The organism is Stenotrophomonas sp. ASS1 (assembly GCF_004346925.1).
Taxonomy (GTDB): domain Bacteria; phylum Pseudomonadota; class Gammaproteobacteria; order Xanthomonadales; family Xanthomonadaceae; genus Stenotrophomonas; species Stenotrophomonas maltophilia_A.
Window position 1 is genome coordinate 282,954 of the sequence record NZ_CP031167.1, and the last position, 42,047, is coordinate 325,000.

The 42,047-nt window shown below is 67.9% G+C and carries 40 protein-coding genes (2 of these 40 cut by a window edge); 14 read left to right on the forward strand and 26 right to left on the reverse strand.

Translation table 11 applies throughout. The annotated features are described in order from the left end of the window. From MG068_RS01295 to MG068_RS01325, 7 genes are all read right to left on the reverse strand, one after another. Positions 1 to 1,277, reverse strand: partial view of a leucyl aminopeptidase family protein gene (locus tag MG068_RS01295; protein WP_049398105.1) — the 5' portion only. Its footprint begins 91 nt before the window's first position; only the first 1,277 of its 1,368 coding nucleotides appear in the window; it begins with the start codon at positions 1,275 to 1,277; its stop codon lies off the left edge, out of view. A 3-nt stretch (positions 1,278 to 1,280) separates the two neighbouring features. Continuing rightward, positions 1,281 to 2,000: an HAD family hydrolase gene (locus MG068_RS01300; protein WP_032128162.1), complete on the reverse strand. Its 720-nt coding sequence runs from the start codon at positions 1,998 to 2,000 to the stop codon at positions 1,281 to 1,283. Positions 2,001 to 2,031: 31 nt separating this feature from the next. Next, positions 2,032 to 3,141 carry an AI-2E family transporter gene (locus MG068_RS01305; protein WP_032128161.1) on the reverse strand — a complete coding sequence of 370 codons (1,110 nt, stop codon included), beginning with the start codon at positions 3,139 to 3,141 and terminating at the stop codon, positions 2,032 to 2,034. A gap of 67 nt (positions 3,142 to 3,208) precedes the next feature. Next, positions 3,209 to 3,676, reverse strand: a complete 468-nt coding sequence (locus tag MG068_RS01310) for a hypothetical protein (protein ID WP_032128160.1) — start codon at positions 3,674 to 3,676, stop codon at positions 3,209 to 3,211. Further along, the gene (locus MG068_RS01315) at positions 3,673 to 4,143 is read right to left on the reverse strand and encodes a phage holin family protein (RefSeq protein WP_132808884.1); all 471 of its coding nucleotides are present in this window, start codon (positions 4,141 to 4,143) and stop codon (positions 3,673 to 3,675) included. The genes MG068_RS01310 and MG068_RS01315 overlap by 4 nt, the downstream gene beginning before the upstream one ends. Before the next feature lie 8 nt (positions 4,144 to 4,151). Next, the gene (locus tag MG068_RS01320; RefSeq protein ID WP_032128158.1) at positions 4,152 to 4,517 is read right to left on the reverse strand and encodes a hypothetical protein; all 366 of its coding nucleotides are present in this window, start codon (positions 4,515 to 4,517) and stop codon (positions 4,152 to 4,154) included. A gap of 101 nt (positions 4,518 to 4,618) precedes the next feature. Next, positions 4,619 to 6,052, reverse strand: coding sequence for a Do family serine endopeptidase (locus tag MG068_RS01325; protein WP_049462587.1), 1,434 nt, complete (start codon positions 6,050 to 6,052; stop codon positions 4,619 to 4,621). Between the two features lie 491 nt (positions 6,053 to 6,543). Here MG068_RS01325 and MG068_RS01330 point away from each other — a divergent pair, with 491 nt between their 5' ends. Together MG068_RS01330 and MG068_RS21125 are read left to right on the forward strand one after the other, a co-directional pair. Then, positions 6,544 to 7,437, forward strand: a complete 894-nt coding sequence (locus tag MG068_RS01330) for a histone (protein WP_132808886.1) — start codon at positions 6,544 to 6,546, stop codon at positions 7,435 to 7,437. A 107-nt stretch (positions 7,438 to 7,544) separates the two neighbouring features. Continuing rightward, positions 7,545 to 8,240, forward strand: coding sequence for a hypothetical protein (locus tag MG068_RS21125; RefSeq protein WP_071229376.1), 696 nt, complete (start codon positions 7,545 to 7,547; stop codon positions 8,238 to 8,240). Between the two features lie 15 nt (positions 8,241 to 8,255). On the opposite strand, the gene MG068_RS01340 is transcribed toward MG068_RS21125, so the two are convergent. Further along, positions 8,256 to 8,615 carry a DUF1428 domain-containing protein gene (locus tag MG068_RS01340; RefSeq protein ID WP_049455507.1) on the reverse strand — a complete coding sequence of 120 codons (360 nt, stop codon included), beginning with the start codon at positions 8,613 to 8,615 and terminating at the stop codon, positions 8,256 to 8,258. A gap of 91 nt (positions 8,616 to 8,706) precedes the next feature. Next, positions 8,707 to 11,109 carry a S9 family peptidase gene (locus MG068_RS01345; RefSeq protein ID WP_071229375.1) on the reverse strand — a complete coding sequence of 801 codons (2,403 nt, stop codon included), beginning with the start codon at positions 11,107 to 11,109 and terminating at the stop codon, positions 8,707 to 8,709. 210 nt (positions 11,110 to 11,319) lie between these two features. On the opposite strand from MG068_RS01345, the gene MG068_RS01350 reads away from it, so the two are divergent. Together MG068_RS01350 and MG068_RS01355 are read left to right on the forward strand one after the other, a co-directional pair. After that, the gene (locus MG068_RS01350) at positions 11,320 to 11,892 is read left to right on the forward strand and encodes an OmpO family porin (protein WP_032130335.1); all 573 of its coding nucleotides are present in this window, start codon (positions 11,320 to 11,322) and stop codon (positions 11,890 to 11,892) included. A gap of 190 nt (positions 11,893 to 12,082) precedes the next feature. Further along, positions 12,083 to 12,817, forward strand: a complete 735-nt coding sequence (locus MG068_RS01355) for a response regulator transcription factor (protein WP_049462583.1) — start codon at positions 12,083 to 12,085, stop codon at positions 12,815 to 12,817. Here the strand turns inward: MG068_RS01355 and MG068_RS01360 are convergent. Then, the gene (locus tag MG068_RS01360; protein ID WP_049462582.1) at positions 12,762 to 13,151 is read right to left on the reverse strand and encodes a DUF6165 family protein; all 390 of its coding nucleotides are present in this window, start codon (positions 13,149 to 13,151) and stop codon (positions 12,762 to 12,764) included. The genes MG068_RS01355 and MG068_RS01360 overlap by 56 nt on opposite strands. Positions 13,152 to 13,330: 179 nt before the next feature. Here MG068_RS01360 and MG068_RS01365 point away from each other — a divergent pair, with 179 nt between their 5' ends. After that, positions 13,331 to 14,029, forward strand: coding sequence for a TorF family putative porin (locus MG068_RS01365; RefSeq protein ID WP_132808888.1), 699 nt, complete (start codon positions 13,331 to 13,333; stop codon positions 14,027 to 14,029). Here MG068_RS01365 and MG068_RS01370 read toward each other — a convergent pair. Then, positions 14,026 to 15,174, reverse strand: coding sequence for an MFS transporter (locus tag MG068_RS01370; RefSeq protein WP_343144388.1), 1,149 nt, complete (start codon positions 15,172 to 15,174; stop codon positions 14,026 to 14,028). The two genes, MG068_RS01365 and MG068_RS01370, sit on opposite strands and share 4 nt — an antisense overlap. A 143-nt stretch (positions 15,175 to 15,317) precedes the next feature. Between MG068_RS01370 and MG068_RS01375 the strand changes: the two genes are divergently transcribed. Continuing rightward, positions 15,318 to 16,205 carry a LysR family transcriptional regulator gene (locus MG068_RS01375; RefSeq protein ID WP_132808891.1) on the forward strand — a complete coding sequence of 296 codons (888 nt, stop codon included), beginning with the start codon at positions 15,318 to 15,320 and terminating at the stop codon, positions 16,203 to 16,205. Here MG068_RS01375 and MG068_RS01380 read toward each other — a convergent pair. Beyond that, positions 16,174 to 16,641: a YehS family protein gene (locus tag MG068_RS01380; RefSeq protein WP_107433494.1), complete on the reverse strand. Its 468-nt coding sequence runs from the start codon at positions 16,639 to 16,641 to the stop codon at positions 16,174 to 16,176. The two genes, MG068_RS01375 and MG068_RS01380, sit on opposite strands and share 32 nt — an antisense overlap. A gap of 117 nt (positions 16,642 to 16,758) precedes the next feature. Here MG068_RS01380 and MG068_RS01385 point away from each other — a divergent pair, with 117 nt between their 5' ends. Next, positions 16,759 to 17,511 carry an SDR family NAD(P)-dependent oxidoreductase gene (locus MG068_RS01385; RefSeq protein WP_019337645.1) on the forward strand — a complete coding sequence of 251 codons (753 nt, stop codon included), beginning with the start codon at positions 16,759 to 16,761 and terminating at the stop codon, positions 17,509 to 17,511. A gap of 407 nt (positions 17,512 to 17,918) precedes the next feature. Continuing rightward, on the forward strand, positions 17,919 to 18,881 hold the full coding sequence (locus tag MG068_RS01390) for an IS110 family transposase (RefSeq protein WP_132808894.1): 963 nt from the start codon (positions 17,919 to 17,921) through the stop codon (positions 18,879 to 18,881). 108 nt (positions 18,882 to 18,989) lie between these two features. Here MG068_RS01390 and MG068_RS01395 read toward each other — a convergent pair whose 3' ends face one another. The 4 genes from MG068_RS01395 to MG068_RS01410 form a co-directional block, all read right to left on the reverse strand. Continuing rightward, positions 18,990 to 19,895, reverse strand: coding sequence for an SPOR domain-containing protein (locus tag MG068_RS01395; protein ID WP_032130329.1), 906 nt, complete (start codon positions 19,893 to 19,895; stop codon positions 18,990 to 18,992). 21 nt (positions 19,896 to 19,916) lie between these two features. After that, positions 19,917 to 21,605, reverse strand: coding sequence for an arginine--tRNA ligase (gene argS, locus MG068_RS01400; RefSeq protein WP_012478915.1), 1,689 nt, complete (start codon positions 21,603 to 21,605; stop codon positions 19,917 to 19,919). Between the two features lie 114 nt (positions 21,606 to 21,719). Next, positions 21,720 to 22,424, reverse strand: coding sequence for a RadC family protein (gene radC / locus MG068_RS01405; protein WP_032130338.1), 705 nt, complete (start codon positions 22,422 to 22,424; stop codon positions 21,720 to 21,722). A 70-nt stretch (positions 22,425 to 22,494) separates the two neighbouring features. Continuing rightward, on the reverse strand, positions 22,495 to 23,121 hold the full coding sequence (locus tag MG068_RS01410) for a response regulator (RefSeq protein ID WP_049399051.1): 627 nt from the start codon (positions 23,119 to 23,121) through the stop codon (positions 22,495 to 22,497). A 228-nt stretch (positions 23,122 to 23,349) separates the two neighbouring features. On the opposite strand from MG068_RS01410, the gene coaBC reads away from it, so the two are divergent. Genes coaBC through MG068_RS01425 form a run of 3 tightly spaced genes read left to right on the forward strand, consistent with a single transcriptional unit; the run spans position 23,350 to position 27,440 of the window. Next, positions 23,350 to 24,612, forward strand: a complete 1,263-nt coding sequence (gene coaBC / locus MG068_RS01415; protein ID WP_125894864.1) for a bifunctional phosphopantothenoylcysteine decarboxylase/phosphopantothenate--cysteine ligase CoaBC — start codon at positions 23,350 to 23,352, stop codon at positions 24,610 to 24,612. Beyond that, a complete protein-coding gene (dut, locus tag MG068_RS01420; RefSeq protein WP_132808895.1) occupies positions 24,609 to 25,082 on the forward strand; it encodes a dUTP diphosphatase in 474 nt (157 codons plus the stop codon). The genes coaBC and dut overlap by 4 nt, the downstream gene beginning before the upstream one ends. A 12-nt stretch (positions 25,083 to 25,094) precedes the next feature. Then, positions 25,095 to 27,440 carry a phosphomannomutase/phosphoglucomutase gene (locus MG068_RS01425; RefSeq protein WP_132808897.1) on the forward strand — a complete coding sequence of 782 codons (2,346 nt, stop codon included), beginning with the start codon at positions 25,095 to 25,097 and terminating at the stop codon, positions 27,438 to 27,440. Between the two features lie 95 nt (positions 27,441 to 27,535). Here MG068_RS01425 and MG068_RS01430 read toward each other — a convergent pair whose 3' ends face one another. The 8 genes from MG068_RS01430 to pyrE form a co-directional block, all read right to left on the reverse strand. Beyond that, positions 27,536 to 28,249: a response regulator transcription factor gene (locus tag MG068_RS01430; protein ID WP_004153862.1), complete on the reverse strand. Its 714-nt coding sequence runs from the start codon at positions 28,247 to 28,249 to the stop codon at positions 27,536 to 27,538. Further along, the gene (locus MG068_RS01435; protein WP_132808899.1) at positions 28,230 to 30,890 is read right to left on the reverse strand and encodes a sensor histidine kinase; all 2,661 of its coding nucleotides are present in this window, start codon (positions 30,888 to 30,890) and stop codon (positions 28,230 to 28,232) included. The genes MG068_RS01430 and MG068_RS01435 overlap by 20 nt, the downstream gene beginning before the upstream one ends. A gap of 51 nt (positions 30,891 to 30,941) precedes the next feature. Continuing rightward, positions 30,942 to 31,592 carry a potassium-transporting ATPase subunit KdpC gene (kdpC, locus tag MG068_RS01440; protein ID WP_121505155.1) on the reverse strand — a complete coding sequence of 217 codons (651 nt, stop codon included), beginning with the start codon at positions 31,590 to 31,592 and terminating at the stop codon, positions 30,942 to 30,944. Next, positions 31,589 to 33,646 (reverse strand): potassium-transporting ATPase subunit KdpB, encoded by a 2,058-nt coding sequence (gene kdpB, locus MG068_RS01445; protein WP_132808901.1) that lies wholly within the window; start codon positions 33,644 to 33,646, stop codon positions 31,589 to 31,591. Before kdpB ends, kdpC begins: the two co-directional genes overlap by 4 nt. A gap of 10 nt (positions 33,647 to 33,656) precedes the next feature. After that, entirely contained in the window at positions 33,657 to 35,363 is a 1,707-nt protein-coding gene (gene kdpA, locus MG068_RS01450; RefSeq protein WP_132808903.1) for a potassium-transporting ATPase subunit KdpA, read from the reverse strand. 12 nt (positions 35,364 to 35,375) lie between these two features. Continuing rightward, the gene (locus tag MG068_RS01455) at positions 35,376 to 35,468 is read right to left on the reverse strand and encodes a potassium-transporting ATPase subunit F (protein WP_005407770.1); all 93 of its coding nucleotides are present in this window, start codon (positions 35,466 to 35,468) and stop codon (positions 35,376 to 35,378) included. 174 nt (positions 35,469 to 35,642) lie between these two features. Further along, positions 35,643 to 36,311: a hypothetical protein gene (locus MG068_RS01460; RefSeq protein ID WP_132808905.1), complete on the reverse strand. Its 669-nt coding sequence runs from the start codon at positions 36,309 to 36,311 to the stop codon at positions 35,643 to 35,645. Positions 36,312 to 36,330: 19 nt separating this feature from the next. Then, positions 36,331 to 36,990, reverse strand: a complete 660-nt coding sequence (gene pyrE, locus MG068_RS01465; RefSeq protein ID WP_010486876.1) for an orotate phosphoribosyltransferase — start codon at positions 36,988 to 36,990, stop codon at positions 36,331 to 36,333. Between the two features lie 162 nt (positions 36,991 to 37,152). On the opposite strand from pyrE, the gene MG068_RS01470 reads away from it, so the two are divergent. The 3 genes from MG068_RS01470 to MG068_RS01480 all read left to right on the forward strand — a co-directional run bounded on the left by MG068_RS01470 (position 37,153) and on the right by MG068_RS01480 (position 39,632). Beyond that, positions 37,153 to 37,953, forward strand: coding sequence for an exodeoxyribonuclease III (locus MG068_RS01470; protein ID WP_032128444.1), 801 nt, complete (start codon positions 37,153 to 37,155; stop codon positions 37,951 to 37,953). Then, positions 37,950 to 39,323 carry a muropeptide MFS transporter gene (locus MG068_RS01475; RefSeq protein WP_049462159.1) on the forward strand — a complete coding sequence of 458 codons (1,374 nt, stop codon included), beginning with the start codon at positions 37,950 to 37,952 and terminating at the stop codon, positions 39,321 to 39,323. The genes MG068_RS01470 and MG068_RS01475 overlap by 4 nt, the downstream gene beginning before the upstream one ends. Before the next feature lie 78 nt (positions 39,324 to 39,401). Beyond that, positions 39,402 to 39,632, forward strand: a complete 231-nt coding sequence (locus tag MG068_RS01480) for a hypothetical protein (RefSeq protein ID WP_005420465.1) — start codon at positions 39,402 to 39,404, stop codon at positions 39,630 to 39,632. A gap of 70 nt (positions 39,633 to 39,702) precedes the next feature. On the opposite strand, the gene MG068_RS01485 is transcribed toward MG068_RS01480, so the two are convergent. Together MG068_RS01485 and MG068_RS01490 are read right to left on the reverse strand one after the other, a co-directional pair. Continuing rightward, positions 39,703 to 40,830, reverse strand: coding sequence for an anhydro-N-acetylmuramic acid kinase (locus MG068_RS01485; RefSeq protein WP_132808907.1), 1,128 nt, complete (start codon positions 40,828 to 40,830; stop codon positions 39,703 to 39,705). Positions 40,831 to 40,895: 65 nt separating this feature from the next. Continuing rightward, positions 40,896 to 42,047 carry the 3' portion of a M23 family metallopeptidase gene (locus tag MG068_RS01490; protein WP_032128447.1) on the reverse strand. It continues 321 nt past the right edge of the window, so only the last 1,152 of its 1,473 coding nucleotides appear in the window; its start codon lies beyond the right edge, outside the window — the gene reads right to left on this strand; its stop codon occupies positions 40,896 to 40,898.

Consider the following 42,047-nt stretch of genomic DNA (forward strand, 5'->3'; position numbering starts at 1 on the left):
CAGGCATACACGTCCAGATGTGCCCAGCGCTGGCCGTCTTCCAGGAAGCGTTCGAGGTACAGCGCGGCGGTGACCGAGCCGGCCATGCGCGAGCCGGCGTTGGCCAGGTCGGCGATGCCGCTGCTCAGGTAACGCAGGTAGGGGCGCCACAGCGGCATGCGCCAGACCGGGTCGCGGGTCGCGTCGCCGGCCTGCAGCCACTGCTGGGCCACGCTGTCGTCGTTGCTGAAGAGCGCCGGCAGGTCCGGGCCCAGCGCGATGCGCGCAGCGCCGGTAAGGGTGGCGAAGTCCAGTACCAGGTCCGGCTTCTGTTCGCTGGCGAAGGTCAGCGCATCGCACAGGATCACGCGGCCTTCGGCGTCGGTGTTGTCGATCTCCACGCTCAGGCCCTTGCGGGTGGCGATCACTTCGCCCGGGCGGAAGGCATCGGGGCCGATCGCGTTTTCCACCGCCGGCACCAGCAGGGTCAGGCGCACCGGCAGGCCGCGCGCCATCACCAGGCCTGCCAGGGCCAGTGCATGCGCGGCACCGCCCATGTCCTTCTTCATGTTGCGCATGCCGTCGGCCGGTTTGATGTCCAGGCCGCCGGTATCGAAGCACACGCCCTTGCCGACCAGCACCAGTGCCGGATCGGTGTCCTTGCCCCAGCGCAGCACGACCAGGCGCGGAGCGCGGTGCGAGGCGCGGCCGACGGCATGGATGGCCGGGAAGTTCTGCTTCAGCAGTTCATCGCCGGTGATCGCCTCGACCTGCGCACCGTGCGCATCGGCCAGCGCGCGCGCGGCGTCTTCCAGCTGCTGCGGACCCATGTCTTCGGTCGGGGTGTTGACCCAGTCGCGCACGCGCAGGCTGGCGGCGATCAGGTCGGCCACTTCGCCGGTCGGCTCAGCCACCAGGCGTGCCGGTGCACGGTGGCGCTTGCGGTAGCGATCGAAGCGGTAGCTGCCCAGGCCCCAGCCCAGCTGCAGCAGCGCCAGTTCGGCGGCCGGCAGTTCGCTGGCCAGCTGCCACACGCTGCCTTCCGGCAGCGCGTGCGGGGCATGCGAGTAGCTGTAGGCATCGCCACGATCACCCACGCCGATCACCGCACCGGCCAGGCCATCGGCGCCGGGCAGCAACGCCGTGGTGAAGGCACCGGCGGTGAAGCCCTGCGACGCCAGCCATGCCTGGGTGGCGGCCGGCTGGCCGTCCTTCCAGGACGCGAACTGCTCGCGGTCCAGCACGTACAGCGGCAGTGCTGCGGCGGTGTCGGCAGTGAAACCAGTGATCTCGCTCATGCGTCAGGTACTCCGGGGTGCGGCAGCGTCGAGGTTGGCATCCAACCAGTCGGCCAGGCCGGTGAGGGTGTCGAACTGCAGGTCCGGCTGCAGCTGCGGATGGGTCCAGGTGGCTGCTTCGCGGTTGATCCAGCAGCCGCGCAGGCCGGCGGCGATCGCCCCGGCCACGTCCATTTCGGCGTGGTCGCCGACGTGCAGTACCTGCGCCGGCGCAACACCCAGGCGGGCGCAGGCGGCGTGGAAGATGCTCGCCTCCGGCTTGGCCGCGCCGTGTTCGCGCGCGCCCAGCTGGAAGGCGAAATGATGGGCCAGGCCGATCCGCTCCAGATCGGCATTGCCGTTGCTCAGCGCCGCCACCGGCACCCGCGCGGCAATCCGCGCCAGTGCGTCGATCGCATCGGGGTAGCACTCGACCTGGTTGCGCGCGGCGAAGAACACGTCATACGCCGGCTCCAGCAGATCCAGGCTGGCACCACTGGTGTGCAGCGCTTCGTGCAGGGTCAGCCGGCGCAGTGCGCTCAGGTCGTGATGGAGGTGCGGATGGGCGTGGTACAGGCGCTCGCGCAGTTCGCGCATCGCCGCCACCGGATACATCTCGGCCGTGGCGGGGCTGTGTTCACGCATCCACTCGTGCAGGACCAGGTCGATGCGGGCGCCGATCGGAGCGAACGGCCACAGCGTGTCGTCAAGGTCGAGGGTGATGGCTTGGACGGGGAAATTCACTCCGCCATTCTACCCCTGCCCGCGCGGGCTTTCATTCCAGCAGACGCGCCCAGCCCTGCATCCCGTCCAGCCGCGCCAGCACCAGCTTGATGCAGACCAGCAGCGGCACCGCCAGCAGCAGCCCGATCATGCCCCAGGCCCAGCCGAACACCATCAGCGCAAGGATCAGCACCAGTGGCGACAGTTTCATGCGACGGCCCAGCACGATCGGGGTCACCATCTGCCCTTCCAGGGTGTGCAGGCCCAGGTAGGCGGCGGCCGGCAGCAGGGCCTGCAGCGGGTCGCGGAATTCCACGAAGCCCATCAGTAGCATCAGCGCCACGCCGATCAACGGACCCACATACGGAGCGAAATTCAGCAGTGCGGCCACCGTGCCCCACAGCAACGCTTCCTGCAGGCCGATGCCGAGCAGCATCAGTACGCCGGCGAACACCAGCCCGACCAGGGTGTTGATCACGCTGATGGTCAGCACATAGCGCGACACCTCGCGCTCGATCGAACGCAGGATGTCACTGGTGAAGCGCTGCTGCTGACGGTTCGGGAACAGGGCGATCGCCGCGCGTTGCAGGCTCTGCCCGTAGATCATGAAGAACAGGGTCAGCAGCACCACCGCCAGCACCGAGGCGGCCAGCCGCGGCGCACGGGTCAACATGCGGTACGGGTCATCGAGCTGGGCGCGGATCACCTGCACCTTGCGGTTGCTGTCGCCACCGGCAACACGGGCGAAGTTCTCCGCAGCCTGGTTGGCCTGCTGCACCGGCTTGGTCAGGTCCTGCACCTGGCGGGCGATCTTGCGCAGCTGCTGCGGTGCTTCCTGTGCCCATTCCATTGCCGGGCCGATCAACTGCACCGCCAGCGAACCGGTCACGCCCAGGCCCGCGCCGAGGATCAGCAGAGCGCCCAGCGCACGCGGAATCCACAGCTTCTGCAGCAGGCGCAGGATCGGATTGCCGACCAGTGCGAAGAACATCGCCAGCAGCACCGGCAGGATGATGTCCTGTGCCGCCCACAGTGTGTAGCCCACCGCCAGGGTCGCCAGCACCACCAGCGACATCGGTCCGCGCGGACGCGACGGTGGCGGCAACGGGGCGTCGGGCTGTTCGGGGCCGGCCGGTGACGGGGACAGGAGGGACTCGCTCATCGACGCACCAACCGGGAAGGGGAGCGCATTATCCGCCGGCCGCGATCGGCGCGGCGGATTCCATGGATCAACGTTCGGACAGCTCGGTAGCCGCTTCGGCCGGACGCGGTCCGCGCGGGTCTGGTTCCGGCTCTGGCTCCGGCACGGAGCGTGGAGCCGGTGCCGGCCGTGGCTCGGCAGCGGAGGCCGCCGCCTGTGCCTGTTCGCTGGCTTCGTCGGCTTCCTCAGCCGCGTCGTCGGCAGTGGCTGCGGCCTGCGCCGCCATCGCCGTGGCGAACGCCGCCTGTGCACTGGCGAACAGGTTCGAGACCGAACCCACCATCTGCAGCCAGCGGGCACCGTTGACCTTGCCCGGCACTTCCAGCTTGCCGGCGATGAAGCCACCGGCCAGGCCGACCACCACGATGCGCAGCGGCGACCAGCCCTTTCGCCAGACGTCGCTGAGCGTGGACCAGTGGTCCTGGGTTTCGCCCAGGCGCACGGTCACCACTTGTTCGCAGCGTTTCACACGCCGTTGCAGCGCGCCGAACTTCATGGCTTGCCCTCGGGCAGCTGCACTTCGGCATCGGGATCGTCTTCGCTGGGTTCGTCGAACAGGCCCAGGCGTGACAGCTGGCGCCGGGTGGCGTGCATGCCGGTGTGGTGGAAGAAGTAGGACACCCGCCAGATCGCATAACCGGTGACGGCCAGGCTCAGCAGCGAGGTGATCAGCAGCGCCTGCAGCCAGCTCAGGCCCCAGCTCTGCAGCAGGGCGATGAGGGTGGCGGCCATCAGCAGCCAGGCCGAGGCACCGAACACGATCGCCACGCCGGCCCAGGCCAGCGCGCGACCGAATGCACTACGCGCCAGCGCGAAGTCGGCCGAGGCCAACCGGCGCAGCGAGCGCAGCGTGTGCTTGGCAGAATCGGCAGCGGCACTACCGGCCGCGCCGACCTGGCGGATGCTCTCATCCAGCGGCGGGGTAGCCGCCGGATCAGGCGCTTGCGCGTTGTCTTCGCTCACGCCGCGGCTTACTTGTCGCTGCTGCCGCGGGCCAGCTTGGCGATGATCCAGCCGGCAGCGAAGGCGACACCGAACGAGGCCAGCGGACGTTCACGGATCAGCTCAGCGGCGCTGTCGATCAGGTCCTTGCCCTTGTCCATCAGCGCGTCGACCTGTTCCTTGGCGGCTGCACCACCAAACTCGGCGGCGGCCAGGCCGGACAGCGCGCTGTCGGACAGTTCAGCCTTGACGTTGGCCTTGCCGATGCGCAGTTCGTCGCCGGCTGCGCCGGTTGCACCCTTGATCGCACCGCCGGCGGCCGACGCGGCCTGCTTCAGATGGGAACCGGCTTCACCCAGGTGTTCCTTCAGGTTCTCGGTATTGGTGGGGCTCATCGAATCACTCCTGTTGCGATGGGGGAACGGGAGTCGGCGGTGCCGACCTGGACTGACAGCAATAGCATTGCCGGGGTATAGGGGGTGTTACGGCAGGGCGATCAGCGCATCACGAGCTGGCCCTGCTGCTGGCCATTGTTGCGCAGCACGCGTATCACCAGGGTCGGCGGGCGCTGCTGGAAGTTGGCGCGCCAGCTGGCCAGGTCGGCGAATTCGCCCACGGTGGCATCGGTGATGATGTCGCCCTGCTGCAGGCCGTTGGTGGCCGCGCGGCTGCCGCGCTTGACCTCGCTGACCAGCACGCCACCGACACCGGACTGGCGCAGCGACTCGGGCAGGTCGACGAAGGTGGCCCCGGTCAGGCGCGGGTCCAGGCTCTCACCGCTGACCGCGCGCGCCTGTTCCTTCAAGGTTGCCTTGATCTGCAGCGGCTTGCCCTCGCGGCGCACGTCCAGCGTCAGCGCGCTGCCGACCGCCGCCAGGCCTTCCACGTTGTGCAGGGCTTCGGCGCTGTCCACGCGCTGGCCGTTGGCCGAGACCACCACGTCGCCCGGCTTCAGGCCGGCGGTCGCAGCGGCCGAACCGGCCAGCACGCGGGTGATCAGCGCACCCCGCGTTTCGCCCAGGCCCAGCCCCTGCGCGATCTGCGCGGTCAGGTTCTGGCTCTCCACGCCCAGCGTGCCGCGCACCACTACGCCGTGCTTGACCAGCTGGTCGACCACGCTGCGCGCCAGGTTGGAGGGGATCGCCAGGCCCAGGCCGATGTTGCCGGCCATGCTGCCCTGCGGGTTGAAGCTGGCGGTATTGATGCCGACCAGCTGGCCCTGCAGGTCGACCAGTGCGCCACCGGAGTTGCCCGGGTTGATCGACGCATCGGTCTGGATGAAGTTCTGGTAGCCCAGCCCGCGGATGCCGCTGCGGCCCACCGCCGAGACGATGCCGGAGGTGACCGTCTGGCTGAAGCCGAACGGGTTGCCGATGGCCACCACGAAGTCACCGACCCGAAGCTGGTCGCTGTTGCCGAGCTTGATGTCGGTCAGGTTCTGCGCCGGGATGCGGATCAGCGCGATGTCGGTATCGCGGTCCGAACCGAGGAACTCGGCCTTCACCGTGCGCCCGTCGGCCAGTGTCACCTGCACGTCATCGGCGTTGTCGATGACGTGGTGGTTGGTCAGCACCAGGCCCTCCTTGGCGTCGATGATCACGCCCGAGCCCAGCGATTCGTTGATGCGTTCCTGCGGGATGTCCGGGAACAGGCGGCGGAAGAACGGGTCGTTGAAGAAGGGGTTGCGCACGCGCACCACCTGCTTGGTGTTGACGCTGACCACGGCCGGCATCGCCTTCTCCAGCATCGGTGCCAGCGACGGCACCGCCTGTCCGGCCACCGAGGCCGGCAATGCCGCCGTGGTCGGGAGTACCGCAGGCAGCGGCGCGGCGTCGGCACGGTTGTCCAGGTGGGCATTGATGCCGGTGGCAACGAAGCCACCGAAGGCGGCGGCGATTGCGAGCGTGAGCAGGGTGGGAAGCGGTCGCATGGGAGTCGGTTCGCTGGCGTGGGTGGGGGCCGTTCGGCTCTACGGTAAAACAAGCTGAATGAGTGTGTCGCGATCTGGATAAATGCGCCATGAAAACCGGGCGCCCGGAACGCGGGTCGGCGTCGCCATCTGTGGGGCGGTGGCGACAACGTCGGGCGTGCTTCGCAATGTGCCGACGTCTGCCGAAGCGCGTGTGGATACAGGCTGATACTTGCGCAGTTCTGCGCATCCTGGTGCCGCGATGCGCCATATCGCATGCCTTTCGCAGCACTCTGGCAGGTGCGCGCAGGCAGCACCTGCCGCTACCCGCACCGTGCGGCGCAGCACTGAAAAAAAGGGGTTTCCTGTCAACCCACTGTGCTCGAGAGGGTGCTGGGCTACACCATTACCGTCGCAGCAGATGCGATTGCGGGCGCATGCCCCGTTCCACGATCGTCAATGTCGGTATAGCATCGCCCCGTTTTGATACTTAAGGCCCGCAGGAGGGCAACATGAGCAACGGTAATGGTGTGTCGGTCGTGACCGACGCCGTCGAGAACGTCAAAGAAACCGCCACCAACGTTGGCGAGTCCATCGCCCACGCTGCCGAAGACGCAGTGAAGTCGGTCAAGAAGACCGTCAAGCGCGCCACCAAGGCTGCCGGTACCCGCGTTGCCAAGGCCAAGAAGGCTGTGGCCAAGGTCGAGAAGACCGTTGCCAAGAAGGCCGAGAAGGCTGCCAAGTCGGTCGGCAAGACCGTTGCCAACGCCAAGAAGAAGCTGGAAGCCGCCAAGAAGAACGCCAAGGCCGAAGCCGCTGCCCTGAAGAAGGAAGTGGCCAAGAAGAAGGCGGCTGCAGGCAAGGCCGTGACCAAGAAGGCCGCTGCTGCCAAGAAGACCACCAAGGCCGCCACCAAGGCTGCCGGCAAGAAGGTCGCTACCGTGAAGAAGGCTGCCACGAAGAAGGCCGCCGTCGCCAAGAAGACCGTTGCCAAGAAGACCGCGGCCGCCAAGAAGGTTGTCGGCAAGAAGGTCGCTACCGCCAAGAAGGCCGTGGCCAAGAAGACCGTCGCCGCCAAGAAGGTCGCTGGCAAGAAGGCCGTGGCTGCCAAGAAGGTTGTCGGCAAGAAGGTTGCCGCTACCAAGAAGGTCGCCACCAAGAAGACCGCGGCCGCCAAGAAGGTTGTCGGCAAGAAGGCTGCTGTCGCCAAGAAGGCCGTCGGCAAGAAGACCGCTGCTGCCAAGAAGGTTGTCGGCAAGAAGACCGCCGTTGCCAAGAAGGCGGTGGGCAAGAAGGTTGCCGCCACCCGCAAGACGGTCGCCAAGAAGGCTGCGCCGCTGAAGAAGGTCGCCGCCAAGAAGGCTCCGGCCAAGAAGGCCGTGCGCAAGGTCGCCAAGCGCAAGTAATCGCGCCGTGACCGAAGGCCCTGCCACCCAACGGGTGGTGGGGCCTTTCGCGTTTCTGGGGCACGGTCTGGGGCAAGATGCAGGTTATTCCTGCAGGAGCCCCGGGCATGCGTGGTATTGACTTCAGTTCCTGGCAGGGCGTGCTGTCCACGTTGGCCGGCCTGGTCCTGATCACCCTGCTGGGCGTGGGCATCCGCCTGCTGGTGATGCAGACCCTGCAACAGCGCCGCGAGCGCGAGAACCGGCAGATCAACGAACGGCTGCGCACGCTGATGGCGGCCTACAAGACCCTGGGCGGGTCGTTCACTGGCGAACTGGGTGTGGATCCCAGCCATCGCCGCGACCTGCGCCAGCGCGAAAATGCCGAAGGCATCGCCGAACCCCGCTCGGATCGCGCGCGCCGCATCCGCGATGCGGTTGAAGCGGCACTGTCGGACATCCTGTTGCTGGGCACCGACGAGCAGGTGCGGCTGGCCGCGCGTGCGGCCAACGAACTGGCACAGGGGCGGCCGGTGCACCTCCACGAACTGGTGGTCTCGCTGCGCGACTTCGTGCGCGAAGCGCTGGATCTGGCCCCCATCCCGACCGACCTGCAGATTCCACCGCAGGGCCCGACCCGGCCCGCTGCCAGTGGCGGTGGCAAGGGCCGCAACGATGGCGATGCCAAGGGCGGTCGTGCGGGTGGTGGCGGTGGCGGCGGCGGTGGCGGAATGGGGGCCGGAATGGGCGGCATGGGCCTCGGCGCCGGCGCCGCACTGGGCGCCGGCCATGCCTCCGCCAGCGATGAGACGGACGCGCGCTGAGCACGTCCGCCCGGTTCAGCGCGTCAGCTCGTAGAGCGGCACGAACCCACCGTAGATCATCCGCGCGCCGTCGAACGGCATCGGATTCTTCGCCGGATCAAACCGCGGGTCTTCCATCATCTTCTTCATGCCGGCGTCGCGGGTCGGCTTGTCTGGCCATTCGATCCAGGAAAACACGACCGTCTCATCCGGCGTGGCTTTCACCGCGCCGAAGAAGTCGGTGGTTTTGCCGTGCGGTACGTCGTCACCCCAGCACTCGACCACGCGCAGCGCGCCGTACTCGATGAAAACGGGATCCCCTGTGCGTGCATGGGCGAGGAACTTCTCTTTGTTGGCGGTGGGCACCGCCAGGACGAAACCATCGATGTAGCTCATTGCCTGCCTCCGGATGGACCGTGCCGCATGCACGGCCTTCAAGTACCCGACGAACCAGGGCGCCGTGGATCGACATCCTGTGTGCGCCTGTTCAGCCCGGCCCGCCGGGCAGCGGCGCCAGCACCGTCTCCGGTGGCTGCTGGCCGGCCAGGTGGCGCACGAAGTAGTCCCACATGCGGTGCGTGTAGGTGGCGTCGTTGCGGAACAGTTCGTGGTCCTGCCGGGCCAGGTACAGCAGGTCGTAGCTGCGCTGGGCCTTGTTCAGGGCGGCGGCCAGTTGCAGGGTCAGCGCCGGCGGCGCGTTCTCGTCCAGTTCGCCATAGACCAGCATCAGATGCCCACGCAGGTTGCCGGCCAACGCTGCATTGTCGAGTCCGGCAAAGGGCGCCGGCACGCCATCGGCCAGGGGTGTTGGCGGCAGCACGCCACCGAACAGCCGGTCCATGCCGTGCAATGCACCGCCGTACATGCCCTGGAAATTGTGGCTGCCGGCCGAGGCCACGCCCACCTTGTAGAACGCCGGATAGCGCAGCAGGGCGCGCGCTGCACTGTAACCACCGAACGAATGCCCGTAGATGCCGACCCGCTGCAGGTCGATGCCCCGGTAGCGTTCGCCCAGCTGGCGCAGCGCAGCCACATGGTCATCCAGCTGCACATCTGCCCCGTGCAGGAAGCTGCTGTCATGGAACGCCTTGTCGCGGCCACCGGTGCCGCGCGCGTCGATGCTGACCACCACGAAGCCCAGTTCGGTCAGGCTGGCGCGTGACACCGGATTCAAGGCGGACACCGCCTCGGCGTAGGTCACCGGCGCATTGCTGACGAAGGAGCCACCGTACATCGCGTCGATCACCGGAAAGCGGCCGTCATCGCGATAGTCGCGGGGCAGGTAGACGGTGGCGAAGATCGGCGTTCGCCCATCGGCGGCCAGCAGCCGCTCGCGCCGTGGGGGGCGCCAGCCGGCAGCAACGATCGCGCTGTTATCGGCTGTTTCCAGCACCATCACTTCACGGCCGTCATCGCTGGCCCGCAGCACGGTGCGTGGTGGCTGGTCGAGACGGGAAACGGTATCCACCAGATAGCCACCGCCAGGCGACAGCGCCTGGGGGGCGCGCCCGCCGAACAACGCGCCGGTGCCAGCATCGGCCAGATGGTCGTTGCCATCGGCGGCCAGGCGCTGGACCGGTCCCCCCTGCAGCGATACACGGTACAGGCCGCGTACGTAGGGGTCGCCACCGTCGACGCCGCCGGCGCTGAAGTACGCCCAGCCACCCGCAGCGTCCACGCCCAGCAGGTCGCGCACCGCCCATTGGCCGCGGGTGAGCTGGCGCAGCACCTTGCCGTCGGACAGGCGGACCCGGTACAGATGGCCCCAGCCATCGCGCTGCGAGAACCACACCGCCGTGTCCTGGCCGGGCAGGATGGCCACCGCTGGCCGGTTGTAGGAATACACGTTGAGCTGCAGGCGGGTGTCGCTGGCTTCTTCCAGAACCGTGCGCAACGCACCGTTGTTGGCATCGATCTCCAGCAGACGCAGCCTGCGCGGTGCGCCGAAGTGCGCGATCACGGCATACAACCGGTCGCCGTCCCAGCCGAGTACGCCGGCTTCGCTGAGGGTGTTCCAGCCTTCCGGCAAGGCGATGTCATGCTGCTGGCCATTGCGGGTGTCGACCACATACACGCTGTCGCGCACCTGCCGGGTGTCACCCAGCACCCCCAGCTTCACCGTATGCACGCGCGGCCGCGCGCTGTTGGCCGGGCTGCTTTCCAGATAGGGGTAGTCCTGCAGCGCGCGTTCGTCGTAGCGGATGCCGGCCACGTAGCGACCGTCCGGTGACCAGCCGACCGCGAACGGCCGCGTCGGCATCCGGCCCTGACGGCGGGGAATGCCGCGCAGGGTGAAGTCCGGCAGCACGCCATAGCCATGATTGGATTCACCGCCGCTGGTCAGCGCTCGTGCTGCCGTTCCGGGCGAGTGCAGCCACAGGTTGTGATCGCGTACCTGCAGCCAGGCATCACCGCCGGGCGATGGCAGTGCATCGGCCGCTGGCGCTGCATCCTGCGAAGGCACGCACTGCAGGCGTGGCCATTGACAGCTGATCGCCGCCTCGCCGTTGAACTGCAGGCGCAGGCCTCCATCCAGTACCTGCACGTTGTTCAAGCGCAGGCGTGGTCCGCTGGCGCCGAGAGGTGCAACCGCAGCGTCCAGCGCATCGGGTTCGAACAGGATCTGGCGTGTGGCCTGGACTGGATCGACCAGTACCGCTTGGCGCCGGCCCTGCGTGGTTTCGCGTTCGTACCAGAAGCGCCCATCGGCCAGCCAGTGGGGCAGCACCGAAGCATTGCGCAGCGCACCGCGAAGGTGACTGTCATGCACGCGTTCGGCGCGCTGGTAGTCAGCGGCCTGCAGTGCGTGCGCAGCGTGGATCGGGAACAGGGCAGCGCATGCCAGGAGCGCGGCGCGAACAGGCACCAGCGGCGGATCGGAAACGTACAAGGCAACCTCCTGTTGCAATCGACGACGAATCACAAATGCACGCGCGCCGCGCGCGTATGCCAGAGACAGCCTGAATCAAGGCAAAAAATTCAGCAATGCGAAGACCGCTGTTTTCAGGGAGCGTTGTGGCGAATAACGGAGAATTTACATTCCCGATGCGATGGCGCCCTGGCGCTGCTGCACACCATAAGAAAGTAAAGGTGTACCCCCATGAAGAATTCGCTGATTGCTCTGGCCCTGGCCGCTGCCCTGCCGTTCACCGCCTCGGCTGCTGAGAACCTGTCGTACAACTACGCCGAAGCCGACTACGCCAAGACCGACATCGACGCGTTCAAGGCCGACGGCTGGGGCGTGAAGGGTTCGTACGGCTTCCTGCCGAACTTCCACGCTTTCGGTGAGTACAGCCGCCAGGAAATCGACCACACCAACATCAAGCTGGACCAGTGGAAGATCGGCGCCGGCTACAACGTTGAAATCGCCCCGACCACCGACTTCGTTGCCCGCGTTGCTTACCAGAAGCGCGACCAGAAGCACGGCCTGGACTTCAATGGCTACAGCGCTGAAGCCGGTATCCGCACCGCCTTCGGTGCCCACGCCGAAGTCTACGGCATGGTCGGCTACGAAGATTTCTCGAAGAAGCACGGCATCAATCCGGAAGGCCAGTGGTACGGCCGCCTGGGTGGTCAGGTCAAGCTGAACCAGAACTGGGGCCTGAACGGCGAGCTGAAGATGAACCGCGACGGCGACAAGGAATACACCGTCGGCCCGCGCTTCAGCTGGTAATTGCTTCCTCGGCGCGCCTGCGCGCCGAAGATGCCTGGACAGGCCCGGCCCATGCCGGGCCTGTTGCGTTTCCGGCTGGGCAAACGCTACCTGACCGTGTCGCGGCGGAAGGGCGGCATTGCAACGAATTGGATTCCGCAGGCGTCGGCTGCGCCCTAGGGTGAGTGGCCTGTTCTGCAGGAATGCAACCATGCCCACGTTTCCGTCGCCCCGAGATTCTCCCTGCCGCCTGTTGCTGCTGGATCCGCACCCGCTGTTGCGGCATGGCGTGCAGGAAGTCCTGGCCCGGCAGGCGGACCTGCAGGTCGATGGAAGCTACGGTCGCAGCGGTGATCTGCTGCAGCGCCTGCAGCAGCAGGCGGCCGCGATCGATCTGCTGCTGGTCGACGCCTTGCCGATCGGTGACAGCGGGGAAGGTCTGGAACTGCTGCGGCACCTATCACGCCATTGGCCGGCAGTGCCGATCCTGGTGTTGTCCGCGCACTGCAACGCGGGTGTCGTGTCCTTGGCCCTGCAGGCCGGTGCGCGCGGATTCCTGTCCAAGGCCTGCGCGCCGCAGACGCTGCTGCGGGCAGTGAGCGTGGTCGCCCGTGGCGGACGCTTCGTGCCGCCGGAACTGCGTGCACAGTTGAACCAGTCCCGCCGGCAACGCCAGCAGCCCGTGCGTCCACCACGGTTGAGTACGCGCGAGCGCACCGTCCTGCAGTGGGTGCTGCGCGGCTGCAGCACCGGCGAGATGGCACGCCGCAGTGGGCGTACAGCCAGCACCATCAGCACGCAGAAGCGAGCGGCTTACCGCAAGCTGGGCATCCGCAACGATGGCGAGCTGTTCCGTTTCCGCCATCTGATCGACGCTGATCGAGGCGGCGTTACTCGCCCTGGTACTGCTTTTCTTCCACCAGCGCCGAACCGGCCACGCGGTTGATCTCGTTCTTCACCTGCACGCGCTCGCCATTGGTGCCATAGACACCACGCGCCAGCTGGATGAACGCATCGTCGAACACCTGGGCTGCTTCCTTGTCGCGCAGCTGGTCCTGGATATCCCACATGCGCTCGTTGATCGTCTTCAGCTGCTGCTTCAGCACGGCCAGTGCCGGCTGTGCCTGCAGCTGCTGCTGCAGCAAGGGCAGCAGGCCGTCCAGCTCGGTGCGGACGTTGGCCAGCTTGGCCACATCGTCGATGCGCTCGGCCTTGATCTCGAGAATGGTGATCTTGTCGATCAGCTCGCCGATCGATACCGGGGTCAGGATGGCGTCCACGCGGTTGGTTCCTGGAAACAAGGCGCCATGATACCGCGCCGCTGGCACGCGGCCCCCGGTCCACGGGATTTACGCCGAATTTGCGCCACGGGCCCGGCAGCACCCTCGATCCGTTACGGCCACCACCTCGACACTGCGCTCCCGGCGGCGCAACCGCCTTCAACGAGGAACACAGTGCAGTGAACAGCAAGGGGATGATGGCGGCAGTGGTGGCCGCCCTGGCAGGGCTGCTCGGCATCGGCAGCGCCCAGGCAAAGGTGCAGGTCAGCGGCAGTGCCGCACTGACCAGCGACTACGTGTGGCGTGGCAGCTCGCAGAGCGATGGCGACCCGGCGGTGCAGGCGGGCGCGAAGATCTCGGTCGCATCGGGTTGGTATGCCAGCGTGTGGGGCTCCAACGTTTCGTTCAAACCGGACAATGGCGCGCGCAGCGAGTTCGACCTGGTGGCAGGCTGGTCCGGCGCGCTGGCACCGGACTGGACACTGGATGCCAACCTGACCCGCTATGTGTATCCAGGTACCGGCCGCGCGCTGGACTGGACCGAACTCAATACCACCCTGAACTGGAAGCAGCGCGCCTGGTTGCAGATCGCGCATTCCAACGACGCGTTGGCCGGTGGCCATCGCGGCACCTATGCCCAGCTGGGTGTGCGGGTGCCGCTGCACGAGCGGTTCCGCCTCGAAGCGGCGGTAGGCCAGTACTGGCTGGCCACCGCACAGGGGCCTGATTACCTGCATGGCCAGCTCAGTGCCATCGCCTCGCTGACCCCGGCATGGGAACTGCGCGCCACCGTGCATGACACCGACAACGCAGCGAAGCGGCTGTTTCCGGACAATGCCGGCGGACGCTGGGAGCTGGTGCTGCAGGGCAGCTTCTAGTCAGTCACCGAAGCCTGGCGTGCGCGCAGCGCGCCGGGCACCCACAGCAGCAGGGCCAGCACGGCCACTGCAGCACCGGCCACGCAGACCCCGGTCCAGCCGAAGCGCTGGTAGACCTGCGCCGACAGCAGCGAGCCCAGCGAACCGCCGATGAAGTAGCCGGTCATGTAGCCGGCGTTGAGCCGGTTGCGCGCCGCCGGTTGCAGTGCGTAGATCAGGTTCTGGTTGCTGACATGCAGCAGCTGCGCGGCCAGGTCCAGCACCACCACACCGGCCAGCAGTGCCAGCAGCGAGTGTGCCGACAGTCCCAGCGGCAGCCATGACAGCAGCAACAGCACCAGCGCGATGGCGGTGGCGCGTCCGGTCTGGCCGCGGTCGGACATGCGCCCGGCCAGGCCCGCAGCCAGCGTGCCGGCGGCACCGACCAGCCCGAACAGGCCGATGGTAGCGTCGCTGTAGGCGTAAGGTGGCTGCGCCAGCAGGAACGCGAGCGGGGTCCAGAAGATCGCGAACATGGCGAAGCTGCAGGCGCCCAGCAGGGTGCGCTGGCGCAGCACCGGCTCCTGCACGAACAGCACGCCGATCGAGCGCAGCAATGCGAAATAACCGAGGCCGGCGCTGTGGTGGAATCGCGGCAGGCCGCGCTGCAGCGCCAGCGCGGCCAGCACCAGGGTGCCGGCGGCGATGGCATACACCAGGCGCCAGTCGCCCAGGCTGGAAAGCAGTCCGGCCACGGTGCGCGCCAGCAGGATGCCCAGCAGCAAGCCACTCATCAATGTGCCGACCACGCGGCCACGATGTTCCGGCGCGGCCAGCGTGGCCGCAAACGGCACCAGTACCTGCGCCACCACCGAGAACAGGCCGGTGATCGCGGTGCCGACCAGCAACCAGGTCAGCGACGGTGCACAGGCACTGATCACCAGCCCGCCTGCCGACAGCAGGCTCATCACCACGATCAGGCGGCGGCGTTCGAACAGGTCTCCCAGCGGCACCAGCAGGATCAGTCCGGCGGCATAGCTCAGCTGTGCGGCAGTGACCACCATGCCGACCTGGCCGAACGGCACGCCGAAGGCATCGGCGATGGTGTGCAGCAGTGGCTGCGCATAGTAGTTGCTGGCCACGGCCACGCCGGTAGCCACCGACATCAGCAGCACCTGCCAGCGGTGCAGAGGGGGGAGGGACGGACTCACGCGGTATTCCACAAAGCGGGATGCACAGTGTCCGCCTGCTGCGGCCATGATGGAAATGAATCATCATCATCCATGCCATCTGGAAACGAGATAGTTGGATGAATCTCAAACAGCTCGAGTTTGCCGTCGCCCTGGCCGAAGAGGGCAATTTCACCCGCGCCGCGGAACGCTGCCATGTGGTGCAGTCCGCGTTGAGCCACCAGATTGCCTACCTGGAGCAGGAACTGGGTACGCCCCTGTTCGAGCGCCTGCCGCGCCAGGTGCGGGCCACCGCCGCCGGCGAGGCGCTGCTGGTGCATGCACGCCAGGTGCTGGCCAGCCTGCGCCACCTGCGCGCCGACGTGGCCGCCGTCACTGGCGAGGTGCGTGGCCTGCTGGCGATCGGGCAGATCTCCTCGCTGACCGACATCGATGTGGTGGCGATGCTGGCGGCCTTCCAGCAGGCGCACCCGCAGGTGGAGTTCCAGCTGCGGGTCGACAAGAGCGAGGACCTGATCGCGCAGGTGCAGTCGCGAGAGCTGGACGTGGCACTGGTCGGATTGGCGCCGTTGGCGGGGCTGGATGGGGTCTGCCACCAGATGCTGCAGGAAGAAGACCTGGTGGCGGTGCTGGCGCCGTCGCACCGTTTGGCCCGCCGCAAGCGACTGCCATTGACCGAACTGCAGGACGAGGCGCTGGTCGACTTTCCGCGCGGCACCGGTGCGCGGCGGCAGACCGACGATGCCTTCGCCGCCGCTGGCCTGCCGCATACGGTGCGCTTCGAGGTCAATCTGATGGAACTGATCGAGCGCTTCGTCCGCCATGGGCTGGCGGTTGGCATCGTGCCAGCGTTGATCGCCGACGGGTTCCAGGGGGTGGTACAGATTCCGCTGCAGCCGACCCCGACCCGCCGCGTGCACCTGGTCTGGCAGCGACTGCCGACACCGGCGGCGCGGGCGTTCGTCGAGGCCGTGCTCAGCCGCGCAGGCGCAGGCTCAGGCCCTTGAGGAAATTGCGCAGCATCTGGTCCAGGCAGCGCCGGTAGTTGGTGTGCCCGGGCTGGCGGAACAAGGCGCCCACTTCCGACTTGGAGACGTTGAAACCGGCGCTGGCGAAGATCTCCATCATATCGACGTCGCGCAGCTGGAAGGCGACGCGCAGCTTCTTCAGCACCAGGTTGTTGTCGATGCGGGTTTCCACCGCACGCTGAGGCTGGCTCTCATCGCGACCGCGCAGGTGCACGATCAGGCCGTCGAGGAAGTGCGCCAGCGCGCTGTCGCTCATCGCCTCGAAACCGGCTTCGTCCTCGCGGCGCAGCCAGGCTTTCACCTGTTCCGGATCCACGGCGAAGGCCGGGTCGGCCATCTGGCACAGGGTCACCACGTGGTGGTCGCCCAGGTCCAGGGAGTAGCGCACGCTGCGCAGGACATCGTTGTTGATCATGGCCCCAATTGTACCGGTCACCCCGACAGGTGGGGCCGGATCTGGCCGATCAGGCAACGCAACCCCCGGCCGACGGTGCCAGAATGGGGGTCTGGTTTTTCCCCCTGGAGTTGCCTGATGACCCGCACTGTCCTGATTACCGGCGCCACGTCCGGCTTCGGCGCCGCCGCCGTCCACCGCTTCGCCCAGGCGGGCTGGAAGGTGATCGCCACCGGCCGCCGCGGCGAACGCCTGCAGCCGCTGGTCGAGCGCTACGGCAAGGACGTGGTGCATGCCGCCGCCTTCGACATCCGCGATCCGGTGGCGATGGAAGCGGCTCTGCTGGCACTGCCGCCGGCCTTCGGCGAGATCGATCTGCTGGTCAACAACGCCGGCCTGGCGCAGGGCACTGCGCCGGCACAGAGCGCCAAGTTGTCGGACTGGACCACGATGATCGACACCAACATCACCGCGCTGGTGACCCTGACCCACCGCCTGCTGCCGCAGCTGGTGGAGCGCAAGGGCGCAATCATCAACATTTCGTCGGTGGCCGGCGTCTACCCGTACCCGGGCGGCAATGCCTACGGTGGCACCAAGGCTTTCGTCAGCCAGTTCTCGCTCGGCCTGCGTTCGGACCTGCACGGCACCGGCGTGCGCGTGACCACGATCGAGCCGGGCATGGCCGAAACCGAGTTCACCGTGGTGCGTACCCATGGCGACCAGGCGGCGTCGGACAAGCTCTATACCGGCGCCAACCCGATGACCGCCGAAGACATCGCCGAACAGATCTTCTGGGTGGCCAGCCTGCCGCCGCACCTGAACATCAATCGCCTGGAACTGATGCCGGTCAGCCAGTCCTTCGCCGGTTTCCAGGTCGCCCGCGAAGGCTGACCGCCGTCTGTAGAGTCGAGCTTGCTCGACTGCTTTGAACGGCAGTCGAGCAAGCTTGTATGTTCCTCCCGGCTCCTACGCGGTATGTAGGAGCCAGGGTGGAGGGACCGTCAAGCATGCATCTGCGGATACTAGCCGACAGACGAGTCGAGCGATCCCCATCCCGCACACGAACGTCGATAAAGGATCGTACGGCCCCCAAAGGGGAGGTATGTAGGAGCCAGGGTGGAGGGACCGTCAAGCATGCATCTGCGGATACTAGCCGACAGACGAGTCGAGCGATCCCCATCCCGCACACGAACGTCGATAAAGGATCGTACGGCCCCCAAAGGGGATCGTCGATGTAGGCAAGCTAACGTCGGTGCGGTACCACCCCAGCCCCTTAAAGATAGCTGGGAGCCGTACAAATGTCTGATTCTCTCGATATTGGCGTGGACGTGGACTCCAAGGAGTTCGTACCGGCAGTGGCCGACCGCAAGGCCGGCGACAGGATCGCCAACACCCGGGCCGGCATAGCCCAGTGGCTCAACACCTTGCCCCAGCGATGCCGGATTGGCATGGAGGCGACGGGGCGGTACTACGAGTTGTTGGCTCGGATGGCTGGCCAGGCAGGCCACGTTGTCTATGTGATCAATCCACGTCTGATCAAGCACTACGGCCGGGCGACGGGCTCGCGTGGCAAGACGGACGCCATGGACGCCGAAGCGATCGCCCGATACGTGAAGAAGGAGAACGATCGCCTGCGTGAATACGTACCGCGTACCGATGAGCAGCAGCAGATGCACGATTTGCTGCGCAAGCGGCAGACGCTGGTAAAGACACGCGCGCGGCTGGAGCAATCCTTCGGGGTAAGCAAAAGTGCCCCCGGGGAGCTGTCAGATCTGTTCTGCGCTCTGGCTGGGACGCTGTCCGAGCTGGAAAGCGAACTGCAGCGCTTGGGTCGCGATGGAGAGCATGGCACGCTCTACAAGCGCCTGTTGACCATCCCTGGTATCGGCCCCGCTGTCGCCGCTCACCTGATCTACTACATGACGCGCTGGCCGTTGGCCAACGCCAACGCGTGGATCGCCTGCACCGGCCTGGATCCCCGGCCCAACGAGTCTGGCGGAAGAACGGGACGGCGTCGGCTGTCCAAACAGGGCGCGCCAGTGCTGCGCCAGATGCTCTACATGGCCGCCATGGGGCTCAAGCGGTGTCGTCGGGGGCAACCGCTCTACGACGAGCTGTCAAAACGCGGTCACCCCAGCACCGCCGTCTTCAACATCCTGGCCAGAAAGCTGGCCAGGATCGCCTGGGGTGTCTTCAAAAGCGGCCGGGACTTCGATCCGGCCATGCTGAAGGTGGGTCAAGCCTGCTTCCAGCAGGCTTGACCACGAACATAGGATCTCGACTGCTTTGAACGGCAGTCGAGCAAGCTCGACTCTACACAGACAAAAAAAAGCCGGGCTGTGCCCGGCTTTTCATTCACTTCGGCAGGCTCACTGCGCCTTGATCGCCATCGCCTGCAGGCCGGTGCCATCCAGCTTCTGCTTGGCTTCAGACAGTTCACCTGCACTGCCATACGGCCCCATGCGCACGCGGTACACGGTCTTGCCGTTGATCTGCGCCGATTCCACGCGTGCCGCCAGGCCCATCATCGCCAGCTTGGCCTTGGTGGCTTCGGCGTCGCCGGAGGCACCGAACGCACCCGCCTGCAGGATGTAGCGGGCATTATCGGCGGCAGCCGGTGCCGCAGCGCCTGCGGTAGTGGCCGCGGTCGGCGCGGTTTCCGCACGCGCTGCCGGAGTGGCGGCGGCGGTGCTGGTCGACGCCGTCGGCGTGCTGGCCGGAGGCGTTGCCGCAGCCGGTCGTTCGCTCAGCGGTGCCGGCAGCGGACGGCTGGTGGCGGTCACCGGCGCGGTGCTGGCCACGCTGGCGGTTGCCGTCGGTGCGGGCGCGGTAGCCGCTGGCGGCGGAACCGGCTTGCCTTCCAGTGCCGCCTGCGCGCGCTGCGCTTCGGCCTTGGCCCGGCGCTGGTCCTCGGCACGCGCGCTGGCGGCCAGTTCGGCGTCGGACATTTCAACTTCCTTGCCCGGCAGCAGGGTGTAGAAGTCGTACTGGGTGGCGGCCGGCTTTTCCGGTTCGGCCGGCTTCGGCGTGGCCGGCTGCGCGGCCGGCTGGGTGCCGACATCGCTGTCGGCATCAGCGACCGGGGCAGGCTGCGCGTTCGGGTTCGGCTGCGGACCGGCGCGAAGGAAGCCATCGCCTTCGCCCTTGAACAGGTTCGGCGCCGCCAGGAACACCACGGCCGCAATCGCCACGCCAGCGACCAGCCACACCCATCCGGGTGTGCCCTGGCTGCTGCTGTTGCGTCGTGCCTGGTTTTTGCCGCGTCGTGCTGCCATGTGTACTGCGTCTCCTGATGCTTACATTTTTTCCGGGGCGCTGACGCCCAGGAGTTCGAGGCCGTTGGCCAGCACCTGGCGCGCGGCGCAGGCCAGGGTCAGCTTGGCGTTGCGATCCGCAGCGTCTTCCACCAGCACCGGCGTCCCGTGATACCACGTGTGGAACGCGTGCGCCAATTCACGCAGGTACTGCGCCACCAGATGCGGTTCCAGCGCCACGCCGGCCGCCTCCACCACTTCCGGGTACCGCGAGATCTCGTTCATCAGCAGCAGCGAGGCGTCGTCGGCCAGGCGGCCGAGGTTGGCCAGGCCATTGCCCTGTTCGTACACCAGGCCCTTCTCCTGTGCCTGGCGCAGCAGGCTGCAGACGCGGGCGTGCGCGTACTGCACGTAGAACACCGGGTTGTCGTTGCTCTGCTGGCGGGCCAGGTCGATGTCGAAGGTCAGCTGCGAATCGGGCTTGCGCGCGATCAGGAACCAACGGGTGGCATCGCGGCCGGCCTCCTCGATCAGGTCGCGCAGGGTGAAGTAGCTGCCGGCACGCTTGGACAGCTTCACTTCCTCGCCGCCACGCATGACGGTGACCATCTGGTGCAGCACGTACTCCGGCCAGCCCTGCGGGATGCCCACTTCCATCGCCTGCAGGCCGGCGCGCACGCGTGCCAGCGAACCATGGTGATCGGCGCCGAGCTCGGTGATCGCGCGCTCGTAGCCGCGCTGCCACTTGGACAGGTGGTAGGCCACGTCCGGCACGAAGTAGGTGAAGGTGCCGTCGGACTTGCGCATCACGCGGTCCTTGTCGTCACCGAAGTCGGTGCTGCGCAGCCACAGCGCGCCACCTTCTTCATAGGTATGACCCGAGGCCTGCAGCTTGGCGACCGCTTCGGCGACTTTGCCGTCGGCGTACAGCGAGCTTTCCAGGAAATAGATGTCGAAGTCGACGCCGAACGCGGCCAGGTCCAGATTCTGCTCGTTGCGCAGGTAGGCCACGGCGAAGCGACGGATCGCCTGCATGTCGTCCGGGTCCTTGGCGCCGACCACGGTGCTGCCTTCCAGATCGACGCTGGCGCCGGCCATGTAGGCGCGGGCGACGTCGGCGATGTATTCACCGCGGTAGCCGCCTTCCGGCCAGCCGTCCTGGTCCGGCGCGATGCCCTTGATCCGCGCCTGGGTGGACAGCGCCAGGTTCTCGATCTGCACGCCGGCGTCGTTGTAGTAGAACTCACGCTTGGCGTTCCAGCCGTTGGCGTCGAGCACACGCGCCACGCAGTCGCCGATCGCCGCCGCGCGGCCATGGCCGACATGCAGCGGGCCGGTCGGGTTGGCCGACACGTACTCCACGCCCACCGTGCGGCCATTGCCGGACAGGTTGCGGCCGTAGTCGTGGGCTTCCTTGATGACCGACGCGGCTTCACGCTGGTACGCGGCCGGCGCCAGGTGGAAATTGATGAAGCCGGGGCCGGCGATCTCGACCTTGCTGACGTCCTCGCTGCGCGGCAGTGCCTCGACCAGCGCCTGTGCCAGTGCGCGCGGATTGCTGCGCGCGGCCTTGGCCAGCAGCATCGCGGCATTGGTGGCGAAGTCGCCGTGGTCACGGGTCTTCGGGCGCTCGACCACGAAGTCCGGCGGCAGGGAGTCGGCGGGCAGGGTGCCATTGGCGCGCAAGGCTTCGATGCCTTGGCTGATCAGGGCGCGGAGGAGATTTTTCACGAGGCCTGCTGTGAGAATGAGCGGCGGAATCGCCCATTTTAGCGCAGATACCAGCGGCCACGCTGACCGAAACCTGCCTGTGGGGGCGACCGATGGCGCCCGGAGGGCGGGCGCTCAGCCGAACAGGCGGGGCTGGGGCGGCGACAGCAGGCCTCGTTCAGCAAACGAAACGGGGCGGCCCTCACCGACCACGAAGTGGTCCAGCAGGCGCACGTCCACCATCGCCAGTGCCTGCTGCAGTTCGTCGGTGATGCGGGTATCGGCGCTGGAGGGTTCCGGGTCGCCGGAAGGGTGGTTGTGGCTGAGGATCACCGCCGCCGCGTTGTGCAGCAGGGCGCGCCGCACCACTTCGCGGGGGTAGACCGGTGCGGCGTTGATGGTGCCGTGGAACAGCTCCTCGCAGGCGATCAGGCGGTGCCGGTTGTCCAGGAACAGGGCCATGAAGATCTCCCGGGCCTGCCCGCGCAGGCGGTGCTGCAGATAGCGGCCGACCGCGGCCGGGTTGTTGCCGACCGCTTCGCCGTGTTCCAGCTCGGCAGCCAGGTAGCGGTGGGCCAGTTCCAGCCCGGCAGCCAGCGTACAGCTGCGCGCCGGGCCGAGCCCGGGCAGGCGGGCCAGGTCACGCGCGGGGCGGTCCAGCAGCACCCGCAACGGGCCGTGCGCCTGCAGCAGGTCGCGCGCGGTCTGCACGGCATCGCGGCCACCGAACCCGGAGCCGAGAAACAGGGCCAGCAGTTCGGCGTCGGAAAGTGCCGTGGGCCCGCGCGCGATCAGCTTCTCGCGGGGGCGTTCCTGTTCGGGCCAGTCATGGATGGGCATGCCTGCATCATCGCCAGCCTGCGTGACGGCTCCCATCGGTGCATACCGCAGCACCGGGTCGGACGATGCCTCACCCGCGTCGGGTCTGCAGATAGTCGAACAGTTCCTGGTTGTTCTGCAGGCCCAGCTTGCGCTTGGCTTCGGCCTTCTGCCGGCTGATGGTCTTCGGGCTGCGCCCGCAGCGTTCGGCGACGGCATTCACGCTGAGCCCGGTCGCCAGCAGATCCAGCACTTCCTGTTCCCGCGCCGACAGCGGCGACGGTTCGCGTGGAAACAGCAGGTCGCGCGCCTGCAGGTGGTGGCGCAGCTGCTGGGAGACGAAGACCTGCCCGGCCAGTGCGGCGTTCAGTGCCTGCGGCAGTTCGGCGAAATCGGCGCATTTGTCGACCAGCCCACTGATGCCCTCGCGCAGCAGTCCGTCCAGCAGCCCGGGATGGCGGGCGCCGGTCAGCACCACCACCGGCAGCCTGGGGTGACGCACGCGCAGCGCGTCGATCAGCTCTGGACCGTCCGGGCCGTCACCCGGCATCGACAGGTCGGTCAGCACCGCATCGCAGTCGTGGTGGTCCACCAGCTCCAGCAGCTGGGCGCCGTCACGTGCACTGCCGACGATGTCCATCAGGTGGGTCTGCAGCACGATACGGATGCCATGCAGGACCACGGGATGGTCGTCGGCAATGATGATGCGTGGATGCACGAGGCTCCTCGAAGGTCGAACAGGCCACGGCAGACGGCAGCCAATGCCTGATTCTGCAAAAGCGCAGACCCGCAGAGGTATAGGAAAGGTCCGAAACCGATGCCCGGCAAACCCCGGGTCAAGCGCAACGTGCTCCATCTGCTGATAGCTGTCCGCTATGTGCACCCTGCACCGGGACATTACCGACCATCGGGTAAGCTAGCGCCCTCGTTTGCACAGGAATTCCAGGTGGCTGACTCCCCCAACGCTTCCCCCGCGCAGGCCCGCGCGCTGGAAGGTCAGAAACTGCTGTTGTGCGTCGGAGGCGGGATCGCGGCCTACAAGGCCCTGGAACTGGTGCGGCGCCTGCGCGACGCCGGTGCCCAGGTGCAGGTGGCGATGACCGCCGGTGCCCAGCAGTTCGTCACTCCGCTCAGTTTCCAGGCCCTGTCCGGGCAGCCCACCCGCACCACGCTGTGGGACAGCGCCGCCGAACAGGCCATGGGCCACATCGAGCTGGCGCGCTGGGCGGACCGCATCGTGGTTGCCCCGGGAACCGCCGATCTGCTGGCCCGGCTGGCCCAGGGCCATGCCGATGACCTGGTCAGCACGCTGTGCCTGGCCAGTACCGCGCCGTTGACGATCTGCCCGGCGATGAACCATCGCATGTGGCTGCACCCGGCCACCCAGGCCAACATCGCCCTGCTGCGCCAGCGCGGCGCGCAGGTGATCGGCCCGGTCGACGGCCCGCTGGCCGAAGGCGAGTCCGGTCCGGGGCGTCTGGCCGAACCGGGCGACATCGTGGCCGCGCTGGCCGCCAATGGCAGCAGCGCCGCGGCCGTTGCCGCGCCGGAAACCCGCGCGCTGCAGGGCCTGCGCCTGCTGATCAGCGCCGGCCCGACCTATGAAGACATCGATCCGGTGCGCTATGTCGGCAACCGCAGCAGCGGCAAGATGGGCTTTGCCCTGGCCGCGGCCGCCGCCGCGATGGGCGCACAGGTGGTGCTGGTCAGCGGGCCGGTACAGCTGCCGACGCCGCTCGGCGTGCAGCGCGTCGACGTGCGCTCGGCTGCGCAGATGCGCGATGCCGTGCTGAAGTCGCTGCCGGCCGACATCTATATCGGTGCCGCTGCAGTGTCCGACTACACGCCGCGCCAGGTCGCGCCGCAGAAGCTGAAGAAGACCGCCGACAGCCAGTCGCTGGTGATCGAGCTGGTGCGCACGCCGGACATCCTTGCCGAAGTCGCTGCGCAGACGCAGTCGCTGAAGCTGGTGGTCGGCTTTGCCGCCGAAACCCACGACGTGGAGAAATACGCGCGTGGCAAGCTGGTCGACAAGCGCCTGGACCTGGTGATCGCCAACCAGGTCGGCATCAGCGGCGGCGGTTTCGAGAGCGACAACAATGCCGCCACGGCCTTCTGGCAGGACGGTGAACAGGTATTCCCGGCCACCTCCAAGCGTGAGCTGGCCGAACAACTGCTGGCGCTGATCGCGCGGAGACTCCAGGCATGACCCAGGCTTTCACTTCCCAACCGCTGCAGGTCAAGCTGCTCGATCCGCGCTTCGGCGACAGCTGGCCGCTGCCGGCCTACGCCACCGAAGCCAGCGCCGGCATGGACCTGCGCGCGGCGCTGGATACCGCGCTGACCCTGCAGCCGGGCGACACCGCGCTGGTGCCCAGCGGCCTGGCCATCCACATTGCCGATCCGCACCTGTGCGCGGTGATCCTGCCGCGCTCGGGGCTGGGCCACCGCCACGGCATCGTGCTCGGCAATGGCACCGGCCTGATCGACGCCGATTACCAGGGACCGCTGCTGATCAGCGTCTGGAACCGTGGCCGCGAGGCCTTCACCATCGAGCCGGGCGATCGCATCGCGCAGCTGGTGATCGTGCCGATTGCCCGTGTCAGCCTGCAGGTGGTGGATACTTTCACCGACAGCGTGCGGGGAACGGGTGGATTCGGCCATACCGGGGTGCGTTGACAGGGGACATCGATGAGCGGCATCGGGGAAGGACAGCGGGGACGGTCGTTGGGACGCAGTGCGCCACTACTGGGGGTGCTGCTGATCCTGCTGGCCGGTTGGTTCGGATGGAGCGCAGTGCAGCAATGGCGGCAGGAGGCCAACGGCCAGGCGCTGGAAGCCGCACGTGACCAGGCCGTGCAGGGCCTGCAGGAGGCCGCTGCCGGCCAGCTGAAGCAGCTGCAGCAGCAGCTGAAGAACGAGCGCGTGCAGCAGGCGCTGCAGGCCGGTGATGCCGCTGCGGCGGCACTCGCGGTCCGCGAGAGCTGGACCGGCGTCGAGCACGCCGAGGTACTGACCGCCGATCTGGCCAACGCCTACGCCGACCCGGCCGCCTTTGGCTATGCCCGATTGGCGCTGCTGGAAGCGGCATTGGCCGAAGGCAAGCCCAGCCTGCGCGTGGTCCGCGATGGCGGTGGCAATCGCCTGGGCCTGGCAGCGCCGGTTCAACTGGGCAGCCTCGGCCCGGCGGTGCTGTATGTGCGCCAGCCGTTGCTGCGGCTGACCTCACCGCTGGATCAGGTCAGCGCGCCATCGGCCGGTTTCCTTGGCCTGCGCCAGGGCGCGCATGACCTCGTCGCCCAGGGCGATGCCGGCCTGGCCGAAAGCGCCGAAGCATTGGCGCGGCCGATTCCGGGGACGCCGTTGCGGCTGGTGGCCGCGGTACCCAATGTCGAACCTGGTCCGCTGGGCCTGGGTTCGCTGGCCAGCGCCATCGTTGCGCTGCTGCTGGCGTTCATCGCCGTGCTGCTGGTGGTGGGGCGCGGCCGCCTGCCGAAGTCGCTGCCGCTGCCGCGTCGGGCGACCGTGGCGGAAGCCGATCATGGCCCGACCCTGAGCGAGAGCCTGCAGATGGCGCCGCCGCCGGTGGCCGAGGCCAGCACAACTGAAAGTGCACCGCCGCCCCCGCCACCGGTTCCGGCCGAGGAACTGGCGGCCGGTATCTTCCGCGCCTACGACATCCGCGGCGTGGTTGGCAGTGAACTGACGCCGAAAACGGCGGCGCTGATCGGCCAGGCCATCGGCACCGTGGCACTGGAGCAGGGTCTGCGCGAGGTGGTGATCGGCCGCGACGGCCGCCTGTCCGGCCCGGAACTGGCCGCAGGGTTGGCCGAGGGCCTGAGGCGCGCCGGTTGCGCGGTGATCGACATCGGCCTGGCACCGACCCCGGTCGTGTACTACGCCGCCTTCCATCTGCGTACCGGCACCTGCGTGGCGGTCACCGGCAGCCATAACCCGCCCGAGTACAACGGTTTCAAGGTGGTCATCGGCGGCGAGACGTTGTCCGGTGATGCCATCACCGATCTGTACCAGCGCATCGTCGAAGGCCGCCTGGTACAGGCCGCCGAGCCGGGCGATTACCAGCAGCGCGATGTCAGCGCCGACTACATCCAGCGCATTGCCGACGACGTGCAGCTGGACCGCCCATTGAAGGTCGTGGCCGATGCCGGCAACGGCGTGGCCGGCGCGCTCGCGCCGCAGCTGCTGGAAGCGATCGGTGCGGAAGTCATCCCGCTGTACTGCGATGTCGACGGTACCTTCCCCAACCATCATCCCGACCCCAGCGAGCCGGCCAACCTGGAAGACCTGGTGCAGACGGTGAAGCGCTTCGGTGCCGATCTCGGCGTCGCCTTCGATGGCGACGGTGACCGCCTGGGCGTGGTCACCGGCGAAGGAAAGATCATCTATGCCGACCGCCTGCTGATGCTGTTCGCCGCCGACGTGCTGATGCGCAATCCGGGCGCGATGGTGATCTACGACGTGAAGTGCACCGGCAAGCTGTCCGACCACGTGCTGCGCAATGGTGGCAGCCCGCTGATGTGGAAGACCGGGCATTCGCTGATGAAGGCGAAGATGCGCGAGACCGATGCCGAGCTGGCTGGCGAGATGAGCGGCCACTTCTTCTTCAAGGAGCGCTGGTTCGGTTTCGACGATGGCCTGTATGCGGCTGCGCGCCTGCTGGAGATCCTGGCCCAGCGCGAGGAGACTCCGGACGAGGTACTGGCAGAGCTGCCGGAGATGGTGGCCACGCCGGAGCTGAAGGTGCCGGTGGCCGAAGGCACGCCGCATGCGCTGGTGGCGATGCTGGTGGCGGCGGCGCAGTCGCCGGACAACCCGTATGTGGGCGGTCGCCTGTCGACCATCGACGGCCTGCGCGTGGACTTCCCCGATGGCTGGGGCCTGGTGCGCGCCTCCAACACCACACCAGTGCTGGTGCTGCGCTTCGAGGGCAATGACGAGGCGGCGCTGGAACGCATCCAGGCGCTGTTCCGCAGCCAGCTGCAACCGGTGCTGGGCGACACCCCGCTGGGGTTCTGATTGATCGGGATTGGATCGATCGGGTAGTGCCGGCCGCTGGCCGGCAACCACAGGATGGTTCTGGGGTTCAGGAGGTTGCCGGCCAGCGGCCGGCACTACCCCTTGAACCGCAAGCCCACGCCCGGTTCGGTGAACAGGTAGCGCGAATCCAGCGCTGAATCGCCCAGCTTGTGCCGCAGCTTGCCGACCAGGATGCGCAGGTAATGGGTGTCGTGCTGGTGGGTCGGGCCCCAGATCTCCTGCAGGATCTGTGGCTGGGTCACCACCCGCCCGGCGTTGCGCAGCAGCAGCGACAGCAGCGCGTACTCCTTGCGGGTCAACGCTACCGGCTCGCCATCCAGCGCCACTTCACGGCGGACCAGGTCCACATGCAGGTGGCCATCGTCGAATACCGGCGGCGTGCCATCACTGGGCACGCTGCGCGTGCGCAGCAGCGCCCGCACCCGCGCCATCAGCTCCTGCGTGCCGAACGGCTTGGTCACGTAGTCATTCGCGCCGGTATCCAGCGCACGCACCTTCTCCGCCTCGCCGGCACGCACGGTCAGCATGATCACCGGCACCTGGCTCCACTGCCGCAGTTGTTCCAGCACCTCGTGGCCTTCCATGTCCGGCAGGCCGATATCCAGGATCACCAGATCCATGTCCTCGCTGGCGGCCAGCTGCAGGCCTTCCTGGCCGGTGGCGGCCTGCCGCACCTGGTAGCCCTGCGCGCGCAGGCTGATGTCCAGGAACCGGCGGATCTGGGTTTCATCATCGATCACCAGCACGCGCGCGGCCGGCACGCTGGCATCAATCGGGGTCGGGCTCATCGTGGGAGGCTGGCTTGAGCAGGGGCAGGGTGATGCGGATCAGGGTACCGCGACCGTCGCGTCCGGGCAGCGCCTGCACGCTGCCGCCATGCGCGCCGATCATGCCCTGGCAGATGGTCAGGCCCAGGCCGGTGCCATGGCGGCCACGGTCGCCACGTTCGACGCTGTAGAACATGTCGAAGATGCGCGCACGCTCGTCGTCGGGAATGCCGGGGCCGGCATCGATCACGTCGATGCGCAGCTGGCCGTCCAGTTCACGCGCCTGCACCTGCACGGCCGCATCCGGCGGTGAGAATTTGGCCGCGTTTTCCATCACGTTGAACACCGCCTGTTCGACCAGCGCCGGGTGTACCCAGATCGGCGCCAGCGTGGCCGGAATGTCCAGCTCCAGCCGCACCTTCGGCTGGTAGCGCTGCAGGCGCCGTGCGGCCGAGCCGATCAGTTCGTCCACGCCGATCCAGTCGCGGTTGATCTTCAATCCCTCGTGGCCGAGGCGGGTCATGTCCAGCAGGTTCTGGATGTAGCGGTCCAGCCGTTCGCCCTCGACCAGGATGGTGTCGAGCAGGGCACGGCGATCGGCCGTATCCATTGCCGTACCATAGCTGGCCAGGCTGTCGGCCGAGCCGATCATCGCCGCCAGTGGCGAGCGCAGGTCGTGCGACACCGAAGAGAGCAGCGCCGAGCGCAACCGCTCGGTCTCGTTGCTGACGTGCGCCTGCTCCAGTTCGGCCACCAGCCGCGTGCGCAGCGCGGCCTGCGCGATGTCATCGACCATTGCTTCGGCCAGCTGCCGTTGTTCGGGCAGCAGGCGCGCCTGTGCGCCGGGCAGGTACAGGCCGGCCACGCCGATCGCGCGGTCCTCGCCATCCAGCAACGGCAGGAACCACCACTGCGCGCCGGCCAGGGTGTCGGTGAAGCGGCCACTGGGCTGGCCATGGCGCAGCGCCCAGTCGGCGGCGGCCAGGTCGGTGTCGCCGGGCTGGCTGCGGCCACCGGTTGCGGTATCGGCGCCGATGCGCAGCCACGCCGGCACGTCCATGGCCTGTTCCAGTGCATGCCGACCCGCCTGCGCCACCTCGCCGTTGCCGGCGGCACTGGCCAGTTGGCGGCCCAGCTGCTGGCGCGCACGCGCATGGCGGTTGGCCGCGCGCAGCGCGATCACCTGCATGCGCAGGCGCGAGGCCAGGCGCCCGGCCACCAGTGCCGCGGCCAGGAACAGGAACACGGTGATCACGCCCTGGCGTGCACCGATGGCGAAGGTGAAGCGCGGCGCGATGAACAGGAAGTTGTAGGCGAGGAAGCACAGGATCGCCGCCATCACCGCCACGCTGGCGCGCGTGCGCGCAGCGACCAGCACCACCGCCACGATGAACACCATCGACAGATCGGCCATGCCCACCCAGCGTTCGGCCAGCCATGCCACCGCACAGGCCAACGCGGTGGCGATCAGTGCCTGCGCCGGTTCGTAGCTGATGCCGCGCACCGGCGGCAGCAGGCCCTCGCGGCGCGAGCGCGCACGTGCCTGCGGCGTGCTGATGATGGTGATCTCGTAATGCGCGCCGCGCTGGATCAGCTGCTGGGTCAACGTTCGGTTGAACATCCGCGCCAGCGGGCGCTCGCGGGTCCGCCCCAGCACCAGGGTGGACACGCCGTTGTGCGCGGCGTGGTCGAGCAGGGCGTCGGCGATGCTCGATCCGTGCAACAGCTCGGCGTCGCCGCCCAGCCGCCGTGCCAGGGCGAAGGCCGCATCGATCTCGCGCTGGGTCGCCTCGTCCTGGCGTCGTCCCTGCACGGTCACCACGGTCCATGGTGCGTCGCGGCGTTCGGCGATGCGTCGCGCCACGCGCACCAGGTATTCACTCTGGCCGCCGCCGTCGATCGCCACCAGCACGCCGCGGCGCAGCGGCAGGTTGCTCTCGCCACGGGCAGCGCGTGCCTCACGCAGGCTGCTGTCGACGCGATCGGCGGCCTCCTGCATTGCAAGTTCGCGCAGTGCGGTCAGGTTGGCCGGCGAGAAGAACGCCTGCAGCGCCTGCGCGGCCTGTTCCGGCACATAGACCTTGCCCTGCTGCAGGCGCGCGATCAGCTCGCGCGGCGGCAGGTCAACCAGCACGATGTCGTGCAGGCGGTCGAGCACGCCGTCCGGCACGGTCTCGCTCACGCGCACGCCGGTGATGCGCATCACCACATCATTGAGGCTTTCCAGATGCTGGATGTTGACCGTGGTCCAGACGTCGATGCCGGCGTCCAGCAGCTCCATCACATCCTGCCAGCGCCGCTCATGGCGGCTGCCCGGCGCATTGCGGTGGGCCAGTTCGTCCACCAGTACCAGTGCCGGATGCCGTGCGAGCACGGCATCCAGATCCATCTCCTGCAGGATGTGGCCGTGATAGGCCACTGCCTTCAGCGGCAGCTGTGGCAGGCCCTCCAGCAGCGCCTGGGTATCGGCGCGGCCGTGGGTTTCCACCAGGCCCACCACCAGGTCGACACCGCGGCGCAGCTGTTCCTGTGCGCGGGTCAGCATGGTGTAGGTCTTGCCCACGCCCGGCGCCGCACCGAGGAACACGGTCAGCTTGCCGCCGGCTTCGCGTTGCAGGCCTTCGACCAGGGCATCGGCCTGGCGGGTACGCGCATCAGTCATGGGTGCCGCTGTCATGGCCGCCATTGTGCGCGCAGCCGGTGCAGGTCGGTATCACGGTGCCTTGGCCGCGTGGTCCAGCGCGAAGTTCAGCGTCACCACGTTCACCCGCGGCTGGCCGAACAGGCCCCACTGGCGACCTTCGGTATGCGCCTGCACCAGTGCCTGCACGCGTTCCACCGGCAGGCCACGGGCACGTGCCACGCGTGCCACCTGCAGGCGCGCCGCCGCCGGCGACAGCTGCGGATCCAGGCCGCCGGCGGACTGGGTGACCAGGTCCGCTGGCACCTGCGCCGGGGCGACACCTTCGCGCGCGGCCACTGTAGCCGTGCTGGCGGCAACACGCTCGGCCAGGGCCGGGTTGCTGCGCGCCATGTTGGAACCGGCCGCGGCCATGGGGTCGTAGTTGGCTGCCGACGGACGTGCCTGGAAGTAGCCGTCACCGGTGAACGGCTGCGACAACCATGCCGAGCCGCGTACCTGGCCGTTGCCATCGCGCAGCAGGCTGCCCTCGGCCTGGGTCGGGTAGGCCAGGCCGGCAAAACCGGTGGCGATACCGGCGTAGACCGCACCGGCCAGCAGCAGGGTGGCCAGGCCCAGGCCGATCGCCGGGCGCCAGCTGGCGCCGTCCTGCAGGCTGGCCACGCGGGCCTCGGCTTTTGCTTCGCGGGACAGGGAGGTGGAGGTGGAAGCGGAACGGTTCATGCGCCGAATACCAGGACAAGAAGAAGGTCGATCGCCTTGATCGCCGCGAACGGCAGCAGTACGCCGCCGAGGCCGTACACCAGCATGTTCCGGCGCAGCAGCGCGGTTGCAGTGGCCGGGCGGAAGCGCACGCCACGCAGGGCGAGCGGGATCAGGGCGGGAATCACCAGGGCGTTGAAGACCAGCGCTGCCAGCACCGCATTGCGCGGGCTCGACAGCTGCATCACGTTCAAGGCGGCCATGGTCGGAACGGCCGCGGCGAACAGCGCCGGCAGGATCGCGAAGTACTTGGAGACGTCGTTGGCCAGCGAGAAGGTGGTCAGCGCGCCGCGGGTGATCAGCTGCTGCTTGCCGACTTCCACCACTGCCAGCAGCTTGGCCGGATCCGAATCGAGGTCGACCATGTTGCCGGCCTCCTTCGCCGCCTGCGTACCGGAGTTCATCGCCAGGCCGATGTCGGCCTGGGCCAGTGCGGGGGCGTCGTTGGTCCCGTCACCGACCATCGCCACCAGGCGGCCGCCGGCCTGCTCCTGGCGGATGCGTGCCAGCTTGTCCTCCGGGCGAGCCTCGGCGATGTAGTCGTCGACGCCGGCTTCGGCAGCGATCGCGGCGGCGGTCAGCGGGTTGTCGCCGGTGATCATCACCGTGCGGATGCCCATCGCCCGCAGCTGCGCGAACTTCTCGCGCATGCCGTGCTTGACCACGTCCGACAGCTCGATCACGCCCAGCACGTGGCGGCCCTCGGCCACCACCAGCGGGGTGGCACCGTTGCGTGCGACCTGTTCGACGCGACCGGCCAGTTCCGCCGGCACGTTGCCGCCCAGCGCCTGCACGTGGGTGCGGATCGCATCGGCGGCGCCCTTGCGGATCTGCCGCCCATGTTCCAGATCCACGCCGGACATGCGGGTCTGCGCACTGAACGCCAGGTACTCGGCGTGGTCCGGTTCGGCGGTGGCACAGCCCTGTTCGCGCGCCAGGCGCACGATCGATTTGCCTTCCGGGGTCGGGTCGGCCAGCGAGGACAGCAGTGCCGCCTCGCGCAGCTGGCTCGCGTCGATGCCGGCCAACGGATGGAAGTGGCTGGCCTGGCGGTCGCCGTAGGTGATGGTGCCGGTCTTGTCCAGCAGCAGCACGTCCACGTCTCCCGCGACTTCCACCGCCTTGCCCGACTTGGCCAGCACGTTGGCGGCCAACGCACGGTTCATGCCGGCAATACCAATCGCCGGCAGCAGGCCGCCGATGGTGGTCGGGATCAGGCAGACCAGCAGCGCGATCAGCAGCAGCGGGTCAACCTGCACGCCTACCGCCGCGCCAATGGCCGGCAGCGTCGCCACCACCACCAGGAAGGTCAGCGTCATCGCCGCCAGCAGCAGGGTCAGTGCGATCTCGTTCGGCGTCTTCTGCCGGTTGGCGCCTTCCACCAGCGCGATCATCCGGTCAAGGAAGCTGTGGCCCGGCTCGGCGGTCACCCGCACGATGATCTGGTCGGACAGCACCTTGGTGCCGCCGATCACGCCGGAACGGTCGGTACCGGCCTCGCGCAGCACGGGGGCCGATTCGCCGGTCACCGCCGCTTCGTTGATGGTGGCCAGGCCTTGCACGATCTCGCCATCGGCCGGCACCAGTTCACCGGCGCTGACGATCACATGGTCGCCCGGGCGCAGTTCGGCGGCCGGCACCTGGGTTTCGGCGGCGCCCGGCTGCGGCGCCGCCAGCCGGCGTGCCACCAGGTCCTGGCGGGCACGCCGCAGCGAGGCGGCCTGGCCACGGCCACGCGCTTCGGCCACCGCTTCGGCGAAGTTGCCGAACAGCACGGTCACCAGCAGGATCACGGTCACTGCCAGGCCGAAGCCCAGCGGCGCATTGCCGGTCAGGGTGACGATCGCGGCCACGATCGTGCCGGCCATCACCACCGCCATCACCGGGCTGCGCACCAGATGCATCGGCGACAGCTTGCGCACTGCGTCGACCAGCGCACGGCGCAGGCCGGCGCCATCCAGCAGGGCAGGGCGCGCTGCATGGGTACTACGGGTTGAACTTGCTTGGGTACTCATCAGGGTGTCCTTAGTGCAGTCCCAGGCTCAGGTGGTCGGCGATCGGGCCGAGTACCAGCGCCGGCATGAACTGCAGCACGGTCAGGATGACGATCACCGAGACCAGGGTCAGGGCGAAGGTCGGGGTTTCGATCTGCAGGCTGCCGGCAGACTCCGGGGCCTGGCGCTTGGCAGCCAGCTGTGCGGCCACCACCAGCGGAATGATCAGCAGCGGGAAGCGGCCCAGCAGCAGTACCAGCGAGCAGCTCAGGTTCCACCACAGCGTGGCGTCGCCCAGCCCTTCGAAGCCCGAGCCGTTGTTGGCGTAAGCCGAGACGTACTCGTAGAAGACCTGGCTGATGCCATGGAAGCCGGGGTTGGAGGTGCCCGCCAGGCCGGGCACGGCCAGGGTGATCGCGGTGAACACCAGCAGGGTGATCGGCTGCAGCAGCACCAGCAGGGCCAGCAGGCGCACCTGTGGCGTCTCCAGCTTGCGGCCGAACAGTTCCGGCGTACGCCCGGTCATCAACCCGGCCAGGAACACACCCAGCAGCAGGTACACGATGAACTGCTGCAGGCCACAGCCGATGCCGCCCCAGATCGCGCTGACCAGCATGTTGACCATCGCGATGCCGCCACTCAGCGGTGCCAGCGAATCGTGCATGCCGTTCACCGAGCCGTTGGAGACCTGGGTGGTCACCGCCGCCCACAGCGCGGTGCCATCGGCGCCGAAGCGCACTTCCTTGCCTTCCATCAGCAGCGGCGTGGCGGCGCTGGCGCTATGTCCTTCGCTCCACATCATTGCGCCGGTGGAAAGCAGCGACATGCCCAGCATGCAGCTGAACACCAGGGCGCCGAAGCGACGTCGGCCGGTGAACGCACCGATCATGAAGATCACCGCCATCGGCACCAGCAGGATGCCGACGATTTCCAGCGCATTCGACAGCGGGGTCGGGTTCTCCAGCGGGAAGCTGCTGTTCGGCCCGTACCAGCCGCCACCGTTGGCGCCCAGCTGCTTGGCTGCGACCATCGCCGCGACCGGGCCCAGCGGCAGCTTCTGTTCGGCCATGCCGGCGCTGGCGTCGATCGGCGTGGCCTGCGGCCCACCGGTCATCGTCGACGGCACGCCCTGGCTGGTCAGCACCAGCGTCCACACCAGGCACAGCGGCAGCAGGAAGCGCACGCACAGGCGCACCACGTCCACGTAGTAGTTGCCCACCGCCACCTGGCGGTCATCGCCGGTACCCGTCGCCGCCGCCTGCGGCGCACGCGCGAACAACGCGCGCAGCGTCGCCACTGCCAGCGCCAGGCCCATCATCGGCGTCACCACCTGCAGGCCGGTGATGCCGGTCATCTGCGAGAGGTAGGACAGCTGCGCCTGGCCAGAATAGTGCTGCTGGTTGGTGTTGGTCAGGAACGAGATCATCGTGTGCAGCGCGGTGTCCCAGCGCATGTTCGGGATCTGGTCCGGATTCAGCGGCAGCCAGGCCTGGGTCATGAACACCGCCTGGGTCAGTACCGCGACCACCACGTTGCTCAGCACGAAGGCCAGCACGTAGCCGCGCCAGGACATCGAGCGCGACGGATCGACCCCGAACACCCTGTACAGCGGCTTCTCGATCCAGTGGAACAGCACGTCGACCTTCATCGGCGTGCCACGCATCACGCGGGCCAGGTACAGGCCCAGCGGCCACGCCAGCAGCAGGCTGGCGGCAATAATCACAAGCATCTCAGTCATGGCCGGCTCCGCTCAGAACGACTCGGGCCGCAGCACGACATAAAGGAGATAGGCGGCGGCGACCAGCACCAGCACGCCACACAACAACGACAGCCAGGGGGACATTGCAATAGCGTCCTGGTGGAACCCCTCCACCTCAGGCCGTCATCGTCGTCCTGCCCCCCATAAACGCACTACGCGCCGGACCGGGCCGACGCGTAAAGAGTGCATAAATTCCGTGGTCCAATCCGTAACCAGGCCCTGGGTAGCGCCGGGCCATGCCCGGCGACGGGAGCGTGGTCAGCCCGCCGGAGCCTGGCTCGCCGACACCAGCCCCTTCAGCTCGCGATAGCGCTGCAGGGTGCTGTCGATCTCGGCCTTCAACGCCTGCTGCTGCTGCAGGAACCCGGCTTGCAGCCGTTGCTGCGACTGCAGTTGCACGTGCCGCTGGCGGATCGCCTCGGCCTGCTTGTCGGCCACCTTGCCACCGGCCAGTTCGCGGTCACCTGCGGCCGCCAGCAGCGCCACCAGCGACTCACGCAGGCTGGTGACGTTGTACTCGGCGGTCTTCAGGTTGTTGTCCAGCACTTCCTGGCGCTCGGCGAACACCCGGCGCAGGTCGTCCTCGCTGCCATAGGTGGTCAGCATCGCCTGCTCGGTGCGCTGGCGGGTCTGCGCGGCCATCAGGTCCAGCTGCTGCTGCGCCGCCTCCGTGCTGGCGGCTGCGCGCTCTTCGTCGGTCAACGCGCGCTGGACCTGCGCATTGCGCAGGCCACTCTTCGCGTTGAACTCCTCGCGGGCATGGTTGACCGCATCGGCCGGCAGCGAATCACTGCAGATCCGCTCCTTGCCCTCGTTCCAGCAGTACAGCTTCTTTTCCGTCTTGCCGCTGTCGCGCGACTGCGCCGGTACGGTGAACGGCACGGCCAGCAGCAGGCCGGCAAAGAGGACAGCTGGAACTCGGGACATGACCTTTCCCCTGGGTCGGTCAGCGGATCGAACGGACGCCGTACTGGGCCCGGTAGGCTTCCAGCGGCTGCCGGTAACCCACAAGTTCCGGGTTGCCGGAGGCGAAATCAAGCAGGTCGGCCAGCGACGCCACGGCGATCACCGGAATGCCGGCTTCCTCGGCCACCGACTGCGCCGCCGAACGGCGATCGGTTTCCGAAGCGATCTCCTGGCGGTCCAGCGCCACCACGATGCCGGCCGGGGTGCCACCGGCGGCGCGGATGATGCCCAGCGCTTCACGGATCGCGGTGCCAGCGGTGATCACGTCGTCGACGATCAGCACGCGCTTGCCGTTCATGTCGGCGCCGATCAGCTGGCCGCCTTCGCCATGGTCCTTGGCTTCCTTGCGGTTGAACGACAGCGGCAGGTCACGGCCACGCTGGGCCAGTTCGCAGGCCATCGCGGTGGCCAGCGGAATGCCCTTGTAGGCCGGGCCGAACACCACGTCGTACTTGATCCCGGTGGCATCGATGGCATCGGCGTAGCAGGCGCCGAGCTGCGACAGCAGCGAACCGGAGTCGAAACGACCGGCGTTGAAGAAATAGGGGCTCAGCCGGCCGGACTTGAGGGTGAACTGGCCGAAGCGCAGGGCGTCGGCGGTCAGGGCCAGCTGCAGGAAACGGTGGCGGTGGTCGCTCATCAAAACTCGATTCATCTTCATTTGGAGCACAAATCCTAATCCAGCTGGGCGTTTCGCGCTCGTCCGGGGCCCTGTGAAGGGTGTCGCGGCCCGGCCTGGCGGACTGCGCAGCCCCGCGGGCAACCGGTATGCTTGCCCGGTTTCCCGCCGCAGGTCCCCCGCATGCGCATCATCAGTTTCAACGCCAATGGCATCCGCTCCGCCGCAACCAAGGGCTTCCTCGACTGGTTCCGGTCCCAGGACGCCGACGTCCTGTGCATCCAGGAGACCAAGGCCCAGGAAGACCAGCTGACCGATCCGATGTTCCGTCCGGACGGCCACCACTGCTTCTACCGCGACGCCATCACCAAGAAGGGCTACAGCGGCGTGGCGATCTACAGCAAGCGCGAGCCGGACCAGGTCATCACCTCGCTGGGCTGGGCCCCGTTCGACGACGAAGGCCGCTACATCGAGGCGCGCTACGGCAACCTCAGCGTGGTCTCCTTCTATATCCCGTCGGGCAGCTCGGGCGACCTGCGCCAGGGCTTCAAGTTCGAAGTGATGGAATGGCTGCGGCCGATCCTCGAGGAATGGGCGCGCAGCGGCCGCGACTACGTGCTGTGCGGCGACTGGAACATCGTGCGTTCGGCGCTGGACATCAAGAACTGGAAGTCCAACCAGAAGAACTCCGGCTGCCTGCCGGAAGAGCGCGACTGGCTCAATGCCCTGTGCGCCGACCATGGCCAGGCCACCGATGTCGCCGCCGGCCGTGGCTGGGCTGACGCCTACCGCCTGCTCAACCCCACCGGCGAGGACTACACCTGGTGGAGCAACCGCGGCGCTGCCCGCGCCAACAACGTCGGTTGGCGCATCGACTACCAGTTCATCACCCCGGGCCTGCGTGACCGCCTGCGCAGCTGCTCGATCTACCGCGACGAGCGCTTCTCCGACCACGCGCCGTTCATCGTGGACTACGACCTGTGACCGAGGCTGCCAAGCCGCGTCGGCCGTGGCAGCAGGTGGTGTCCAACCTGAGCCAGCGCAAGGTGCTGGCGATGCTGCTGCTCGGCTTCAGTTCCGGCCTGCCGATCTATCTGGTGGGCAACACGCTCGGCTTCTGGATGCGCAAGGAAGGCATCGAGCTGAGCACGATCGGTTTCCTGTCATGGGTCGGGCTGGCCTACACCATGAAGTTCCTGTGGGCGCCGATCGTCGATAAGACCGACGTGCCTCTGTTCGGTCGCTTTGGCCGCCGCCGTGGCTGGATGCTGCTGTCGCAGCTGGTCGTGGTGGTGGGCCTGGTCGGCATGGCGCTGGTCCAGCCCAAGGGGGGCCAGATCCAGTTCCTGGGTATCGCCTGGCAGCACATCGTCGTGTTCGGCGTGATGGCCGTGATCGTGGCGTTTGCTTCGGCCACCCAGGACATCGTCATCGATGCCTGGCGCATTGAAAGTGCTGACAACAGCGAGCAGCTGGGCCTGCTGACCTCATCCTCGGCGCTGGGCTATCGCACCGCATTGCTGGTCACCGATGCGCTGATCCTGATCATCGCGGCCCGTGTCGGCTGGCAGGTCTCGTACGAGATCATGGCCGTCCTCATGGCGCTTGGCGTGGTGGCCGTGATCATGGCCCGTGAGCCCGCGCGGGAAGTGGCTGCCGTGCAGGCTCAGGCGACCTCGCTGTGGACGCCGCGGGGCCTGTTCGACGCCGTGGCGGGGCCGTTCATCGCCTTCGTCCGCGAGCATCGTAGTGGTGCGATCCTGATCCTGGTGGCCATCAGCGTCTATCGCATGGCCGACTTCGTCATGGGGCCGATGGCCAACCCGTTCTACGTCGATCTCGGCCTGGACGAGGACACCGTTGGCGCTGTACGTGGCTCGGTGGGCCTGGTCGCGACCTTCGTCGGCATTGCTGCGGCGGGCCTGGTCTCGGTTCGCTGGGGAGTGCTGGCGGCGCTGATGGTGGGCGCCGTGCTGGGTCCGGCCTCCAACCTGGCGTTTGCCTGGCTGGCCTATTCGGGCCCGGACACCACCCATTTCGCGGTGGCCATGGCAATCGACAACTTCGCCAGCGGTTTCGCCGGTACGGCGCTGATCGCCTATATGTCGAGCCTGACCAGCATCGGATACACCGCAACCCAGTACGCGCTGCTGAGTTCGTTCTACGCGATGCCCGGCAAGGCGCTCAAGGGGCTCTCGGGGTGGTCGGTACAGACGCTCGCGCAGGGCCGGACGCTGCTGGAAGGCTACGCGCTGTTCTTCGTCGGTACCGCGCTGGTGGCGATCCCGGTGGTGATCCTCTGCGCTCTGTTGATCGTGCAGCAGCGCCGTCGCCAGGCCGCAAGCGCCGCCTGATTGCCTGCCCGCCCGGTCTGCGGGATCATCGCCCCCGACGCGCCGAGGGGGCGGTGCCTTGCGAACGGGGAAGTGAGCATGGCCGACGTTGTGCTGCGGGACCTGGACCCGCTGCTGCTGGAACGTATCCGACGTGTCGCGGTTGCCCGCGGCTGGACCCACGAACAGACCTGCGCCGCTTTGCTGGAGCAGGGCCTGTTCAGCAGTGAACTGGAGGTCCGCTCCGGCTTCGGCGATCCCGAAGTGGACGCGCTCTCCGACGCCATCGCCGCCCTGCAGGCCCTGCCCGCAGGGCAGGGCTTCGATTAGTGCCCATGTAGCGTCGAGCCACGCTCGACCGCCGTTCCCGGTAGATCCACGCCATGCGTGGATGACCACCTCACGCGAGATGTATCGCCCCCAGGATCCGCGGCCCCGTCGCCCCGGTCACGCTCGGCAGGTTGCCGGCCAGCCCGTCCATCGTCCGCTGCGCCAGCCAGGCGAAGCCCATCGCTTCCACGTACTCCGGGTCCAGCCCATGCACCGCGCTGGACTCCACCTGCACCCCCGGCAGCCGTGCAGCCAGCCGCTTCATCAGCTGCCGGTTGCGCACCCCGCCGCCGCACACCAGCAGGCGCCGGGTCTGCGGCTGCTGCGCCAGCAGCGCATCGGCCACCGTCGCCACAGTCAGCTCCAGCAGGGTGGCCTGCACATCGGCGGCAGCGTACTGGCCTTCGCCCATGTGGGCCTCGGCCCAGGCCAGGTGGAACTGCTCACGGCCTGTGCTCTTCGGCGGCGGCAGCGCGAACCACGGCTCCGAACGCCAGCCGGCCAACAGGCGTTCGTCCACCGCGCCACTGGCGGCATACGCGCCGTCGGCATCAAAGGTGCGGCCGGTGTGGCGCTGGCACCAGGCATCCATCAGCGCGTTGGCCGGGCCGGTATCGAAGCCACGCACCGCGCCTTCGCGCGGGATCAGGGTCAGGTTGGCGATCCCGCCCAGGTTGAGCACGGCGCGGTCTTCATCAGCCGTGCCCAGCATGCCGAGGTGGAAGGCCGGCATCAGCGGCGCACCGTGGCCCCCGGCCGCCACGTCGCGGCGGCGGAAGTCGGACACCGTGGTGATCCCGGTCAGTTCGGCAATGCGGTTGCCGTCGCCCAGCTGCACGGTGAACGCCGGATTGGCCAGCGGACGATGGCGCACGGTCTGGCCGTGCGAGCCGATCGCGCGCACCTGGCTGCGATCCACACCGGCCTCGGCCAGCAGTTGATTGGCGGCTTCAGCGAAGCTGATCGCGATCCGCGCGTCCAGTTCGCCCAGCTCCTCCAGCGAGTCCAGCGGGCCCCCTTCGCCCAGTGCCACCAGCCGCGCCCGCAGCACCGGCTCCCAGCGGGCGGTCAGCCCATGCACGAAGCGGCAGCCACCAATGGCGGGGAACTGCACCAGCGCGGCATCGATGCCATCGGCGCTGGTGCCCGACATCAGGCCAAGGTACAGGGGGGCGTCAGCGTCGGCAGTCGTGTTCATGGCAGGCATAAAAAAAGGACGCGGCAAGCTTGGGCTGCCGCGTCCTTCTTCGTCAACGCAGGGGCTCAGCCGCGCTTGCGGCCGGTTGCCTGCTTGTCCTTGGCGCTGGCCACCTCGGGGGCGGCCTCGTCGCGGCTGGTCGGTGCCGGGCTGGCGTCGGCGTAGATCAGCTTCTCCATGCCCTGGATGCGCGCCATCGCCGGTGCGGTCTGCGCGCGGAAGGCGACCAGCTCGGCGCCCTTCAGCGGCTCCGGCGGCGGCATGGTCACGGTCAGCGGGTTGCGGTGCTCGCCGTTGACGCGGAATTCGTAGTGCAGGTGCGGGCCGGTCGCCAGGCCGGTCGAGCCGACATAGCCGATCACCGTGCCCTGGGCCACGCGCTGGCCGGTCTTGATGTTCGCAAAGCGCGACATGTGGCCGTACAGGGTGGTGTGGCCGCGGCCGTGGTCGAGGATCACCACGTTGCCGTAGCCACGCTGCACCCCGGCGAACTGCACGCGGGCGTCGCCGGCGGCCATGATCGGGGTGCCGGTGCGCGCGGCGTAGTCCACGCCCTTGTGCATGCGCATCTTGCCCAGCACCGGGTGCTTGCGCGCGCCAAAGGTCGAGCTCAGCCGTGCGAACGGGATCGGCATGCGGATGAAGCTCTTCTTCAGCGAACGGCCGTTGATGTCGTAGTACTCGGACTTGCCGTTGCGGTCGAAACGGAAGCCGGAATAGGTCTTGCCACCGGTGGTGAAGGTCGCCGCCAGGATCTTGCTGGTGTCCACCTTCTCGCCTTCGCGCCAGGTTTCATCCATCACCACGCTGAAGCGGTCGCCCGGCTGCAGGTCCTTCGAGAAGTCGATGTCGTACTTGAAGATGTCGTCGGTCATCGTCGCGATCGCCGACGGCGACAGCCCGGCGCGCCTGGCCGCAGCATACAGCGAGCTGGTGATCTCGCCGCTGGTGACCACCGTGCGCGTGGAGGTCTCGCGTTTGGTCACCTTCTCCTTGATGTCATCGCCGGCCAGGCTCAGTTCCACCCGGTTGTCGGCATCGCGGTCGAAGCGGATGCTGCGCAGGTCACCGGACAGCGGCATGTCGAAGGCGATCTCGGCACCCGGGCGCAGCTTGGTCAGCGCCTCACGTGCACCTGGGTGGTCCAGTACCCGGTGCAGGGTGGTGGCCGGAATGCCGGCCTTGTCGAACAGGTCGCTCAGGGTCTGGCCGCGCTG

What these genes read in the sequence shown, in the direction of transcription:
- MG068_RS01305 (WP_032128161.1), bottom strand. Translation starts at nt 3,141, where the DNA reads ATGAGCGAGTCCCTCCTGTCCCCGTCACCGGCCGGCCCCGAACAGCCC.
- MG068_RS01310 (WP_032128160.1), bottom strand. Translation starts at nt 3,676, where the DNA reads ATGAAGTTCGGCGCGCTGCAACGGCGTGTGAAACGCTGCGAACAAGTG.
- MG068_RS01320 (WP_032128158.1), bottom strand. Translation starts at nt 4,517, where the DNA reads ATGAGCCCCACCAATACCGAGAACCTGAAGGAACACCTGGGTGAAGCC.
- MG068_RS01325 (WP_049462587.1), bottom strand. Translation starts at nt 6,052, where the DNA reads ATGCGACCGCTTCCCACCCTGCTCACGCTCGCAATCGCCGCCGCCTTC.
- MG068_RS01330 (WP_132808886.1), top strand. Translation starts at nt 6,544, where the DNA reads ATGAGCAACGGTAATGGTGTGTCGGTCGTGACCGACGCCGTCGAGAAC.
- MG068_RS21125 (WP_071229376.1), top strand. Translation starts at nt 7,545, where the DNA reads ATGCGTGGTATTGACTTCAGTTCCTGGCAGGGCGTGCTGTCCACGTTG.
- MG068_RS01340 (WP_049455507.1), bottom strand. Translation starts at nt 8,615, where the DNA reads ATGAGCTACATCGATGGTTTCGTCCTGGCGGTGCCCACCGCCAACAAA.
- MG068_RS01350 (WP_032130335.1), top strand. Translation starts at nt 11,320, where the DNA reads ATGAAGAATTCGCTGATTGCTCTGGCCCTGGCCGCTGCCCTGCCGTTC.
- MG068_RS01355 (WP_049462583.1), top strand. Translation starts at nt 12,083, where the DNA reads ATGCCCACGTTTCCGTCGCCCCGAGATTCTCCCTGCCGCCTGTTGCTG.
- MG068_RS01370 (WP_343144388.1), bottom strand. Translation starts at nt 15,174, where the DNA reads ATGTCGGTGGCTACCGGCGTGGCCGTGGCCAGCAACTACTATGCGCAG.
- MG068_RS01375 (WP_132808891.1), top strand. Translation starts at nt 15,318, where the DNA reads ATGAATCTCAAACAGCTCGAGTTTGCCGTCGCCCTGGCCGAAGAGGGC.
- MG068_RS01380 (WP_107433494.1), bottom strand. Translation starts at nt 16,641, where the DNA reads ATGATCAACAACGATGTCCTGCGCAGCGTGCGCTACTCCCTGGACCTG.
- MG068_RS01385 (WP_019337645.1), top strand. Translation starts at nt 16,759, where the DNA reads ATGACCCGCACTGTCCTGATTACCGGCGCCACGTCCGGCTTCGGCGCC.
- MG068_RS01390 (WP_132808894.1), top strand. Translation starts at nt 17,919, where the DNA reads ATGTCTGATTCTCTCGATATTGGCGTGGACGTGGACTCCAAGGAGTTC.
- MG068_RS01395 (WP_032130329.1), bottom strand. Translation starts at nt 19,895, where the DNA reads ATGGCAGCACGACGCGGCAAAAACCAGGCACGACGCAACAGCAGCAGC.
- radC (WP_032130338.1), bottom strand. Translation starts at nt 22,424, where the DNA reads ATGCCCATCCATGACTGGCCCGAACAGGAACGCCCCCGCGAGAAGCTG.
- dut (WP_132808895.1), top strand. Translation starts at nt 24,609, where the DNA reads ATGACCCAGGCTTTCACTTCCCAACCGCTGCAGGTCAAGCTGCTCGAT.
- MG068_RS01425 (WP_132808897.1), top strand. Translation starts at nt 25,095, where the DNA reads ATGAGCGGCATCGGGGAAGGACAGCGGGGACGGTCGTTGGGACGCAGT.
- MG068_RS01430 (WP_004153862.1), bottom strand. Translation starts at nt 28,249, where the DNA reads ATGAGCCCGACCCCGATTGATGCCAGCGTGCCGGCCGCGCGCGTGCTG.
- MG068_RS01435 (WP_132808899.1), bottom strand. Translation starts at nt 30,890, where the DNA reads ATGACTGATGCGCGTACCCGCCAGGCCGATGCCCTGGTCGAAGGCCTG.
- kdpC (WP_121505155.1), bottom strand. Translation starts at nt 31,592, where the DNA reads ATGAACCGTTCCGCTTCCACCTCCACCTCCCTGTCCCGCGAAGCAAAA.
- kdpB (WP_132808901.1), bottom strand. Translation starts at nt 33,646, where the DNA reads ATGAGTACCCAAGCAAGTTCAACCCGTAGTACCCATGCAGCGCGCCCT.
- kdpA (WP_132808903.1), bottom strand. Translation starts at nt 35,363, where the DNA reads ATGACTGAGATGCTTGTGATTATTGCCGCCAGCCTGCTGCTGGCGTGG.
- MG068_RS01455 (WP_005407770.1), bottom strand. Translation starts at nt 35,468, where the DNA reads ATGTCCCCCTGGCTGTCGTTGTTGTGTGGCGTGCTGGTGCTGGTCGCC.
- MG068_RS01460 (WP_132808905.1), bottom strand. Translation starts at nt 36,311, where the DNA reads ATGTCCCGAGTTCCAGCTGTCCTCTTTGCCGGCCTGCTGCTGGCCGTG.
- pyrE (WP_010486876.1), bottom strand. Translation starts at nt 36,990, where the DNA reads ATGAGCGACCACCGCCACCGTTTCCTGCAGCTGGCCCTGACCGCCGAC.
- MG068_RS01470 (WP_032128444.1), top strand. Translation starts at nt 37,153, where the DNA reads ATGCGCATCATCAGTTTCAACGCCAATGGCATCCGCTCCGCCGCAACC.
- MG068_RS01480 (WP_005420465.1), top strand. Translation starts at nt 39,402, where the DNA reads ATGGCCGACGTTGTGCTGCGGGACCTGGACCCGCTGCTGCTGGAACGT.
- MG068_RS01485 (WP_132808907.1), bottom strand. Translation starts at nt 40,830, where the DNA reads ATGAACACGACTGCCGACGCTGACGCCCCCCTGTACCTTGGCCTGATG.